Raw genomic sequence first — 55,284 nt, 5'->3', positions numbered from 1 at the left:
GAACATCTCACTTTGTTTGCATCGAAGCACTTTAGTCCTGAAGCAAACCCCTAAAGACCGGATTCGCTCCATCTGATTAAAAAAAAATCACGTTGCGAAAAATATAGGCATTAAATGGTCGTTCAGCAAGAAAAACCATTCCGGAAGCGCCGGTTTTTGGGGCAAATGCCGATCCGTCGTTCGCAATCGAAAACATTGCACCGCAACAGGGCATTTCAAGTGATGCCACCCGCTATCTGTTAGGAATCACTGACGAAACATTAGGGTTCGCTTTATCTGTTGCAGCGCAACATGAGCTGATGACAGGGATATTGGCCCCGCTGGCCCGATACTCACCTGAAAGATTTTTCGAAGAATTCGTCAAACATCGCCAATCTGGCACGCGGCATGCATCTAAGGGGTCAGCCCTTGAACGCGAATGCGCTTCCGGCGGCGAAAGCCACGGAGGCCTCAAGGCTTCGCATTGTTACCTATGAGAGGTTCGTAATGACTAAGTTCAAACTCGAGTACATCTGGCTGGACGGATACAAGCCGGTCCCTAACCTGCGCGGCAAGACACAGGTCAAGGAATTCGACGAATTCCCGACGCTCGAGCAGCTGCCGCTTTGGGGTTTTGATGGCTCGTCCACCCAGCAGGCCGAAGGCCACTCGTCGGATTGCGTGCTGAAGCCCGTTGCGATCTATCCCGATCCGGCCCGCACCAACGGCGTACTCGTCATGTGCGAAGTCATGATGCCTGACGGCGTCACCCCGCATGCATCGAACAGCCGCGCGACCATCCTCGACGACGAGGACGCATGGTTCGGTTTCGAGCAGGAATATTTCTTCTACCAGGACGGCCGTCCGCTCGGCTTCCCCGAGCAGGGCTACCCGGCTCCACAGGGTCCGTATTACACCGGCGTCGGCTTCAAGAACGTTGGCTCGGTTGCCCGCGAAATCGTTGAAGAGCACCTCGACCTCTGCCTCGAAGCAGGCATCAACCACGAAGGCATCAACGCCGAAGTGGCCAAGGGCCAGTGGGAGTTCCAGGTATTCGGCAAGGGCTCCAAGCGCGCCGCCGACCAGATCTGGATCGCCCGTTACCTGCTGGTACGCCTTTGCGAACAGTACGGCATCGACGTCGAGTTCCATTGCAAGCCGCTCGGCGATACCGACTGGAACGGCTCCGGCATGCATTGCAACTTCTCCACCAAGTTCCTGCGTGAAGTTGGCGGCAAGGAATATTTCGAAGCCCTCATGGCCGCTTTCGCCAAGAACTGGCAGGAGCACATCGACGTTTACGGTCCGGACAACCATCTGCGCCTGACCGGCAAGCACGAAACCGCTCCGTGGAACAAGTTCTCCTACGGTGTTGCCGACCGTGGCGCCTCGATCCGCGTTCCGCATTCCTTCGTCAACAACGGTTACCGTGGTTACCTCGAAGACCGTCGTCCGAACTCGCAGGGCTGCCCCTACCAGATCGCTTCCGTCGTTCTGAAGACGATCGCAGAAGTGCCGCTCGCAAAGTCGGCTGCTGCCTGATAAACCAAGACATGGCGTCGCCCCGAGCCGGGCGACGCCATTTTTATGTCCACCGAACGGCCGGACCGGACAGGCGACCTTTCGCCATCGCCGTGCGCGACATAGACTTTCTTATGCGCAAATTCAGAAATGTTGCGTGGCTTCGAGCAACTGCATCGGATTTTCCGAAAACCGCGACACAGCTTTCGGTCCGATGCTCTAAAGCAAGAAAGTGAGCGATGGGCATTCTCCGCAAATTCTCTCTCGAAAACCGTATCGCCGTCATTACCGGCAGTGGCCGCGGCCTTGGTTTCGAAATCGCCAAGGCCTTTGCCGAGGCTGGCGCCCATGTGTGGCTGACCGGCCGCAATGCCGAGACGCTGGAAGAGGCGGCAGACACCCTTCGTGACGCCGGCGGAAAAGCCGATTACGCGGCCTTCGACATCGCCGATACGGCCGCCGGAAGCGCCCTTGTTCGCCGCATCATGGACGAATTCGGCCATCTCGATATTCTCGTCAACAATGTCGGCGCGCGTGACCGCCGCCCGCTTGCCGAATTCAGCGACGACGATGTGCTGGAACTGATCCGCACCGACCTCACCTCCTCCGTCTCGCTGTCGCGCGATGCCGCGCAAGCCATGAATGCCAATGGTTACGGCCGCATCATCACCATCACCTCCATTCTCGGCCACATCGTCCGGCCGGGTGATGCGATCTACCCCGTCGCCAAACAGGGCCTGACCGGGCTGATGCGCGCCATCGCCGTGGAATATGGCGCGCGCGGCATCACCAGCAACGCCATTGCGCCGGGCATGTTCGCCACGGAAACCAATGCTGCTCTTGCCGAAAACCCTGAGATGGCCGCCTTCGCCAAGATGCGCGTGCCGCTGGAGCGCTGGGGCCGGCCGGATGAAATAGCCGGTGCGGCGCTGTTTCTGGCGAGCGACGCGGCCTCCTTCGTCAACGGCCATGTGCTGACGGTGGATGGCGGCATGTCGGTGCGGCTGTGAGAGACCTCACCCACCCGCGGCCACATTGTTTCGGCAAAACCGGGCCTCTGGCGGCGGGAGGCATGACGGAACACCCGTTGCGGAAAGGGGCTGGATCGTAAGCATGGCCGCACGGCAACGCATCATCCCCGTCAGGCGCGAATATAACCGCTGGGTCGCCAACCAGACGCTGGAAGATTATGCGCTGCGCTTCACCGCCAAAAGCGCCCGGCAGTTTTCGTCCAACCGCATTTCCCACACCGCCATCGGCGCGATTTCGTTTCTGGCGCTGGAAGCCATCGGCGGCGCCATCACGCTGTCCTACGGCACCACCAACGCCTTTTACGCCATCATCGTCGCCGCCATCGCCATGCTCGCCGTCGGCCTGCCGATCAGCCGTTACGCCATCCGCCACGGCGTCGATATCGATCTTCTGACGCGCGGCGCAAGCTTCGGTTACATCGGCTCCACCATCACCTCGCTGATCTATGCCGCCTTCACCTTCATGCTCTTCGCCATCGAGGCGTCGATCATGTCCGGCGCGCTGGAACTGGCGCTCGGCATTCCCCTGTGGATCGGCTACATCATCTCCGCCGTCATGGTCATTCCGCTCGTCACCCATGGCGTGCGCCTCATCAGCCGGTTCCAGATCATCACCCAGCCTTTCTGGATCGTGCTGAACGTCCTACCCTTCATCTTCATCGCCCTGATGGACTGGGAAAAATACGATCTCTGGCGGGCCTTTTCCGGCATTCGTCATGCCTCCGGCCCGCCGGGCACACTTGCGCCCTTCAATCTGGTGGAATTCGGCGCGGCGTCCGCCGTCATTCTCGCGCTGATGTCGCAGATCGGCGAACAGGTGGATTTTCTGCGCTTCCTGCCCGCCGAAGGCCAGAGCCGCCTTCGCCACCGCATCGCGGTGTTTCTGGCCGGGGCCGGCTGGGTTGTCGTCGGCGTGCCGAAGCTGCTGGCCGGTTCCTTCCTCGTGGTCTTGACCTTCAGCTCCGGCGTCTCGGTGGACCGCGCCGCCGATCCGGCCCAGATGTATCTGACCGCTTTCGGTTACATGATCCCCAACGAGACGGCGGCCATGCTACTGATGGTCGCCTTTGTGGTAGTCTCGCAGCTGAAGATCAACGTCATGAACGCCTATGCGGGCTCGCTCGCCTGGTCCAACTTCTTCTCCCGCCTCACCCACAGCCATCCTGGCCGTGTCGTCTGGCTGGTCTTCAATGTGGCGATCGCGCTGCTATTGATGGAACTCGGCATCTACCGCCTGCTGGAAGAAACGCTCGGCATCTTCTCCATCGTCGCCATGGCCTGGCTTTGCACCATCTCCGCCGATCTTTTCATCAACAAGCCGCTCGGCCTTGCCCCGCCCGGCATCGAGTTCAAGCGCGCCCATCTCTACGATATCAATCCGGTCGGCGTCGGCTCCATGGCGCTTTCGGCCACCATCGCGCTGATGGCGCATTTCGGCACCTTCGGCGCGCTCGCCGCCTCGCTTGCGCCCTATCTGACCCTGATCGTCGCCTTCATCGCCTCGCCGCTGATCGCCTGGGGCACGAAGGGCCGGTTCTATCTGGCCCGCAAACCGCGTCAGAAATGGCGCGAACTGAGCGCCATCACCTGCTCGATCTGCGAACACCCGTTTGAACCGGAAGACATGGCATGGTGTCCGGCCTATGCGGCGCCGATCTGTTCGCTCTGCTGCTCGCTGGACAGCCGCTGCCATGACATGTGCAAGCCGAAGGCCAAGCTCAATTATCAGGTCGCAACCGTCGCAAAGACCTTCCTGCCCCGGCAACTGGTGGCAAAGCTCGCCACCCGGCTCGGGCGTTACGGCATGGCGGCGGCCATTGCCGTCACCGCCATCGGCGGCATATTGGCGCTGATCGCCCATCAGGTCGGCACCGCCTCGCCGACAACGGCTGACGTAGTCAACCGCACCATCCTCATCGTGTTTTTCGTCTTCGCCGTCATTGCCGGCATCGTCTGCTGGTTCCTCGTTCTTGCCCATGACAGTCGGGTGGTGGCGGAAGAGGAATCCTCGCGCCAGAACACGTTGCTGCTGAAAGAAATCGCCGCCCACAAGAAGACCGACGCCGCCCTTCAGGACGCCAAGGAAACGGCTGAAGCCGCCAACCGCGCCAAGAGCCGTTACGTCGTCGGCCTCAGCCACGAACTCCGTACGCCGCTCAATGCCGTTTTAGGCTATGCCCAGATCCTCGAGCGTGACGAGACCATTCCCGCGCCGCGGCAATCGGCCATCAAGGTCATCCGCCGTTCCGCCGACCACCTTTCCGGCCTGATCGACGGGCTTCTCGATATTTCCAAAATCGAGGCGGGCCGGCTTCAGGTCTACTCCAACGAGATCAACATTCAGGATTTCCTCGACCAGATCGTCGACATGTTCCGTCCGCAGGCGCAGGCGAAGGGGCTGGAATTCCGGCACGAACGCGCCCATTCGCTGCCTCAATATGTGCGCACGGATGAAAAGCGGCTGCGCCAGATTCTCGTCAACCTGCTCTCCAACGCCATCAAGTTCACCGATGAAGGCAGCGTCACCTTCGATGTCGCCTATCGCAGCCAGGTGGCAAGCTTCACGGTGTCCGATACCGGGCGCGGCATCGCCGAGAAGGACCTCGCCCGCATCTACGAACCCTTCCAGCGTGGCGAAGCCGAAAGCGTGCGTCCCATGCCGGGCCTCGGCCTCGGGCTCACCATTACCCGGCTTTTGACCAACACGCTCGGCGGCGAGATTTCCGTATCCAGCGAAAAGGACAACGGCTCCACCTTCCGCGTCCGTCTCATGCTATCCGCCGTGCATCGGCCAAGCACGGCGCCTGCGCCGGAAAAGACCATCCGCTCCTATTCCGGCCCACGCCGCACCATCGTGGTGGTGGATGACAATGAGGATCACCGCGAGCTGATGCGGCAGGTGCTCTCGCCGCTGGATTTCGTCGTGCTGACCGCCCAGAGCGGACCGGATTGCCTGACGCTGATCGAAGGCGTGAAGCCCGATCTCTTCCTCATCGATATTTCCATGCCCGGCATGACCGGCTGGCAGCTCGTGACGAAATTGCGCGAAGCCGGCCAGACGGCCCCGCTCATCATGCTCTCGGCCAATATCGGTGACGGCACCGTTGCGGGTGCGGGCGAGGACAACCACAACGACGCCATCGCCAAGCCGGTCGATATCCGCCACCTGTGCGACCGGCTTGCCGTGCATCTCGGTCTGAAATGGATTTACGATACGGACCTGCCTCCGGCACCCGTACCTCCGCCGCCGGCGCAGATCGTCCATCCAGGCACGATCCATATCAAGGATTTGCAGCGGCTCGGCGAAATAGGTTACATACGCGGCATAGAAGCTAAACTCGCCGACCTTGCCCGCAACACGGACAACCTGCCCTTCACGCAAGAGCTCGGCACCTATGTGCAGGCCTTCGATCTGGCCGGTTATGCCGATTTTCTCAAGCGATTTTCCGACAATAACAACAGGGGAGACGGCAAGGCATGAGCGGTCACGCAGCGGCTCCGAGAGACATCGTCTTGCTGGTGGATGACAGCCCGGAGGCGCTGGGGTTCCTCACCGATGCGCTGGAACAGTCAGGCTTTTCGGCGCTGATCGCCACCTCCGGTCAGGCCGCACTCAACATTGCCGAGCGTATCACCCCCGATATCATCCTGCTCGACGCCGTCATGCCTGTTATGGACGGTTTCGAAACCTGCCGCCGCCTGAAGGCCAATGCCGCCGTGGCGCAGGTGCCTGTCATCTTCATGACCGGGCTGACGGAGACCGAACATGTGGTGCGGGCGCTGGAATCTGGTGGTGTCGATTATCTGACCAAGCCGATCAATATCGATGAGCTGCGCGCCCGTATCCGCGTGCACCTTACCAATGCCCGCTCGGCGCAGAGCGCCCGCGTGGCGCTCGATGCCGCCGGCCGCCACCTGCTTGCCGTGCGCGCCAATGGCGCCATCCACTGGTCGACACCGCAGGCAACCCGGCTGGTCAATGCCGCCACCGGCCGCGATGACGGGCTGGAGATCGTCGTCAGCCACATCGGCCGCTGGCTCCAGGAACGGGCGACAGTGGACGCGGGGCGCGACACACCGCTGACAATCACGCAGGTCGGGCGCCCTGCCCTGCAACTCTCATTTCTCGGTGCGATGGGTCCGGACGAACATCTCTTCCGCCTGACCGCCGCCAACGAGAAATCGGACGACCATCTGCTGAAAGAACATTTCGCCCTGACGACGCGGGAATCGGAAGTGCTGCTGTGGATCGCCAAAGGTAAATCCAACCGCGATATCGGCGACATTCTCGGCCTTTCCGCCAGAACCGTGAACAAACATCTGGAACAGATCTACGTCAAACTCGGCGTCGAAAACCGCGCTTCCGCGGCCGTCAAGGCCGCGCATATTCTGCATCAGGGCTGACGGCTGCATTTAGTGTGGTAAGGTTCGGCAAACATATATTTTCCGCCTAAGCGCAGAACACCAATTTATTGAGCGAGCGGCTGCCACTTGTTTCTTCTCCCCACCGGGGAGAAAGTGGCCGGAAGGGTCGGATGAGGGGGAAACCTCCTCAGTATTTCACAGGCCTAGCTCCCCTCATCCCGCTGCCGCGACTTTCTCCCCGCGGGGAGAAGAAACAGGCGGCAATGCCGTAACTCCCAACATCACATTCCCACCCCAAGCCCAGTACAGGAGGCTCCCATGGACCGTTTCATCATTTTTTCCGGCTGCTCCGGCGGCGGCAAGTCCACCCTGCTTGCCGAGCTTGCCCGGCGCGGTTTTGCAACCGTCGAGGAACCGGGCCGCCGTATCGTCATCGAGGAGGTCAGCAATGATGGCGCCGCCCTGCCCTGGATCGACATCGAAGCCTTTGCCCGCCGGGCGATCGCCATCGCGCTCGAAGACCGGCAAAAAGCGCCGGCGGAAGGCCTCGTCTTTTTCGACCGTGGTCTGATCGACGCCGCCTCAGCCCTGCACCATGTCAGCGGTGACGGCTTCATCGATACACTACGTCAAACGCACCGCTATAACCGGCTGGTTTTCCTCACCCCACCGTGGCCGGAGATTTACCGGGGCGACAGCGAGCGCAAGCACGGTTTGGATGCGGCGGTTGAGGAATATGAACGCCTGCTGCGTGATTATGCGCGGTTGAACTATGAGACGATTGTGCTGCCGAAAGCCCCGGTTTCGGAGCGCGCCGATATGGTATTGGAGAGGGTGGCGGCGAAAGTGGGCTGAAGGCGTATCTCGAGTGACTTTTGCTTGCCAACACAACCCACACTCGACGTCATCCTCGGGATCGACCCGAGGATCCATTCCTCGCGCGGCGGTGGATCCTCGGGTCAAGCCCGAGGATGACAAAACCATAAAGGTGTCAGCAGGTCACTTGACCCTAAAAAACAAAAAAAGCCCGGCATCGCTGCCGGGCTTCGATAGGCAATTATCCAGTAAGACTCACGTCCCCTGCTGGAAGTAGCTGTACTTGCCGTCCGGGCCCTTCTTCCACTCGTACATGACGTAACCGGGAAGCTTCGGATCGCCCTTCTCGTCGAAGGAGATGTCGCCGAGCGCTGTCGGGAACGTGCCCTTCTTCAGAGCTTCGGCAACCTTTTCCGGCTCCAGGGAAGCGGCGGCCTTTGCGGCACCGGCGATCGCCTGCAGCGCAGCATAGGAGTAGAGCGTGTAAGCTTCCGGGTTGAAGCCCGCAGCCTTGAACTTCTCTACCAGTTCCTTGTTTTCCGGGCGGAGCGTCGGATCAGGGCCGAAGGTGTTCAGCGTGCCTTCGACGGCGTCGCCGGCGATGGAAGCGAGTTCGTTCGAAACGATGCCGTCACCGGAGATGAGCTTTGCCTTCAGGCCCTGATCGGCCGCCTGGCGGATGATCAGACCGGCTTCGGTGTGCAGGCCACCCCAGTAGATAACGGAAACGCCGGCTTCCTTCATCTTGGAGATCAGCGCGGAGAAGTCCTTGTCGCCGACATTGACGCCTTCATACATGGCTTCCGTCAGGCCGGCTGCATTGGCTGCCTTCTTGGTTTCATCGGCAAGGCCCTGACCATAGGGGGTCTTGTCGTGAATGACGGCGATCTTGGCGTCCTTGTAGTGGTCAGCCAGATACTTGCCGGCAATGCCGCCCTGCTGGTCGTCACGACCGCAGGTGCGGAAAGTGTTCCACAGGCCACGCTCGGTGAAAACCGGGTTGGTTGCGGCAGGTGTGATTTCGAGAATGCCGTTTTCGGCATAAACTTCGGAGGCCGGAATGGAAACGCCGGAGTTGAAGTGGCCGATGACGAATTTGACGCCATCCGCAACGAACTTGTTGGCAACCGAGATACCCTGCTTGGGGTCGGATACGTCATCGCCCAGCACGATCTTGATCTGCTCGCCGTTGATGCCGCCGGCAGCATTGATATCCTTCGCAGCCTGTTCAGCACCCTTCTGAAGCTGAGCGCCAAATGCGGCGTTCGGGCCGGTCAGCGGGCCGCCGACAGCGATCACGATATCGGCCCAGGCCGAACCGCTGAAGGCGACCATGGCGGTCAGCGCAACGGCGGAAAGAAGAGACTTCTTCATTATTATACTCCCAGTTCCTTTGGATGGGTTGATTACGAGGACCTGTTCGGTACCCACCTTAACCGAACAGGAAACGTTCCACTCACACGAGTATCGTGCAGCCGAAGAAATCCGGCTGTCAATCTTTCTTTTTATAGGAGAATGCCGACGTACGATCGTAAAGCCAATAGTAGTTATTGACCATCTGGCTTGTCCGGCGCATGCGGAAACCGATGCTGGAAAAAGCCAGAAGAAGAACGACGTCAAACACGTAGTAGAAGCCGTTGATGAACGGCCCGTTGAAAAGCGCGAAATGCAGAAACCGCATCACGAGCCCCAAAGCCAGCGTGTAAATCACCACACGTGGAAAATCGCCCCAGCCATCGGCCACGGATTTACCCGTGCGCCACGCCGTCCAGAAACCAAGAAGAACAACCAGTGCGCGCAGAACATAACGCACGCCGCTATCGGTCTCGAATAAAAGGCCCTGCATCTCTTTCCCCATCAGCGCCGGGATGCAAATGTCCGGCCCTGCCTTGTTTGTCGTCCCGCCGTTTTTCCGGCAGGCATTTTATTGTTTGCGACCGGCAGTTTCCCCTTCGAAAATTGCCGGCCCCGGTTCGTTATCTTGCGCCGCAAAATTTCCGGCGCAAGTAAAATCTTTCAGTGACGGCCGCCTTCGAGATAGGCAGCGCGCACCTGCGGGTCGGCAAGCAATTCCCTGCCCGAACCGCTCATCGTCACCTTGCCGTTGACCATCACATAGGCGCGGTCGGAAAGCTTCAGCGCGGCAAAGGCGTTCTGCTCCACGAGGAAGACGGTCAGTCCCTCTTCCTGGTTGAGCTTCTTGATCGCCTCGAAGATGCCCTTGACGATCAGCGGGGCAAGGCCCAGCGACGGTTCGTCGAGAAGCAGCAGCTTCGGCCGTGCCATCAGCGCGCGGCCGATAGAGAGCATCTGCTGCTCGCCGCCGGAAAGCGTGCCGCCACGCTGGCTCTGGCGTTCCTTGAGCCGCGGGAACATGGTGAAGATCTTCTCGACGTCCTCTTTGAAATATTTGAGGTTGTCGAGATTGGCGCCCATCTGCAGGTTTTCCAGCACCGTCATGCGCGGGAAAATCCGGCGGCCTTCGGGCGACTGGGCAATGCGCTTGCGGGCAATGAGGTGCGTCGGCAGGCGGGTAATGTCCTCGCCGTCGAAAGTCACCTGGCCCACCCGCGCCTGCGGGCTGCCGCAGATGGTCATCATCAGCGTCGACTTGCCGGCGCCATTGGCGCCGATCAGGCTGACGATCTCGCCTTTGTTGACCTCGACATCGACACCGGCCAATGCCCGGATGTTACCGTAATAGGTTTCGACGCCCTGTACTTTGAGAAGCGGTTCACCGGACATCAGGCCGCTCCTCCGTCGAGTTCTTCCGCAATCACGTCTTCCACTTCATCATCCTCGACACCCAGATAGGCGGCGATGACCTTCGGGTCGTTCTTCACATGGTCCGGCGAACCGTCGGAAATCTTCTGACCGTATTCGAGAACCACGACGTGATCGGAGATCTGCATCACCACCGACATGTCGTGCTCGATCAGGAGCAGCGACGTGCCTTCGTCGCGGATACCGCGCAGCAGCGCATTGAGCGCCAGCGATTCCTTCGGATTGAGACCGGCCGCCGGTTCGTCGAGGCACAGGAGTTCCGGCCCCGTGCACATGGCGCGGGCGATTTCCAGACGGCGCTGGGCGCCATAGGGCAGATCGCCGGCCGGGTCATCGGCGCGGTCGGTGAGGTCAGCCTTGTCCAGCCAGTATTTGGCTTTCTCGATCGAACTGCCGACCGCCTTTTTGTAGGCGGGCAGGCCGAGAAGGCCGAGAATGGTGTAGCCCGATGCCTTCATCAGCGCATTGTGCTGCGCCACCAGCAGGTTTTCCAGAACCGTCAGGCCCGAAAACAGGCGGATGTTCTGGAAGGTACGCGCCACCTTGGCCTTCTTGGTGATTTCGAAATCCGGCAGGCGCTCCAGAAGATGCGCCTCGCCATTCTGCCGACGCATGGTGATCATGCCCATCGTCGGCTTGTAGAAGCCGGTGATGCAGTTGAAAACCGTGGTCTTTCCGGCACCGTTCGGGCCGATCAGTGCGGTGATCTCGCCACGCTTCGCCTCGAAGGAGAAGTCGTTGATGGCCATCAGACCGCCGAACCGCATCGAGAGATGTTCGACCTTGAGGATCGTATCGCCAGTTACATTGGGTGTCATGTTCGTCATTCCGGAAGCCATCAACCGTGACCTTCCTTGGTAAAGCTGCCCGAGACGGCCTTGCGTTCTTTAAGGAAGGCCGTGGGTTCACGTGAGCCGACAAAGCCGCGCGGCTTGAACAGCATGACGATGACCATGGCGAGACCGAACAGCAGCATGCGGTAGAGTTCCGGCGTGAAGTCTGGCCCGAAGACATGCTTCAGGAATTCCATCTCGCGCAGAAGCTCCGTACCGCCGACCATGACGAGGGCGGCGATGGCGATGCCGGTCAGCGAACCCATGCCGCCGAGAACGACGATGGCGAGGATGACGGCTGATTCCAGGAAGACGAAGCTTTCCGGCGAGACGAAACCCTGGCGGGCGGCGAAGAACGAACCGGCGAAACCGCCGAACATCGCACCCGTCGCAAAGGCGGTGAGCTTGGTGATGACGGTATCGATGCCGAGCGAACGGCAGGCGATCTCATCCTCACGCAGCGCTTCCCACGCCCGGCCGATCGGCATGCGGCGCAGCTTGATCGTGACGTAAGCCGTGAGCATGCACAGGAACAGGATCACGTAGAACAGGAAGATCTTGTAGTAGGCGGACGACATCGTCAGGCCGAAGGCCTTGGCGAAATTGTTCGACGCGCCGACATCGAAGGACCAGATGCCGAAGACCGAAGCCTTGGCGATGCCCGAAATACCGAAGGTGCCCTTGGTCACATCAGTCCAGTTCAAGAGCACGAGACGGATGATTTCACCGAAGGCAAGCGTGACGATCGCCAGATAGTCGCCGCGAAGTCTGAGCACCGGGAAGCCGAGGATGATGCCCCAGAAGCCCGCAAGGATGCCGGCAACCGGCAGAAGCACCCAGAAGGACAGGCCGAAATGGCTGGATAACAGCGCGTAGGAATAGGCGCCGACCGCGTAGAAGGCCACGTAACCGAGATCGAGCAGACCAGCGAGACCGACGACGATGTTGAGGCCCCAGGCCAGCATCACGTAGATCAGGATCTGGATGCCGAAATTGTCGACGAACTTCAGGGAGCCCTGAAAGCCGAACAGCTGAACGGCAATGACTGGATAGAGCAGCAGCAGAAGCAGCGCCAGCTTCAGGAAGTGCTTGTGGAAAAAGCCCTTTTCCTCGGAAATTTCCAGAATGCCGGTTTTTGCCTTGGCAAGCCGGCGGCGGTCCAGAGACGGCCTGATGAAACCGACCACGAGGAAGCGGCCAATGGCGGCGATGCCGACGAAGATCGACAGAAGCCCCCAGCGGGTGCCCCAGATGAGCTGGTTGTTGATATCCTGATAGGTGACGATGCCGACGTAAAGAATGAACATGCCGAGCGAGACCAGGCCCGCAATGATGCCTTCCTTCACGGCCGTCGCCATCAGGTTCGGGCTGGAAGCGCCGTTTTCGGAAGCGATATGGCTCATGGGATCACACCTTCTCGACTTCCGGACGACCGAGAATACCGGTCGGCTTGAAGATCAGCACGAAAGCCAGGATGCCAAATGCCGCGACGTCCTTGTAGGCGATGGAGAAATAGGCAGACCACAGCGACTCGATGAGGCCGATCAGGAGGCCGCCGAGAACGGCGCCCGGAAGCGAACCGATACCGCCCAGAACGGCTGCGGTGAAGGCCTTGACGCCCGGAACGAAGCCATCATTGAAAGACGCCACGCCGTAATACATCAGATACATCGTACCGGCCACGGCAGCGAGTGCGGCACCCATGATGAAGGTGATCGAGATCGTCTTGTCGACATCAACACCCAGAAGCGCCGCCATCTTGCGGTCCTGTTCGGTGGCGCGCTGCGCCCGGCCGAGCGGGGTCTTGTTGACGATGTACCAGAAAGCGAAAAGCAGCACCGACGTCACCGCCATGATGATGAACTGCTTGAGCGAGACGGTGATGGAGCCGAAATGGTAGCTTTCCGTCACCATGGACGGGATCGGCTTGTTGCGCGGACCCTGCGTCACCTGAATGAAGTTGGACAGCGCGATCGACATGCCGATGGCGGTGATCAGCGGCGCAAGGCGGAACGAGCCTCTGAGCGGGCGGTAGGCCACGCGCTCGATCACCCAGTTCCACAGGCCGGTCATCAGCATGGCGACGACCATCATCAAAAGCAGAAGAAGCGCCACCGGAATGCCGGCAAAAAACGATGTTGCGATCAGAAAAACGATCAGCGCGGCAAAACCGCCAAGCATGAAAATATCGCCGTGGGCGAAGTTGATCATGCCGATGATGCCGTAGACCATCGTATAGCCAATTGCGATGAGGCCGTAGATCGATCCAAGAGTCAGCCCGTTGATGAGCTGCTGGATAAAATACTCCATGTCTTTCCCCTGGGCATGACCTCTAATGAGCCACGCCTCGTTTATGTTAATTATAGGGGGAACCTTTTCGGTAGCTCCCCACCTGCAAAATCCATATCGTGTTCGTTAAAAATGTGAAGTCAAAAACGGGCGATCCTGCACAAAATATGGAATTTCCACACTCACTGCCCTTTTCCCGGTCAGAATAGCCATGATTTTGGCAGGAAGTGCTGAAAAAATGGCGTCCGAATACTTATTTTAGCATTGTCTGACGCATTGTTTGACGGGCGACGGGCAAAAGAGTAGCGAAATTCAGGATCGAAGGATCCACGGCACGAAATGGCAACGGCAAAGAGATGATCGACATATTGACGAAAGCGGCGCTGGACGCCGGGCAGGTGATCATGGCGGTCCATCGCGCCGGGCCGCACGTATCCTACAAGGATGACTGCTCGCCGGTGACCGAGGCCGACCAGCGGGCAGAGACGATCATTCTGCAGGCGCTGGCTGCCCATTTTCCCGAAATTCCGGTCATTGCCGAAGAAGCTGTCTCGAACGGCATCCTGCCGGAGACGGGCAAGGAATTTTTCTGGTCGATCCGCTTGATGGAACCAAGGAATTCATTTCCGGCAAGGACGACTTCACCGTCAACATCGCCCTGATCAGGAACGGCGTTCCGGTTGCAGGCGTGGTTTACGCCCCCTGCCGCGGGCAGGCCTGGACCGGCAAGGACAACAGCGCCGAAAAGCTCGCCATATCAGGCGAAGGCGCGATCCTTGCACGCCACCCCATCCGCGCACGCCAGCGCGGCGCCTCCCCCGTGGCGCTGATCAGCCGCTCGCACTGCACCGCGAAAACCGAAGCCTTCGTGGCCGAACACGGGTTGAAAGACTGTATTTCCGTCGGTTCCTCGCTGAAATTCTGCCTGCTGGCGGAAGGCGCAGCCGATATCTACCCCCGCTTCAGCCGCACCATGATGTGGGATACGGCAGCCGGCGACGCCGTGCTGCGCGCCGCCGGCGGCAGAACGCTGGATTGCGAGGGTCGGCTGCTTGCCTATGAGGTGAGAGGCGACGGTGAAGATGCCCTCGCCAACCCGGATTTCATCGCCGAGGGTGCGATGGCCGCGACGGTGGAAATCGCGACATAAGCCTGCGAGGAGACCGCTAGACCTCCTTCGGTGATCAGGCGTTTTTAGGCGTTCGCTTCGGTGTCTGCGGCTTACCCCCTCTGCCCTGCCGGGCATCTCCCCCACAGGTGGGGAGATCGACTCGTGGCAAGGTCTCGCAGATCTCGATGTTTGAGAATGAAGCGACGGTAAAGCCGCTTGCCGATCTCCACCCTTGTGGGGGAGATGCCCGGCAGGGCAGAGGGGGTGAAGCCGCATACGCCGAGCCCCAAAATCAGTTCCTCCATATCGATCATACCGGCGTTGAACCGGTATCTCGGAAAATAATCTCTTCCCCGCGCATCCCCGTCCTGTCCCGCCGCATCACAATCGACGGCAACGACACACCGAGCGCGGAAGAGACATCATGACGGAACAGACGGCGAGACTTCGGCTTCCCTATATCCTGCCCTCGCAGGCGCAGAAACACGTCACCCACAATGAGGCGCTGCAACGGCTGGATGCGATCGTCCAGCTGGTCATCAAGGACGTGGTCGCCGCACCGCCCGACAATGCGCCGGAGGGAGACTGCTTCCTGTTGTCCGTGGATGCCGCTGGTGACTGGGCCGGCAAGGGCGGAAAGCTCGCTTTCCGCCAGGATGGCGCTTGGCTCTCGATAGTGCCGCAACCCGGCTGGACGGCATGGTTTGCCGCGGAGGGAAAACATCGTGTCCTGCGCGATGGCGCATGGCGGGACATGCAGTTGCCTGCCACAGGCACGCTTGAAAGGCTCGGCATCGGTACGGAGGCTGACGCCACCAACCGCCTGGCGCTTGCCGCCCCCGCCAGCCTCTTTACTCACACAGAGGAGGACGGCAGCCACCGCATGACGGTCAACAAGGCGGCGAAGGCCGACACCGCCTCGCTGCTGTTCCAGTCCGGCTGGAGTGGCCGGGCGGAAATGGGCCTTGCCGGCAATGACGGCTTTTCCATCAAGACCAGCGCTGACGGCACCTCCTGGCACACGGCGCTTTTGTGCAGCGGCGACGGCAGGGTTACGATGCCGAACCGGCCCGTGGTTCTCGCAGGCCTGCCGGCGGGCACGACAAGGCCAGCTAGTGGTTCAGCGGCGGGTTTCTCCCTGCTCTTCATCGATGAGGGCGGCTTTGTTCTCGGCGACGCGGTTGGCACCGGCGGCGGAAGGGAACTCGTCGTTCCCGTGAAAGGCCTCTATCTGGCCATCCTGTCGCTGGCCGTGGTGTCCTCCTCCGGCCACCGGGTATCGCTGTCAGTCAACGGTGCGGTGGGCGGCCAGAGCGTGGCCGGCAACGCCTCCAATGCCGGTACCTCGCAGTCGGCTACCTTTATCCTCCTCCTCGATACCGGCGACCGCCTGCGGCTGCAGCATGAAGGAACGGCGGAATTCACCCAGGGCAGCGGGAAAACGTGCCTTTCGCTTGCGGCGCTGTGAGGAAAACAACCGATGGACGATAAAAAATGCGATTTTTGGAAAAATTTTTTCCCGGCAAAATAAGGCGACTCGAACAAATCGGGCGAAACCGTTCAAATTCTTAATAAATTGTCACGAGCTGCTTAGTCAATTTTTAAAGGTACCGGGCTAGAATTCCCGTCATATGGTCTTGAGTTTGTATAGAGTGTCCAATGACCGAAATGATACGCCCACGAGTTAAATATGTCATCGGCCCCGATGGCAGCCCACTGACGATTGCGGATCTTCCGCCTTCAAATACCCGTCGCTGGGTTATTCGCCGAAAGGCAGAGGTCGTCGCCGCTGTGCGCGGTGGACTGCTGAGCCTTGAGGAAGCCTGCGAGCGTTATACGCTCACCGTCGAAGAATTCCTGTCCTGGCAGTCTTCGATCACCGATCATGGCCTTGCCGGCCTGCGCACCACGCGCATTCAGCAATATCGCCACTGATATTGCGCTCGCGCGGTAACGCGCCACAGCCGAATTCTTAAAACGCCCCGCCGGAACATCGACGGGGCTTTTGGATTGATTTCGGATTTCTCCCCGCAGAAAATATCCATCCTTCGGCAAACCATTGTCGCCGGTTTGTGTCCACTGCGTTCGCTCTCCCGCTGTTTCAATTCGGGCGCGAGCCGTTACAGTGGAGACAACGAACGCAACATGGAGGCAAAAACGATGGACATCCTCAGCAGCGAAACCGGATCGCACGGCGAATATTCGGCAACCGTCGACGGCCATAAGGCGGAGATGACCTATTCCCGCACCTCCCCGTCCCTGATCATCATCGACCATACCGGCGTGCCCGATGCCCTGCGCGGCAAGGGTGTGGGCCAAGCGCTTGCGGCCCATGCGATCGACGAGGCCCGCAAGGGTGGCTGGAAAATCATCCCGCTCTGCCCGTTCTTCAAGGCCCAGACGCTGCGCCACCCCGAATGGGCGGATGTCATTCAGTAAGCGGGCGTAACATCCGCAGCCCGTCACCCCGGACTTAATCCGGGGTCCAGCGCGATCAAGTCTTTGATCGCAAAAGAGTCTCTCCACGGCGCAGACGCGCCATGGCTGGATGCCGGATCAAGTCCGGCATGACGGCGGAAAGTTTTTCGGACTTTACCGGCAGTTACGCCGCCTTCAACGGCGGTGTTCCCGCATGCATGCTCCTGCGGACCTCCTCGCGGAATTCGCGTGTGTCCTTGGCGCCGTGCACGGCCACGGCATGTTGCACGGCCGCTTCCAGAAGCTCCTCCTGCGAATCCGCGGAGATGGCGATCGTGCATTTGCTGTCGCTCGGGAATTCGCGGCAATCGATATATTGGCGGGCCATTTGTTTTCCTCCCCGCTTTTGGCCACCCGCGTCCGCGCGGGACGCGCGTGGGACAAGCCTCCGGCTCATGGTCGGAACCCCGGTAAATTACGCCTTTCCCCGACCTCCGACAATTAAAAAGGCCACGGATAACTGAAAACCCGGATGCCCCCGGCCCTTGTCGCCCCGCAGGAAATCCTCCCCGGAAAGGGTTCGCGGCCTGCCAAAGCAAAAAGGCCGCCACAAGGGCGGCCTTTCAAAAAAATGCATAGCGTCCCGTCATTGAAAGACGCCTCCTGATCCACCGGCAGCCGTCAATGAGGACGATCATTCGTCTGATCTTGCGCCTTGTTCAGGCGCGGGCGCGGATCGCTCCGTCGCGGTTTTCCAGTGCCGCCGCCTTTTCATATTCGGCCTGCACCTCTTCCAGAGAAGCTTCAGCAGCCTCCTGTTGGGTCTTCAGCTCCCTTATCGAAACCTGAAGATTGTCCGCCCGCTGACGTGCGGCCTTGGCGAAGGTCGGATAAGCAAAATGCGTCGGATCGGTGATCCCCGACTTGCTTTCCTCCAGCGATATCTGATGCACCAGTTCCTTAGCCATCCGTTCAAACTCGGACATCATCTGCTGCAACTGCTGCAATTGCCGGCGTTTTTCGTTGACCTGAAACTCTTTCAGGCGAACCAGGCTGTCACGCGACTTCATACGCAATACTCCATGGATAGCGAGACCCGGATCAAAAAGGCACTATGCCCCCTTAATCGGCCCGTTTAACCCGCCCGTTCAACCGGCCGGGTTAACCCGTTGTGCCGGAATGATTCCCAAAAGTTACCTGACGTTAATAAAAAAACGCCGTCGTTAACCTTTCGTTTACGGGCATCGTTAATGATAAACACGATCATTTAAGGGTCGGTAAATGCCAGGTCCAAAAAAACGGACCCGACGATGTAAGAGTCGATTGAATCACTTAGCGGGATTTCCTCACGCTGAGCTTCAATTTTGGCGATGGTGGATTCACGTGCAAAAACAGCGAAATGCCTACTTTGCTTAATAAATTCGATACACCTTGCCAAAGGCAATTAGAATTTGTTAACCATTTGGTGGCAGCCTGCAAATCAGGCAACGTCTGGATCCGCATCGCGCGAGGCAATGATTTACCAATCTGCGGGCGGCAAAGGGGATAATTATGCGGGTTCTACTTATTGAAGACGACAGCGCGACAGCGCAGAGCATCGAACTGATGCTCAAGTCGGAAAGTTTTAACGTCTACACGACCGACCTCGGCGAGGAAGGCGTGGACCTCGGTAAGCTCTACGATTACGACATTATTCTTCTCGACCTCAACCTGCCCGACATGTCGGGTTACGAGGTCTTGAGAACCTTGCGCCTTTCCAAGGTCAAGACACCGATCCTCATCCTCTCCGGCATGGCCGGCATCGAGGACAAGGTTCGCGGCCTGGGCTTCGGCGCAGACGACTACATGACGAAGCCGTTCCACAAGGACGAGCTTGTTGCCCGCATTCACGCAATTGTCCGCCGTTCCAAGGGCCATGCGCAATCGGTCATCTCCACCGGCGAGTTGATCGTCAATCTCGATGCCAAGACGGTTGAAGTGGGTGGCCAGCGCGTTCACCTGACCGGCAAGGAATATCAGATGCTTGAGCTGCTTTCGCTGCGCAAGGGCACGACGCTGACCAAGGAAATGTTTCTGAACCACCTCTACGGCGGCATGGACGAACCGGAACTGAAGATCATCGACGTTTTCATCTGCAAGCTGCGCAAGAAGCTCGCAAATGCCGCCGGCGGTGCAAACTACATCGAAACCGTCTGGGGCCGCGGCTATGTTCTGCGCGAGCCTGACGGAGCCACGGAATTTCTCGAAACCGCCTGATCCCTTTCAGGGTATGGCAGTTTTTAAAAGACCCGCTGGTGACAGCGGGTTTTTTGTTGCGATTTCATGATTGGATAGCGCCATGGACCATTCTATCCCCACCCTCAGGACCGAACGCCTGATTCTGCGCCCGCAGACCATGGCGGATTTCCCCGCTTATCGGGATTTCATGGTGTCATCCCGCTCCATCGGCGTCGGCGGACCTTACGACCTGCCCTCAACCTGGGGCGTTTTTTGTCACGATCTGGCCAACTGGCACTTTTTCGGCCACGGCGCGCTAATGATCGAACGTGGTGAAACCGGGCAATGCATCGGCCAGGTCGGCATCAATCACGGACCGCTGTTTCCCGAAAAAGAACTGGGCTGGCTGCTTTACGACGGCCATGAAGGACGCGGATATGCTGCGGAAGCCGCCGCTGCACTGCGCGACTGGGCGTTTGAGACCCTGAAATTGCAAACGCTGGTCAGCTATGTCTCACCGCGCAACAGTAAATCCGCAGCGGTTGCGCAGCGCCTCGGCGGCATTCTCGACCCGTCGGCGCCACGCTCCGACCCCGAAGACCTTGCCTATCGGTATTTTCAGCGCAAAGCGGCTTGAAAAATCAGGACGTCGCGCAACGGTTCAGCGAGACGTCCTGAACATCCGTCTTAATGCATTTCCACTTTCAGAAAGCCGATAATCGCCTCTGCGATTTGCCGGTGGATAGCGGCGCGGTCCCTGCCGCCGCCGTCTCGGCAGACAAAACCTTCGCCCGGCGAAAGCTCCTCGACGATTTTTTCGCCGTTCGGCTTGCATATCTGCATGAAGCTGAAGTGGCTGGCATCCGGTATTTCCCGATAAACCGTCGTCGCCTTTGGCAGATGCCGGGCAATATACTCCGAATCAGCCTTGATGGCGGCAATCTCGGTCGTTTCCACACCGGCGGCCAGAACCAGAACCGGTACATCGATACGTTGCAGCGTTTCCGGCAGAAAACCGGCAGCCGGCCCAGCGTCGAGCGCGATTACCGCACGGATGCGAGCGTCCCGCAAATCCATCGAAAGGCGCGGATCGGCCTTGCCGTCGTTAACTATCCCGACCTTGGCCAGCAACCGTGGCGCCTTGCATTGCGGCGGAGCTTTCTCCGCATTGCAGTCCTTTAGAGCGAGATCGGCGCTATAGCGGGCACCAGTCAGCTCCATCGCGGTCCAGCCTCCCAGAGAATGGCCGATGACCGCAATACGCGCCCTGTCGATCTTGCCGGCGAGCTGGTCATTGTCGAGCAGCGCCGTCAGTGTCCTGCTGATGTCGCGCGGACGTTCCCACAATGGCACGATCTCCGTCGCATTCTCTTCGGTGAAAGATCTCGCCCGCATGATCCGGCGCGGCCACGACATAACCCTGCTGAACAAGCTCACCGGCAATCCAGTTCAGATTACGCCAGCTACCGCCAAATCCGTGCGACAGCAGCACCAGAGGGCGGGAGCCGGCGAGAAAAGACGCTGCGGGTTGAACCTCGAGACCATAAAAGGCCGCGTTTTCACCCACCATCTCGCTTTTTCCAGACGCTGCGGACGGATACCACAATGATACGTTCAGCGGCCGCGCACCCGCATCATCGGGCAATTCAAGCTGCTTGAAACCGATGGCATTTTCCGCCATCGCGGACGCCGCGGTAGAGAGAATGATGATTGCCGCCAGAAGAAAATAGCGCATGTGAAGCTCCAGGGTTGGATATGGGACCAACTCTGGGTTCAAACAGCCACCGCCAGAGACCTCAAACAGGTTTCAGGTCGTCCTGAAACGCGATCAAGACGGCACGGCGGGGATGCGCGGCGCTAGGCCCCCGCCATCCGCTCAAAAAGCCGGATGGGACTGTCCCGAAATGTCGCCTCGCGAAACGGGCGAAAGCCGAAACGGGCTGCGATGGCAAGCGAGGGGATATTGAGCGGATCGATCATGCAGACGGTCCGCTGCGAAATCCCGGTGCCATCGAACCACTTTTTTGCCGCCTCCACCGCCTCGGTCGCGACGCCCTTGCCGTTCAGATCCGCATCGATTTTCCACATCGCCTCGGGTACGCCATCGAAGTCGGCCCCGTTTCCACGGCGCATATGGGCGAACCCCACCTCGCCCACGATACGTCCGGAGCTTGTCTCCTCCACGACGAAGGGACCGAAACCGAAGACAGACCAATGGCCGATAAAGCGCAAAAGGCGGGCGAAAGCGAGTTCCGGGTCCAGCGGCGTAATCGATGTGACCCCTTCGATGGGCCGGACACCCGCGCTCCAGAACGCGCAATAAAGCGCTTCATCCGCGATGGTGTGCGGCCGCAAGACGAGGCGCGCGGTTTTCAGACGTATCATGAACCTCTTCCTCAAAGCAAAAAAGGCCGGCGCGTCGGTAGACGCGGACCCAGCCCTTTCACAAAATCATCTTTGCAATTTAACGATCACTCGGCGACCGTTTTTGCGGTAAACACGATGCGATCGTCATGCACCTTGTATTCCACCGCCATATTGGCCTCCTCTGCCAGGAGCAGCGTGTAATAGGGCTGCACGGAATGGGCGTCGACCGCCTCTTCCAGCCTGCCTTCGTAAATCTCGGCGAATTTGGCCGGAATACGCATCATCTTCCCTTTAACGGTGATTTCGAACCTCGCATCACCCTCCGGGTCTTCCAGCACCACATCCACATTACCGCCGCGCGGGATCGCGCTGTAGGAAACGAGAAAGAGGTTGAGCAAAAGTTTGACACGATTTTTCGCGACGATGGCGCGTGGGCCGTTCCAGCTCACTTCGGCCTTCTTTTCGGCGGCGGCGAAATCCTTGGCGGCTTTTTCAGCCTCGCCGGTATCGATGGAAGCGCCGGCGGAGCCGGAGGCGCCGAAAGCAAGCCGGGCGAACTTCAGCCGCACGGATGCGTTAAGAGCGGACGTGCGGATGAGATCCAGCGCATCGTCATCGGTGCCGCCCTCGTCCAGCAATTCGAGGCCGTTATTGATGGCGCCGACAGGAGAGATCACGTCATGGCACACACGACTGCACAGAAGAGCTGCCAGATCGGGACCGGACAGCGTGATATTGAGTTTGCTCGTCATAAAATTCTCTCCTGCGCAAGGGAGGCGCGGACGGTGTGGAAATTGTTAAGCCATAATGACACCATATTTGGTAAACCGATTGTTAATAGGATGGTTTCAAAATGCCAAATGCCTTAACAGGCCACCCTGGAGCGCCCTGCGTCCGTTCGGACGGATAAAGGATGCTCTGGAACTTTGAATCTGCGCATCGGTCCTGCCGAAAATCGATTCGGATTTTCGGGCTGATGCACCAACGAACAGACGGACGGACATGACGATGCGCCTTACGAAAACCCGCACCATTGCACGCCTCGGACTGGGAAAGATTTTTGCGCTCCTTGCCAGCCTCTTGATGTGGGCCGCACCGGCCTCGGCCCAGAACAGCGATCAATATTCTTTCCAGGAAGTCGTGGATGCAGGCCACGGATTCTTCGGTGAAACCACCGGCGGCCTCGCCAAGGTGGTGGAGCGCGCCTTCCAGCAATACGGTCTTCCGAACGGTTATATTCTGGGGCAGGAAGGCTCCGGCGCTTTCGTTGCGGGCCTCACCTATGGCGAAGGCACGCTTTACACCAAGAATGCCGGCCAGCATCCGGTCTTCTGGCAGGGCCCGTCGCTCGGCCTCGATTATGGCGGCCAGGGCACCCGCGCCATGATGCTGGTCTACAACCTGCCGTCGGTCGATGCGCTTTATCGCCGTTACGGCGGCGTCAGCGGTTCCGCCTTCATCGTCGCCGGCGTCGGCATGACCTATCTCAAGAGCAGCGATGTCACGCTGGCACCCATCCGCACCGGCATCGGCGCGCGCCTCGGCATCAATGTCGGTTATCTGAAGCTCACCCAGCAGCCGACCTGGAACCCCTTCTGATTCGCGAATACGGGGAGGCACCCTTTAGCGCCCTCCCCCGCAATTGCCTTGGTGACACCCCTCCCAACGGTTGCAATAATAGCGTAACGTGCTTTCGCGCCCCTCTTTCCGAATGCGCGCGTATCTGAGTTTCGGAGACTGTCTCGCGTGATTGAATATGCCATTCTTTTCGGATTGGGTTTTCTCACCGCAACCCTGCTGGCCCTGCTGATCGCGCCCGCGATCCATCGCCGCATCGTTGCCTATACGGAAAACCGTCTGCGCGCGACAATGCCCATCAGCCCGCAGGAAGTCCGCGCCCAGAAGGACATGGCGCGCGCCCTTTATGCCGCCGAAAACGCCAAGGTCCGCCAGGAACTGGATACCGAACGGGAAAAAAACACCTCGCTTCGCCTCGCCAACGAGGCCACTTCCAGCGATGCCTATCGCCTCGGCGAACAGAACCGCAGCCTTTTGCTGAAAATCGAGGAGCTGACGCTGGAGATCGGCGAATTGCGCGCCGCGCTCGATACCAGCCAGGAACGTGGCAGCACGATACAGGCAAATCTTCTGGAGCAGGAGAAAGCCGCAAACGAGCGCGCCGCCCAGATGTCGGAAATCACCGCCCGCCTCACCAATCTGACGCGCGAACTGGATGATCTCGAAAATCCTCGCCGCCACCCGCGATCTGGAGGCCGAGCAGGCAAAACAGACTGCCTCGCGTTTCCGCAAGGAGGGCGAGACCGTAACCCGCGAATTGCAGGATGTGGCGGCCCGCAACAAGGAAGCCATGACGGCGGTTGCCCGCGAAAGCCGCAAGGTCACCCGGCTGGAAGAACAGCTCGGCAATGCCATGGCGAAAAATGCCGATCTCGACACCATGCTGACGCTGCGCAATCAGGAGGTCGCCCGCCTGAAAGAACAGCTTGCCGCAACCGGCGGCCGTGCCAACGACATGATCATCCGCCTGCCGAACCCCGCCGTGCCGGTGGAGAAAACCGCAAGCCAGCCGCAACAGGCCGTATCCGTGCCTGAAATCGCACCCGTCGTTGCGGCAGACACTCCACAGGTGGAAACTGCCGAGGCAGCCCCGGCCTCCCCGGTTGCGGAGCAACCGACGGCCCTGCCGCCGGAGGGTCTGGAGCAGGAAATCGAAGATATCCGCAATCAGGGAACGGCACTCACCGAACGCCTGCTGAATGTGCGCGGCACCGGCAACGACGAACCGATCCGCCGCGAAATCGCCCGCATCGCCGCCCAGATGATTGCGCTCACGGCTGTGCAGGAAGGCGACAAATCGCCTATCCCGGGGTTGCTTGCTAAGGCCGCGGCTGCATCCGGTCGGGAAAGCCTGGCGGCGCAGGCGAGTGCGCTGGTGGAGAAGCGGAAGGGTTGATACCTCTACGCCTTTGCGTATGCGGCTTCACCCCCTCTGCCCTGCCGGGCATCTCCCCCACAAGGAGGGAGATTAGCAAGAAGCGCTACCGCCACTTTATTCTCAAATGTCGAGATGGCCGAGACCTCGCCTCAGGTCGATCTCCCTCCTTGTGGGGAGATGCCCGGCAGGGCAGAGGGGGGGGTAAGCGGCATTCGCTAAGGGTAAGCCTCATCCGCAGATCTGTAAGACCTAAACCCGCCCGATCGCCCCCGCCATCTGATAAAGCGCCAACCCGGAAGCCGTCCCCGCATTCAAACTGTCCAGCTGCGGCGATTGCGCGATCCGCGCCGTATGAAAACGCGACAGCACCGATTGCGGCAGCCCCTCGCCTTCCGTGCCGATGACCAGCGCCATGCGTTCGGAACGGGGAATGTCGCGATCTCGGTCTTTCCATTGGGCGAAAGGCTCCAGATGGCAAAACCGGCGGCAGCGAGCCGCTCCAGCATTTCCACCGCACTACCACCGCGATGATAGGGCACCGACAGGACCGAACCGACGGAAACGCGCAACGCCTTGCGATAGAGCGGATCGCAGCAGGTCTCGTCCAGAAACACCGCATCGGCATAAAAGGCCGCGGCGTTGCGGAACATGGCGCCCAGATTATCGTGGTTGGAAATGCCGCAACCCACCAGCACCAGCGACGAGGCCGGAAGCGTGTCCGTCAGCCCGTCCAGCCTATTATCGTGAACCCGGCGGCCGAGCGCCAGAATGCCGCGATGCAGATGAAAACCGACGATACCGTCCAGCACCGGCGCTTCCGCCACATAGACCGGCACATCCGGCGGGAAATCCGCAAGGATATCCGCAACGCCGGAAAGCCGGTTCTTGAGGATGAGAATGCTTTCAGCCGCAAAGGCGCCGCCCGCTTTGTGGGCGGCGGCCAGCATGCGCAGCACGACAGTACCTTCCGCAATGAAGCGGCCCTGCCGGCCGGTGAGGTCACGCTCACGGATGTCGCGAAAGGCGGCGATGCGCGGATCGGCCGGGTCTTCGACCGGGATTAGTCCCCGGCCGTCAAGGAGCGCAGGTGCGCCCGCCGGATCGATACCCTCACTGGGCATCGACCGTCACATCGGCCAGAAACCGGCCGGCCGCGACGTTGAAGACCAGCGCCTTGCGGGTGCCGTTGGCAAGCTTGCCGTAAAACAGCATGTCGCCGGCGGAGTAGCTGACATTTTCGATCACGAAGCCCTGCGGCAGGCTGGCGGTGACGGCCAGCGGTCCATTGCCGGTGGGAACGGCCAGATTTGCCGGTGCGCTCTGCGTCACAACGGTTTTCGATGGCCCTACCGCCTTGTAGACAACCGCGCCGAAGACAGCCATAAGGCTGATGAACATCACGGATCCCGATACGATCTGCAAACGGATCATCTTGCGGCGAACTTTATCCATGGCCGGATCAAGCGGCTTGTCTTCCTGTTCGTCTTGCTCGATCTGCGTCATCGGGTTCCCTGAAATGCTGATTGATCGGAAAAATAAGAATGAACGACCCCTTTAAACAAGGCGGAGACGCAAGGAAAGTCCTGATTGCCGGCGAAGACGCCGAAGGCCGCCTCGATTCCTGGCTGGCGGGCGAAGTTGGCGGCGATCTGTCCCGCAGCCGCCTGAAGGCCCTGATCGAGCAGGGCGCGGTTTTCGTCAACGGCACACCGGTAACCGAACCGAAAAAGAAGGTGCACCCGCAGGACCGCATCGAGATCGTGATGCCGGAGCCGGAAGACCCCGAACCCAAGGGCGAGGATATTCCGCTCGACGTGGAATATGAGGACGAGGACCTGATCGTGCTCATCAAGCCCGCCGGTCTCGTCGTGCATCCGGGTGCCGGCAACTGGACGGGAACGCTGGTCAACGCCCTCATCTATCATTGCGGCGACAGCCTTTCCGGCATTGGCGGCGTGAAACGCCCCGGCATCGTGCACCGGCTGGACAAGGAAACCTCCGGTGTCATGGTCGTGGCGAAAAACGACAATGCCCACCGCCATCTCGCCGCGCAATTTGCCGACCACGGCCGCACCGGCCCGCTGGAACGCGCCTACAAGGCTCTCGTCTGGGGCCGCCCGCGTACGCTGCGCGGCACCATCGACGCCGCACTTGGCCGTGGTGCCGATCGCACCAAACGCGCCGTCAAGCATGAGGACAGGGACGACGCCCGCGAGGCGATCACCCATTACGAGGTGATGGAGCGCTTCCATGAAAGGCCTGACGCATCCTGCCTCGCCTCGATGGTGGAGTGCCGTCTGGAAACCGGCCGCACCCACCAGATCCGCGTGCACATGGCCCATATCGGCCACCCGTTGATCGGCGATCCCGAATATGGCGCGGCGTTCCGCACCAAGGCGAACCTGCTGGAAGAGCCGGCGAGATCCACCGTCAACCGCTTTCCGCGGCAGGCGCTGCATGCCTATCTTCTGGCCTTCGAACACCCCCGCACCGGCGAAGTGATGGAGTTCGAAACCGACATGCCTGAAGACATGGAAGAGCTGATCACCGCCCTGCGTACCTGAAAACGCTGCACGACGCGGCCAAAAAAACCGCGCCGTCTATCTCGCCGGAAGCCCCGGATAATAAAAAAAGATTAGCGGATAGCGATATTCCGCAGATGGTCCTTTTTGTAGACCGCCCCAATTCCGCTTCAATCATCGCACCTCCTCGACGCCCGGAAAGCTTGAAATCGTCACCGCGAATGCCGTGGTCGTACATCGGGCTTGCCGAATGACAGACGCTGCAAGGAACGCCGTTCGACCCGCATACCCCGAACGGAACCGGCATGATGACGGGATCTATCGCGCATGAACACCGATGAACGCCGGTTTATATTTCAGGATTTACGCAGCGTCGAAGGTTACATCGACCCACCCGACGCGCTCGTCTTCAAGGCGCTACTGCAGGCGCAGACAAAAGACGGCCTGGAAGGCGGCATGGCGGAGATCGGTGTCTATTATGGCCGCTCCTATTTTCTGCTGCGCAAATTCGCGCAGCCGCAGGAGAAGGTGCTGGGCGTCGACCTGTTCGAACTCGACCCGCCCTTGGATGGAAGCCTCGACCAATATGACCGCCTGATGGAAAACGGCAGGCGGCTGGGTTTCGAGATGGACAGGGACCTGATCATCAAGGGCGACAGCACCCGGCTCGCTGCTGCCGATATCACCTGCCGGACCGGCCCCGTGCGGTTCTTCAGCATCGATGGCGGCCACCACCTGCATCATGTTCTGGCCGATGCGAAACTGGCGCTGGAGGTGATCGCCCCGCACGGCGTCATCGTCTTCGACGACACTTTCAACCCCGCATGGCCGGAAGTAACGGTGGGTGTCGCCGATTTCCTGCGCACGCATGGCCACAGCCTCGTCTGCTTCGCCATGACCAAATACAAGACCTATGTCTGCCGCCGCGAATTTCACGCCCTCTATGCGGGCGCGATCGCCGCCGGGGACGAGTTGCAGGCACTCGATCATGTCGAAACGCAGTTTCTCGGCTCCAGCGTTGTCCGCCTGCACAACCCCACCCGCAGGCGGGTCATGTATGAGCTGATGGTGCGCTCGGGCCTTGGCGGTTTTTCGGAACGAATCTACCGTTCGAAAGTTAAACAGGTCAAAGAAAGTGTCGCCGGGACATAACGCATGTGTGAACACTGCGTTCGCTTGAAACGCGGCGGGTGCATACATATTTGTTACATGGGTTCGTGCGGGGTCGGTAACGACCCGCCACTAGCGGTGTGCCTTGGGCGAGTAATCGCCAATCCAAAAAGGGTGCCGTTCCAGACCATAGATAAGGGGGTGCTTTATGGCCCGCAATAGTTTGCCTACGATTACCGCCGGCGAAGCCGGTCTCAATAGATATCTCGACGAAATCCGCAAATTCCCGATGCTGGAGCCGCAGGAAGAGTACATGCTTGGCAAGCGTTACGCCGAGCATGGCGACCGCGACGCCGCCCATAAGCTCGTCACCAGCCATCTGCGTCTCGTTGCCAAGATCGCCATGGGTTACCGCGGTTACGGCCTGCCGATCGGCGAAGTCGTTTCCGAAGGCAATGTCGGTCTGATGCAGGCGGTCAAGAAGTTCGATCCCGAACGCGGTTTCCGTCTTGCCACCTACGCCATGTGGTGGATCAAGGCCTCGATCCAGGAATATATCCTGCGCTCGTGGTCACTGGTGAAGATGGGCACGACGGCCAACCAGAAACGCCTGTTCTTCAACCTGCGCCGGCTGAAAGGCCGTATCCAGGCGATTGATGACGGCGATCTGAAGCCGGAACACGTCAAGGAAATCGCCACCAAGCTGCAGGTTTCCGAGGAAGAAGTGATCTCGATGAACCGCCGCCTGCATGGCGACGCATCGCTGAATGCGCCGATCAAGGCATCCGAAGGCGAATCCGGCCAATGGCAGGACTGGCTGGTGGATGACCATGAAAGCCAGGAAGCCGTGCTGATCGAGCAGGACGAGCTGGAAACCCGCCGCCGCATGCTGGCCAAGGCCATGGGCGTGCTGAACGACCGCGAACGCCGCATCTTCGAGGCCCGTCGCCTTGCCGAAGATCCGGTAACGCTGGAAGAACTCTCCTCGGAGTTCGACATCAGCCGCGAACGCGTGCGCCAGATCGAGGTTCGCGCCTTCGAGAAGGTTCAGGAAGCGGTGCAGAAGGAAGCGCTTGAAGCCGCGCGCGCTCTGCGTGTGGTGGATGCGTAAAGGAAAGCCCTCGAGGCAGCCGGGCATCCACAGGACGTGAACGGTATGATCCTCGGGTCAAGCCCGAGGATGACGTCGAGTGAAGAATGACAAGTATATTTAAGCCCGCAGATCGCGAGATCTGCGGGCTTTTCATTTGCAAGACATAAGGAAGAATGAGGGGACCAGCCTTACGCCGATCCCCAAAATCATCACTGACCGGTTGCAGGCTTTGCAGCCGCCCATTCGCGCAGCGCCGTGTCGAAGGCGGCGATGCCGTCATTGCCCTTTTGCAGGGTCAGAAGGGCCCGGCGGCCGTTGCGGTAGGAGACCGGAATATCGATCCAGTTGCGGCTCTTCAGCAGCTCCAGATTGGTCTTCATCGCATCCGGGAAGTCGTTGAGCGCGATCATGTGGAAATCGTCGGTAATCTTGGCCGGAACCGCGATCAGGGCGTTACCGCGATCCTGCTCCGTGCTCTTCATCGCAATGCGCTGGACGCTGTCGATCGCGCCGCCTTCGAAGCCGGGCGAAACCGAGAAGACGATCTCGATCAGATGGCTTGCCGGAAGCGAAGGATCGGTGTTGCGCTTGAAGGTGATGAGCGCGCTGAGGCCACGGCCGGGAACCGTGATCTGGCCCTGCACCGTCGCGGAGGGGCGGCCCTCATTGTCGTTTTCCTGCTGCAACGACCAGGAAACGCTGCCCTGAATGGCGGTCGGAACCGTCTGGCCCAGCACTTCCTCGTAAAGGAACATGCGGTCACCCGTGGCGGCAGCGGCCGTGGCAGGCGGTTGTGCCGGCGGCGTACCAGCGGCGGGAGTACCCGCAGCAGTATTGGCCGGAGCCTCGCCCGCAGGCGGCGGCGCGACATTCTGTTCGTAGACCGACTGGCCTTCCGCGGTGACGGGCTGGCCGTTGGCGCCAGCGGCAGGTCCTTCGTCGCGCTCGGTCCCGTCGGCCAGAAGCCGCTGGGTGAACTTCGTGCCGGTGACGGAACCGTCATCGCCATGCGGCTGCGCCTGATGGTCGGTCGGGCTTGTCGTCGGCTGCTGTCCGGAGGCAGGCGGCTGCTGGGCAGCCGGCGGTGTCGATGTCTGCGCCGTATTGGCTGGAGGCGTCTGGGTGCCGCCATCCTTCTGTGCCGATTGCACCAGGCCGCCGACCATGTCGTTCAGCGCATCGCGGTTCTGCCAGAGCGCATAACCGCCACCGGCAAGAAGCCCGGCGCCGACAAGGGCAAGCACCAGCGAGGCATAATTCCGGCGCGGCTTCTTCTTGACCATATAAGCGGGCGTTGCGGCCCCCGCACCGAGGGCGGGCGTTTCACCCGTCGTTGCCCGGCTGGACGACGACGCGCCGTCATAACCGATCAGCTCGTCCAGATCGTCCCAGGGCGAGCGTTCCTTATTGTCCTTGGCGGCAGCAGTCCGGTCATCGAAGGGATCGTTATCGGCGCGCGGAAGCGCAGGGGCATCCTTCGCGGGAATGGCGAGATCGGTGTCTTCGAAATAGGACGAGAAATCCTCGACGACGGCAGCTTTTTTCGGGGCCGTGTCTTCCGTCTGACGCGGTTCGGAAAAATCGCCGTGCCCGCCAAAAATCGGATCGTGATCGGCAGCAGCGCGATGGCCGGCATGGTTGTCCTCTTCGCGCCGCTCAGGCTCGAAGTTGACATCCGGGGCCTGATAGTGCTGCGCGGAATAACCGGCGACGACGGGGTGGTCATCCCTCTCGTAGCGCACTTCGGCCTCGGCAGCCGGACGAACATCCTCGTCCTGCGCTTCGTCGAGCTTGCGCCAGTCATCCTCGTCAACCGGCTGCGCCCAATGGGACGGCACGGAATCATCGGCATGGGTGAGCGGGGTTTCCGGCTCCACGTCGCCTGCATGCTCATCTTCCGGCTGATGAGCCGGCTCTTCATGCGCGCGGGTGAAATAGGTGCCGGCTTCCTCGTGGGGTTCGGCCGCATGAACCGGCGCGATACGAGCCGGTTCCGGTGCGTCGTAAAGCTCTTCCGGTTCGCGTTCCCCGTAATGCTGTTCCTCGTGCGGAGTTACAGCGGCAACGGGTGCCTCGGGGAGAAGCTCTTCTTCGCGAGCGGGTTCTTCATAAACCGGCTCCGGCTGTGCGGGCGCGACCGGAGCAGGCTCTTCTTCAACCGGTTCATACCGCTCGGCGGCATGGACGGCAGGCTCTTCGGCGATATCCGGCTGATGGTGGGACGCTACCGCCTCTTCCGCCGCCGGGGAGAAAGCATCGTCCTCCTCCAGCGCCGGCAGAGCCTCGGCATATTCGCTGTCCACCTCGGTTATGGCGGCGTCGAGCTTGGCGATCTGCCGACGCAACAGTTCTTCCGGCGGACGTGGCTTCATATTCTCGAGTTGGCGCACAACCGCACTGCGCGCCTTGTCGTAAACCTTCGCCCGGTTTTCGGGAGTATTGTTCGCCAAGCCATCCACGGCCTTGCGAATGACTGCTACAAAATCCGCCATAAGCACTTTCTCGTCGTGACCGGCGACGTACCGGCCCGATATGGTTTATGAATCTAGATCGTTGAGGACATTAGTCCTCAAACGGATCAGTCACAAGTATGGTGTCGTCACGCTCCGGACTTGTCGACAGAAGCGCAACGGGCGCTCCAATCAGTTCCTCGACCTGACGGACATATTTGATTGCCTGAGCAGGCAAATCCGCCCATTTTCGGGCACCGACGGTAGATTCTTTCCAGCCTTCCAGCGTGACGTAAATCGGCTCGACGCGCGCCTGCGCGCCCTGGCTTGCCGGAAGATGATCGATTTCCTGCCCGTCGAGCTTGTAGCCGACGCAGATTTTCAGCTCGTCCAGACCGTCGAGAACGTCAAGCTTGGTAAGCGCGATACCGGTAATGCCGTTGGTGGCAACCGACTGGCGCACCAGTGCGGCATCGAACCAGCCGCAGCGGCGCTTGCGACCGGTGACGGTGCCGAATTCATGGCCCTTTTCGCCGAGGAACTGGCCGATTTCGTCATGCAGCTCGGTCGGGAACGGGCCTTCGCCCACACGGGTTGTATAGGCCTTGGTGATGCCGAGAATGTAGCCCAGCGAACCCGGACCCATGCCCGAACCGGCGGCGGCCTGACCGGCAACGGTGTTGGACGAGGTCACGTAAGGATAGGTGCCGTGGTCGATATCGAGCAGCGACCCCTGAGCGCCTTCAAACAGGATGCGCGCACCGGCGCGGCGCTTCTTGTCGAGCAGCAGCCATACGGTTTCGCTGAACGGCAGGATGCGATCCGCAATCGAGCTCAACTCTTCCATGATGGTTTCATGCGACACTTCAGCGGCGCCGAAGCCACGACGAAGCGCATTGTGATGCGTCAGGATGCGGTCAACCTTGGCGGAGAGCGCTTCCATGTCGGCCAGATCCATGACGCGGATGGCGCGGCGGCCGACCTTGTCTTCGTAAGCCGGGCCGATGCCGCGGCGCGTGGTGCCGATCTTGGTGCCGCTGTTGGAGGCGGCGTCTTCGCGCATACCGTCTAGTTCGCGGTGCAGCGAAAGAATGAGCGTGGCATTGTCGGCGATACGCAGGTTTTCCGGCGTTACCTTGACGCCCTGCACTTCCAGACGGCCGATTTCAGCAATCAGCGCATGCGGATCGACCACGACGCCGTTGCCGATGACGGCGAGCTTGCCGGGACGCACGACGCCGGACGGCAGAAGCGAAAGCTTGTAGCTGATGCCATCGATGACAAGCGTATGGCCGGCATTATGGCCGCCCTGATACCGCACGACGACATCTGCCCGCTCGGACAGCCAGTCGACAATCTTGCCTTTGCCTTCGTCGCCCCATTGCGAGCCGACCACCACAACATTCGTCATTTCTTGCTTTCCTGCTCATGGCGCTTGCGCGCCCGATAACCCGATGGGAAACCCAAACCCGCGAATGTATACTGCGTTGTTTTACGGAAAGCGACCCTGTTTCTTATGGTGAATTTTGCTTTTTCCGTGACAAATCGCCGAATTCCGCATTATCTCGCCCGGCAAGGGAGAAAGCGCCGGTGGAAGGCCGCTGTTCACCCCGCATCGTTTTCCCGCCCCCTTGAAGAAGCGAAACATCAGCGTGCCTTCGAAAGCCTATATCGCCCTCGTCATCGCCACGCTCTGCTGGGGCGGCAACACCGTTGCCGGAAAGCTGGCCGTCGGCCACATCAGCCCCATGGCTTTCACCTTTCTCCGGTGGGTTCTCGCCGTCGCCATCATCTTCGCCATTTCCGTGCCGCAGCTCATCAAGGACTGGCCGGTGGTGAAAAAGCGCCTGCCCTATTTCTTCGTGCTCGGCAGCGTCGGTTACACCGCCTTCAACGTCTTTCTCTATACGTCGCTCAAATACACCTCGGCAATCAATGTCGCCGTCATTCAGGCAGGCATTCCCATGGTCATATTCGTGCTGAACTTCATCCTGTTCCGCACCCGGGTGCTGTTCGGCCAGATTGCCGGTTTCTGTCTCACCATCGCCGGCGTGGCGCTTCTCGCCTCGCATGGCGATCCGGTCTCGCTGCTGTCGCTGGAAATGAACACGGGTGACGCCATCATGCTGCTGGCGGTGCTGGTCTATGCCATCTACACCGTCATCCTGCGCTGGAAACCAGTTGTTGACTGGCGCACGCTGATGGCGATCCCCGCCTTTTTCGCGCTCATCAGTTCGGTGCCGCTGATTTTCTGGGAGGTCGCACAGGACACGGCCGTCTGGCCCGATCAAACGGGCTGGGTGCTGGTGTTTTATGCCGGCATCTTCGCCTCGCTGGTGGCGCAGATCTTCTTCATCAAGGGTGTGGAACAGATCGGCGCCAACCGCGCCGGCCTCTTCATCAATCTCGTGCCCGTCTTCGGCACGCTGCTTTCGGTCGTGGTGCTCAGCGAAACCCTGCATACCTACCAGATCGTGGCGCTGGTGATGGCGCTGGCGGGCATAGCGGTGGCGGAACGCAAAAAATCGCCGGCTACCTGATCCCGTAAGGGTCAGGAAAACCGGCGCAGTCTGGCAGGCATGAAAGAGTTTGGATCAGAGCGCGGTTTCGCGCTTTGTCGGAGAGAATGCGGCGTTGCCGAGCACGATATCGCCCTTGTCGGTGGTGACGATGAGCACTTTTTGCAGCGATCCGTCATCATCAAGCGCAAAGGCGAGACGCAGGGCTGCGGAAGACCAGCCGGCACCGGCAAGTGCCGTGCGCTTGATCGCGGCGCAATCGCCGCAATCCCTGGCGCTCATCGAAGGCGTTGCCGGAACATCGGTTGCAAAACCGGAGAAATAATCATCAAGCGCGCCCATGGTGGCGTTCACATCGCGGTTGACGCGCAGCAGCTCATCGCGGCGCTCGCCGGTCAGCGGCGCGGCAATCGTCGAGACACATTGGCCGGCAGAGAGAACGCAGCCATCAAAACCACCCGGTGCGGAAATGGCGATCTGCGCGACTGCCGTTTTTTCGACTGCGGCAAAGCTGCGGGCAAAACCGGCGGCACCAGCCGCATCGGCATGAGTGGACATGGAAGCAATGGCAATTCCGCAGATGGCGGCAGCAATGATCTTCTTCAGCATTTTCATACCCCGTTTGGCGATCCGCCGGCTTTTGCCGGTCTCGATTTCTGTTTTCCGGAGCGCCCTGTCTTCGCAGGATGTCCGCTCCTTGTCTGTGATCCCACAATGGCACATCACTGTTTTCGGCCGCTTTAAGCCGATTGCTACAATTTTATCGGTTTTCATTTTTGTACAGCGGGCGCGTTTTTAAACATGCGCCGATATCGCCGCCCCGAATTCCGGAGCAACGTCAGGGAGCGATAAAGGGGCCGCATCGCTGCGGGGGGTATCAAATGGTGTGGTAGGGTTTTGCAGACGATGCGGCCCCGGCTTCAACACATGGCCCGCCCACCAAACCGGTTCCTGTTTGGAGGATGGGCATATGCCGGCTGCGTCAACCGTGACATCGGGAAATTCCCCGGTTTCGGCCGCCTGCCCCACCCATCTTGCGCCGCGCGCACGCTCAATGACCGGGATGGAACAAGCATAAGCGGCTTTGCAAGACCGGGGACGTGCGGGGATGTAGCAAATGCCATTCGGAAAAAAACGCCGCTTGCCCCACGGTTTCGCCTCATCCCGGACACAGGAATTTTCAGCGGGTTAACAGGCGCCTGCTCGGCGGCATTTGAATTAACCTTGTCTTAAAACCCGACGTTAATGGTTAGCAATTTAAGAATAGCGGAACGAAAGGGTTCCGTTATGCGTGGCGTATTTGCCGTTGTTTTTCTGCTGATTGTTCTGGCCGGCTGCGCGACTGCACCGTCGCAGGTCACCAATGCCTGTGCGATTTTCGAGCAGCGGAACGGCCTCTTCAACAATTGGCGGCGCGACGCCAAGGCGGCCGAACGGGAGTTCGGCGTGCCCGTGCCTGTCATGATGGCGACGATCTACACCGAATCCGCCTTCCGCCCCTATGCCCGTCCGCCGCGCACCAAACTTTTCGGCTTCATTCCCTGGACGCGCCAGTCGACTGCCTACGGTTATGCCCAGGCGCTGGACGGCACCTGGGAGGTCTACAAGCGCGAAACCGGTCGCTGGTCGGCAAGCCGCACCGATTTCACCGACGCGATCCACTTCGTCGGCTGGTACCACGCCAAGAGCCGCCGCGAGAACGGCATTGCGCTGAACGACCCCTATAACCTCTACCTCGCTTATTATTCCGGCCATGGCGGTTACGCCAAGGGCAGCTGGCGCAACAATTCCGCCGTCCAGAAAGCCGCCCGCCGCTCCGCCAACATGGCGCTGCGCTACGAAGCCCAGTTGCAGCAATGCGGATATCGCTGAGGCGGGGTTGGAGTAGGTCCGGTCTGAGGCTGCTTTAGAAAAATACCCAAACCTCTCCTCCGTCATCCTCGGGCTTGACCCGAGGATCCATCGTTCAACGGGTTGTGGATCCTCGGGTCAAGCCCGAGGATGACGTCGAGTTTGTACAGCTCTTTGTCGTCACTCCGAGGCGGGGTCGCAAAGGCCGACCTGACGTAGAACGCCGACAATCGCGGCGCGTCTTATTGCCCGTAAGGCGTCAGAAACGCCCGAACCGCCTCGATCTCGTTCGAGCGGATTTCGTGCCCGCCCGGATGCCACACCGTTTCCACCGTGCCACCCTGCGCTTCAAGGCTCTTTTCCAGCGCCTTTGTCAGCGGCACCGGGTAGATGGGATCGCGCTCTCCGGCCGTGATCAGCACGCGGCGCGAGGATTTGGCCGCAGCCGCCTGCGGCTCGAACGGGATCAGCGGATGCATCAGCACCGCGGCATCGAACAGATCGGGATATTCGATCAGCACATTGGCGAGAATATTTGCGCCGTTGGAAAAACCGAGGCCGATGACGGGGCCGGCCTGATAATGCTCCCGGTTGGCTTTCACGAAATCCGCCAGCTTGACCGTTGCGCGCTGAAGATCGGCCATATCGTAGACGCCCTCGCCCGTGCGCCGGAAAAACCGTGCAGCACCATGTTCGGAGACATCGCCTACCGGCGAAATAATGGTTGCCTTTGGCAGCAAGCCCGAGCCGAAATCGAAGAACTGGTTTTCGTCACCGCCGGTGCCATGCAGCACGACGAAGATCGGTGCGCCCGCATTGCCGGGGCGGGATTTGTGGAAATATGCGTCCTTGTTCATGAATTGCTTCCTTCTATTCCCCGTCATGGTCGGGCTAGACCCGACCATCCACGCCGATAGCGCATGGACCCTCGGGTCAAGCCCGAGGGTGACGGCCGCCGAATTTCACCTAAAATCGATCGCAGCCGTTCAAGCCGTCTTCTCGTCACCCAGCGGCTCCAGCTGCTTTTCCAGCTGGGCGCGCAGATGTGCGTGCTGGCTCGGCAGTTTCAGCGCCTCGCCGAGATGGGCCGTATCCTCGTCGCGGTCGAAACCGGGCTCGTTGGTGGCCACTTCGAACAGCACGCCACCGGGGGTGCGGAAATAAATCGCCCAGAAATAATCACGGTCGATAACAGGGGTTACCTGATAGCCGGTATCCATCAGCGCCTTGCGGACTTCGAGCTGCTTTTCGCGGTTTTCGACCGCAAAGGCGATGTGGTGCACCGAACCTGCGCCGAGGCGCGCGCCGGAGATGTTCGGCATGGTCTCGATATCGATGACATCGGCACCGTTGCCGCCGGAAATGCCGAGGCGCAACACGCCATCCTGGCGGTCCACTTCCTCATAACCCATGAACTTCAAAAGTTCGGCGGTTGCCCCTTCGTCACGAAGACGCAGCGAAGCGCCCTGAAAACCGTGTATAGCCTGATCCGCGCCGACACCATTGCCGGTCCACTGCGCACGGGCGTCGTCCTTGACCTCGACCAGCGCGAAACCATCGCCGTCAGGTCCGGCGAAATGCAGGCGCCTGTTGCCGAAAGCCTCATCGGCCTTCAGGCCATCCACACCCGCCTTGGAAAGACGGTCCTGCCAATAGGCAAGCGAGCCTTCCGGAACGGAAAACAGCGTCGTGCCCACCTCGCCGGTGCCGGGACGGCCAAGGGCGATATGCGGGAACGGGAAATAGGTCATGACGGAGCCGGGCGTGCCGGCCTCATCGCCATAATAAAGATGGTAGACATCCGGCGCGTCGAAATTGACGGTTTTCTTTACCCGGCGCAGGCCGAGCGTATCGGTGAAAAAGCCGTTATTCTGGCGCGCACTGGCAGCCATGGACGTGACGTGATGCAGGCCCTTGATCTGGTTCAACATGATAAACCCCTTTTCGCCTTGGCGGCCCGTCGATTGGGCCAGCCGTGTTCATGGCGTGAAGATGGGGTAAGAGGCCGAAAAGGCATAGACCAGACAAGCGGAACGGATTGTTCCCGAATGGTGAACAATCAAATCGACTGTTCAACCAACACAGAAACAAGCCCCGTGACGGGTCTCAATGGTCGTCGGCGACACCCATGGTCCAGTAACCGACGGCGCGCAGCGACGCCTTCGGGAAAGCGATCTCGTCGGTCAGAAAAGATTTCGCCGCCCTCGCCTCGGACTTTTCACAGGCAACAAAGACATGCAGGCCTTCATGGTCGCCGCTCCAGGCATGGCCGCGCAGCGCCTGTTCGATAAGACCAGCGGTGCCGGCGGGCTTGCCGCGACGATACAGCCATGTCCATTCGACATTGGCGGCGCAGACGATCTCCTGCCGCTCCGCCTCGTTGTCGATCTCGGCATAGACGCTGAGCTTCTTGCCGGCAGGCATTTCGGCTGCCATGCGCAGCATCACCGGCAGCGCCGTTTCGTCGCCAGCAAAGACATATCGCTCCGCTTCCGGGCAAACACCGCTCGGGCCGATGATGCCGAGAACATCGCCCGGTTTTGCCGTGGCGCCGAAATTGGCACCCGGCATGTCATCGCCCTCATGCATGACGAAATCGATGTCCACTTCGCCACGGCCGACATCGCCGGAACGGATGGTATAAACGCGCCGCGTCAGAAGATCGTCACCCGCCGGCCAGACGATCGCACCGGTCGGGGCAAGATACGGCCAGACCGGCGCACGGGCCTGATCCGGCACCAGCAGCAGGCGGACGTGCATACCGCCGGTGACGAGCCTTTCGATGCCGCTTTCGACGGAAACCACCAGACGGCGCATATGCGTCGTCAGATTATAGGCGCGGGCAACCTTGCCAACGAAGAGATTGGGCAGCTCTCGCTGATAGGCACCATGGCCGTTCCAGCGAAAATCCAGCCCCGTCTCGCCGGAAAACTCGACGATATGTTCGGCCACCATAGCCTTCACCGACATCAATATATGTTCGGAAACGCAGCTTACCCGGGCGGCGAAACGACCGCCTTCGGCGCTGAAGCTGCCATGGCCGTATTCCGCCTTGAACCGCACCGTCGGCCCCTCGCGCTCCATCTCCATATGCTCGGAAAAATGATCTTCGAAAGCATCGACAATCGACAGAGGATCGGGCAGCGAGACAGAGGTTTCTGCGGACAGGAGAGACACGGGCATAAATCCTTCACTTTATAGTCCGGTTATCTTTAATCCCGGCGACCACAAAGCGTAAAGATATTTATGAGTATTCAGAGAAGGTTTTTATCGCCGTCCGCCATTTCCGGCAATTGCCAGTCGATCGGCTGCCGGCCGTGCGAGGCGAGAAAGGCGTTTGCCTTGGAAAAATGGCCATTGCCGAAAAAGCCGTTATGGGCCGAAAGTGGCGAAGGGTGCGGCGAGCGCAGCACCAGATGTTTATTCTGGTCCACAAAGGCTGCCTTCTTCTGGGCGTAGGACCCCCAGAGCAGGAACACCACATGCTCGCCTTCGTCATTGACGGCGCGGATGACCGCATCCGTGAATTTTTCCCAGCCCTGCCCCTGATGCGAGGCAGCGCGCGATTCTTCCACCGTCAGCACGCTGTTGAGCAAAAGCACGCCCTGTTTCGCCCAGCTTTCCAGAAAACCGTGCTTGACGGGGCGGATGCCGAGATCGCTCTGCAATTCCTTGTAGATATTCACGAGCGAGGGCGGAATGCGCACGCCGGGCTGGACCGAAAAGCACAGCCCGTGCGCCTGACCGGGGCCGTGATAGGGGTCCTGCCCCAGAATGACGACCTTGACCTTGTCGAGCGGGGTGAGATCCAGCGCCCGGAAATATTCGGCCCCCTTGGGGAAGATGTGCTTGCCGGCGGTTTTTTCGGCAAGCAGGAAGTCTTTCAGCTTGAGCATGTAGGGGCTGGCGAATTCACCGGAAAGAACGCGTTTCCAGCTGTCTTCAAGTTTCACGCCTGCCTCTGCCATGATGTGCCTCTTCTTACTTGAACCGGTTGCCGCGCTGCAGCACTTCGATCTTGTAACCATCGGGATCGCAGATAAAGAAATATTTCGCGAAAGGCTGGCCCTTGTATTCGGCTTCGATGATCTTGCCCGGAGACATGCCAAGGTCGATCAGGCGCTGATGTTCGCCATCCACATCGGCAACGCTGACCGCGAGATGACCGTAACCGTCACCCAGCGCATAGGGCACTTCACGACCGCGGTTGACGGTCAGTTCCAGCTCGAAATCGCCTTCGGCATTGCTGAGATAGATCAGTGTGAAATTTTCGAACTCGGCGCGCTCGGCAATCTCAAGCCCGAAAACCTGCGTGTAAAATTCAACCGAACGCTTTTCTTCCAGCACCCGGACCATCGAGTGGATCAGCTTGGCCATGGTGTTTCCTTCTTCTTCTTAATCTTGTGGTCGCCCGGTTATGTTCCGGACATCGCGGCCCAAGGGGATAAAGACAGAGGGCCGCGCTTTCAACCCTAAAGACGCTTTGCGACGCAGCCCAACGGCCCGATCACGGCAAATGTGATGGCACAAAGGCCTGCGGATTGCCTGCACATGCGGGATTTCCACTGAAAATGGCTGAGAGTTTTCGCCTCGTCGCTCTATCATGAGTAGAGAACTCATGATACCGGCTTACGCCATGCGCCTTGTTTACCTCTGTCTTGGCTGGCTTATGGTCGCGACCGGCATCGTCGGCGCGTTTCTTCCCGTTTTGCCCACAACACCCTTTCTGCTTCTGGCGCTCTGGTGCTTTTCCCGCTCTTCGCCAAAGCTCGAGGCATGGCTTCTGACCCACCCCAGATCTGGCCCTTCGCTTCGTCGGTGGCGTGAACGCGGCGCAATTGCCCGCAAAGCGAAAATCGCAGCCGTGTCGGCCATGTGTGTGAGTTACGCCGCCTTCTGGTTCTTCAGCGACCCGCCGGCTTTGCGCGCAGCAATCGTTGCCGTCGTCATGCTCGGCTCTGCACTCTTCATCGTCACCCGGCCGGAAAGCTGAAACGAAATCCCTTCAGCGGTGCCTCGACTGCGGCAGCACATAAGGAATATGCCGCGCCGGCAGCCGGCCGACGACGCCGCCAATGCCATAGACCCTTGCGATCGTCTCGTCGCTGATCGTCTCCAGCGAAGGACCGCTCGCCGTCACCCGGCCGCCATGCATGACGATAAGCTGATCGGCAAATTCCGCCGCAAGGTTGAGATCGTGCAGGATGGCAAGCACCAGACCACCGCCTGCCGCAAAATCGCGCGCCGTTTCCAGGACCGCGATCTGGTGGCCGATATCGAGACTGGCCGTCGGCTCGTCGAGAAACAGCGCCCGCACCTCGCCGTTTTCCACGGGATGCGGCACCTGCGCCAGAGCACGGGCAAACTGCACCCGCTGCTGCTCGCCGCCCGACAGCATGTTGTAGGAACGCTGCTCGAACCCGCGCAGCCCGGCTCTCGCAAGCGCCCGGCGAGCCTGATCTTCCGGTGTGCGCGACCCCTGCGCCACCGCCCCCATGCGCACGATTTCAAGCGCGGTGAAGGGAAAGGCAAGCTGGGTATTCTGCGGCAGCACGGCCCTGATGCGCGCAAGCTGGACCGGCGTGAACAGCGGCAGGGCGATATCATTATAGGTCACCGAGCCGCCCTCGGGGCGCATTTCCCCCGACAGGACCTTCATCAGTGTGGATTTGCCGGCACCGTTCGGGCCGATGATGACATTGACCTTGCCGGGTTGCAGATCGACGCTGACCGCATCGAGCAGGCGGCGGCCGGAGCGGATGAGGGTGAGGTTTTCGGCCCGGATCATGACATGTTCCGCATGGAAAATCCGCTGCGGCCAAGCAGCAGGAACAGGAAGACCGGTGCGCCGATCAGCGCGGTGACCACGCCGATGGGCAATTCCGCCGGTGCCGCCACCGTGCGGGCGAAACTGTCGGCAAACAACAGCAACGCCGCACCGCCAAGTGCCGAGGCCGGCAGCAGGAACCGGTGCGACGGGCCGATGGCAAGCCGCAACAGATGCGGCACGACGATGCCGACAAAACCGATCGAACCGGCAGCCGCCACGCTTGCCCCGCAGGCAGCGGCGACGGCCAGAATGACGATCCGCTTTAACCGCTGCACCGGAATGCCCATGTGGAAGGCAGCAGCGTCGCCAAGGATCAACGCATCCAGCCCCCTTGCGACAAAGGGAATGATGGCGAGCACAACGATAATGAAGGGCAAGGTGGCAAGCACCTTGGCGGGGGTCGCTCCACCGAGCGAACCGAGCGACCAGAAAGTGATATCGCGAAGCGCCCGGTCGTCGGCAACGAAGATCATCAGCCCGGTCAGCGCGCCGCTGATTGCCGCAACCGCAATGCCGGCCAGAATGAGGGTGGTGGTGGAGGTTGCGCCATCCCGCGTGGCGATGGCGTAAAGTACCCAGGTGTTCAAAAGCCCGCCGAAAAACGCCATCAGCGGCAGGAAATGCGGGCCGAAAAACAGGGCGAATGTGGCAAGCGCGCCCTCCCCGAGAGAGATGGCAGCAACCGCAAAAAGTGCCGCACCCGAGGTAACGCCGACAATGCCGGGATCTGCCAGCGGATTGCGGAAAAGTCCCTGCATCATCGCGCCCGAGACACCAAGCCCCGCGCCGATCAAGATGCCGAGCGCCGTGCGTGGCAAGCGCACCGCTTCAAGAATGACCTTGTCGCGCGTTGCAAGCTGGTCGGCGCCACCGGTGAGATAGGCCCAGAGTTCGGAGATGCCGACGCCCGTAGGTCCACTGACAAGCGACACGGCGCAGGCAAACAGCAGGATACCGACGAGCACGGCAAGCGTTATTACCCCCTGCCGGGATCTGTCGCCGGGGGCGGTGCCCTCAGTGGAACTCAAGGCGGCAAGGCTCACGGCTTCACCACCTCAGGGTAAAGCTTGGCCGCCAGTTCGCGGCCAGCAGCGGGCGTGCGCGGACCGAAGCCGATGAGATAAAGCCCGTCCATGCTGACGAGCGCCTTTTTGGCTGCGGCCGGTGTGGACTGGAAGGCGGGAAGCGCGAAAATCTCGTCCGCCTTGCCAGCATGGTCGCCGCGCGCCATGGTCAGCACCACATCGGGTGCCGCCGCGATGACAGCCTCATCCGTCAACGGTTTGTAACCGCTGATCTCCTGCGCGGCATTGATGCCGCCGGCCATTTCGATGATCGCCGCCGCTTCGGTATCCTTGCCTGCCGCCATGATACGGCCACCGGCGCTGGAGAGCACGAAGAGCACACGCTTCCTCTCCTTTTCCGGGACAGTGGAGACATCCTTGGCGAGCGCATCGAGCCCGGCTTTGGTTTCCGCAGCCAGCGCCTTTGCCTTGTCGGAAAGACCGACCGCCGCGCCGATATCCTCGATCTTCTTCGGGATAGCGTCGCCACTCGGCGGCGTGTCGACCGTGACGAAGGGCACAGCACTGGCTTTCAGAATGGCGATGACATCCGCCGGGCCTGATCCATCCTCGGACAGAATGAGATCCGGCTGCTGCGACAGGATGCCTTCCGACGAGAGCGCCCGCATATAGCCGATATCGGGTTTGGAAAGCGCATCGGCCGGATAGGTGCTGGTGCTGTCACGCGCAACAATGCGACCCTCGGCACCCAGCGCATAGAGGATTTCCGTTACCGTTCCGCCCACCGCGACGATGCGTTTCGCTTCCGGATTGCCCTTGTCCGAGGCGCTCGCACCGGGCGCGGCAAGGGCGATTGCGGCGGGCACGAGGACGGTAAAAACGAACGGGCGAAGGCGAAAATTCAACATGGCGCTATCCTGAAATACAAGCTGGCACGGGCGGATACGGGGTTATCCACCTTATTTAACTTGAGTTATTTGCACATGTTTATAGAAGGCGCAATCGATAAGTGGAGTAAAATTGTTCGCTTTGTCGTGAGCCTCTTTCCATCCGTGCTTCGGCTGGATATCCTGACTGTAACTGTAAACTTAAAGGGAGACTTACATGTTTATCGCAATGAACCGTTTTCGCGTCGTACCGGGCTATGAGGAAACCTTCGAGTCCATCTGGCGCGAGCGTAAATCGCACCTCAGCGAATTGCCGGGCTACATCGAATTTCACATGCTGAAAGGCCCGAAGGCGGATGATCACACGCTTTACGCCTCGCATACCGTCTGGGCCACCAAGGAAGATTTCCTGAGCTGGACGAAGTCCGAGCAGTTCCGCGCCGCCCATGCACGCGCAGGTGATAACCGCGGCAAGGTCGAATACCTCTCCGGCCCGCATTTCGAAGGTTTCGACGTCATCATCCATGAAGACAAGAATGGCGAACGCCGTTCGATTGCCGCCTGAGGCCGCCCGATGAGCGTTTTAGCCCGAGAGAACGATGACCGGCAGGCGCGTGCCGCCGCCGCGCTTGCCGAAAAGCCTGACGGTATCGTGGAAGCCATTGCCGCCAAGGCCGAGGTGACACCAGCCGAAATTCTGGCGATCCTGCCCGAAGGCGCCGCCATTTCCGCTCCCGCCGACCGGTTCTCCGATATCTGGAACGAGATACGCGGCTGGGGCGAAATCCTGATGATCGTGCAGACGCAGGATATCGTGCTGGAAGTGCCGGGCCACCTGCCGGAAGGCAGCGAAAGCCATGGCTGGTTCAACGTCCACGGCGACAGCCCCATCGGCGGTCACATCAAGAAGGACAATTGCGCCACGATCACCTTCGTCGATCGCGGCTTTCACGGTCGCCGCTCCTGTTCCGTCTGGTTCATGAATGCCGCCGGCAGCGCCATGTTCAAGATTTTCGTCCGCCGCGATGAAAACAAGGAACTGCGCAGCGAGCAGCTGGCGAAGTTCGAAGCGCTGCGCGACGGTTTGCGCGGCTGAAACAGCGGAACGCCGCCGGGGGAGCGTTTCCTCCGGCAGCCTCTCCATCCTCATTCCTGCTCGTCACAGGAATGAGATTGACGAAACATTCAACGGTTCATCGCCCGTTCAGTGCCAATTTCTATCATCCGTTGAAATTCGATCGACATCAGCACGGAGCAAGCACCATGAACGACCGCCAGCCCCTTCTTTCGCGCCGCAGTTTCGCCGGGCTTGTCGCGCTTGCACCGCTTTTTGCAGCGGGCGGCGCAGCAGCCGCACCGGCAAGCCTGCGCGGCAGCGTTTCCTATCGCGAGCGGATCGCCCTGCCGCCGAGTGCGACAGTGACGGTGCGCCTCATCGACGTCTCGCTGGCGGATGCACCTTCGCAAACGATCGCCGAAACCACCATCCGCCCGCGCGGGCAGGTGCCTGTGCCTTTCGTGCTGCGTTATGACGACCGCGACATCCGTGGTCGCCGCTCCTATGCGCTGAGTGCCGAAATCCGCGATGCTGACCGGCTGCTGTTCACCACCACGCGCCGTTACACCGTTTTGGCCGGCGGGCGTGACGACACCGATCTCGTGCTGGAACGGGTGGGGGCGGCTCCGGGCAGGCCGGAACCGGAAGCCGGTCTCGACGGACGCTGGCTGGTGCAGGAAATCCGCGGCGAACGGGTTCGCGGTCGCCGTCAGGCGACGCTGGAAATTTCCCGCGAGGGTCGCGTTTCCGGCAATGCCGGCTGCAACGGCATCGGCGGCGAGATAAAGATCAGCCGCAACCGCGTCGATTTCGGCCGGATGATTTCCACCCAGATGGCCTGCGCGCCTGATATCATGCGTCAGGAACGGCAATTCATCGAAGCGCTGGAAGGCGCCCGCTCCTTCCGCCTGGAACCGCGCCGCGGCACGTTGGAACTGATCGACGGCCGCGGCCGCCCGGCCATGCGCCTGCGCCGCGCCTGAGGCCGGTAACGCCCCTGCTGCAACGCCCCCTCCGCCGTGCTGGCCGTGGAACATTCCATGTCGCTTCCGGCACGGCGTAGGGCCTTTTCCCACCTTAAGACTTTGGCTGCGGTCGTCTTGGCGCTTTGCTCCGCCACAGAGCTGCGCTATGGAACGCGCCAACTGCGCCGGTTCACCCGGCTGCAACGTCTTTGAGGGAAAACGAATGACAACCTATGTTCTGACAGTAGCCTGCAAATCGACCCGCGGCATCGTCGCCGCGATTTCCGGTTATCTGGCGGAAAAAGGCTGCAACATCGTCGACAGTTCGCAGTTCGACGACCTCGAGACCGGCAAGTTCTTCATGCGCGTCTCCTTCATCTCCGAAGAGGGCGTGTCGATGCAGGCCATCACCGAGGGCTTTCAGCCGGTGGCGGAAAAATTCGGCATGGAAGCCCGTATCTATAGCGACGGCCAGCGCATGAAAACACTTCTGATGGTGTCCCGCTTCGGCCATTGCCTCAACGACCTGCTCTACCGCTGGAAGATCGGCGCGCTGCCGATCGATATCGTCGGCGTCGTCTCCAACCATTTCGAATATCAGAAAGTGGTGGTCAACCACGACATCCCCTTCCACCACATCAAGGTGACCAAGGAGAACAAGCCGCAGGCCGAAGCCCAGCTGATGGACCTGATCGAAACAAGCGGCACCGAACTGGTGGTGCTGGCGCGTTACATGCAGGTACTGTCCGATAACATGTGCCGCAAGATGTCTGGCCGGATCATCAATATCCACCACTCCTTCCTGCCGTCCTTCAAGGGCGCCAACCCCTACAAGCAGGCCTATGACCGCGGTGTGAAGCTGATCGGCGCGACGGCCCATTACGTCACCGCCGATCTGGACGAAGGTCCGATCATCGAACAGGACACCGTGCGCGTCACCCACGCCCAGTCGGCCGAAGACTACGTCTCGCTCGGCCGCGATGTGGAAAGCCAGGTGCTCGCCCGCGCCATCCACGCCCACATCCACCACCGCACCTTCATCAACGGCAACCGCACCGTCGTCTTCCCGCCAAGCCCGGGCAGCTATGCTTCCGAGCGGATGGGGTAACGGCAAGCTATCCCGCCTTTTCGGCGACAGCAAAAACCACCCGCGCCTTTAGCCCGCACCCGCCCGCGCCGTCTTCCAGCGTGAGCCGCCCGCCGAACAGCCCTGCAATCTCCTCGACGATGGCAAGGCCAAGCCCGGCGCCGGGGGCGGCGTTGGCTTCGCCGCGGGCGAAGCGCTGGCGCACCATGGCGCGTTTGTCCGTGGGGATACCGGGGCCGTTATCCTCCACTTCCAGCCAGACAATGTCCGCCTGTTTGCCGACGCGCACGGTGACTTCCGCCCCGCGCCCGGCATAATTGACGGCGTTACCGATGAGGTTGCCGATCAGCTCGCCAATCAGAAGCGGTTCGGCAAGGATGGTGGCTTCGCCCTCCCCTTCAAAACCAAGATCGATGCCGGCCTCTGCCGCGCGCGGCACGAAGTCTGCCGTCACGTTCTGCGCCACGCCCAAGAGGTCGATCGCGGAAAAGTCGTGTTTTTCACTCGAACCGGCGGCATCGATATTGGCCATGCGCAGCAGCTGGGCAAGGATATGTTCGGCATGGGCGACCGACGCCCCACCCTTGCGCGCCGCTGCCTGCGCCTCCTCAAGGCTGGCAGCGCGGGCGGAAAGCGCAAGCTGGGTGCTGATGATGGCAAGCGGCGTGCGCAATTGATGGCTGGCATTGCCGGTGAAATGCCGGAGCGCATCGAGCGCCGATTGCAGCCGCACCATGAAGGAATTGACCGTTTCCACCAGGTTTTCCACCTCCACCGGCACGGATTGCCGGATTGGATGCAGGTCGTTGGGGCTGCGCTCGGCAATGGCTTCGCTCAGCCGATAAAGCGGCCGCAGCGAAATCGTCACCGCGATCCAGACGATGATCGCCGCACCCGCAATCATCAGCAACAGCCGCAGCGCCGAGCGCAGGATGATGGCCTGCGCGAGCTGGCTGCGGGCTATCGTCGTCTCAGCCACCGTCACGGAAAAGGGAACGGAATTGATGCCGGTGGACGCAAAACGGCGGATGGCGGCGATGCGGATCGGCTCGTCGCGAAACACCGCATCCATATAGGCCGGCGTCTCGCCTGCCGGGTTCTCCACCATCGGCAGATTCTGATAGCCGGTAAGGAATTGCCCGTTCGGCCCGTCGACACGGTAAAACACCCGGTCCTGCGCGGCCGATGTCAGCATTTCCAGCGCGACATAGGGAATGTCGACCTCCAGCGAGCCGTCTTCGGCCACCACCACCCGCTCGGCGATGGCGAGTGCAGAACCGGAGAGCACCCGGTCGGAGACGACATTGGCGGTATTGACCGCCTCGCGCCAGGTATCGGCAAGCGCGATACAGCCGATGATGGCGGTGGAAATCAGAAGCCAGCCTAAAAGCCGTCGCCGCAGCGAATAGGCGGCCTCTCTCATTCAGCCATCTCCGGCAGCTTTTCCAGATAATAACCGATGCCGCGCGCCGTCTTCACCGTCAGCCCGTGGGGGGCAAGCCGCTTGCGCAACCGGCTGACATATTGCTCGATGGCATTGCCGGAAATCTCCTCGTCGAAACCCGTCAGCGATTGCACGATCGCCTCCTTGGCGACAACCTTGCCTGCCCGCATGAACAGCACTTCGAGCAGCGCCACCTCGCGGGCCGGAATATCGAGCGGACGCCCATCGGCCGAAAATGTGCGCGATGTCAGATCGAACAGGACCTTGCCAAAACTGAGGGCAGACGAGCGCAGGCCGGCATTGCGGCGCAGCAGCACTCGCACCCGCGCCTCGAATTCGGTGATATCGAAGGGCTTGATCATGTAGTCGTCGGCGCCGAGGTCCAGCCCCTTGACCTTTTCCTCCGGCGTGCCGCGCGCCGTCAGGATCAGCACCGCCGCCTTGTCCTGGCGCGACCGCATGGAACGCAGCACCTCGATGCCATCCATTTCCGGCAGGTTGAGATCGAGAATGACGAGATCGAAATTTTCCGCCGCAATCGCCGCATCGGCGGAAGCGCCGTCTGAAACGACATCCACCGCATAACCACTGCCGCGCAGAAGTGCGGATAGCCCTTCCGACAGCACCTGATTGTCCTCGACCAGCAAAATACGCAATTCTTCCTCCCGCAGCATTCACCAGTTTAGCCAAGCCCTTACCGCTTGTGAATGGCAAGCGCCTGCGGCATGATCTTTTCCATGCGTATCTGCCTTCTCCTCTGTCTCAGTCTTTGCATGGCCTCGCCGGCGCTTGCACAGGTCGCCGTTTTTCCTGCACCATCAGGCAAGGCGGGTGCCGAAACGCTGGTGGTCTATTCCTCGCTGGATGAACCGCTGGCAACGCCGATGATCGAGGGTTTCCAGAAGGCCAACCCCGATATCACCGTGCATTACGAGGATATGCTGACTGGCGAAATCTACGACCGCATCGTCAAAGAAACCGACGCGGGCAAAAAGACCGCCGATTTCGCCTTTTCATCCGCTATGGATTTGCAGGTGAAGCTCAGCAATGACGGCTACGCCCAGCGCTCCGACCTTGCCATGAGCGCGCGCTGGCCCGCCTGGGCGAACTGGCGCAACACCGCCTATGCGCTGACTTTCGAGCCTGCGGTTTTCGTCTATCACAAACCGAGCTTCACCACCGAAAAGCCACCCGCCACCCGCGCCGAATTCGTCGATTATCTGGAACGCCACGCCAAGGAGGTGCATGGCCGCATCGCCACCTATGACATCGAACGCTCCGGTGTCGGTTTCCTGTTCATGTCGCGTGATCAGGAGCAGTTCGGCGACATATGGAGCGTCATCAAGGCCATGGGGGCGGCGGGCGTGAAGGTCTATTCCACCTCTTCGGCCATTCTGGAGCGCGTTTCCGACGGACGTTTCGTGCTGGGTTACAATATTCTCGGCTCCTATGCGGCGGACTGGGCCTCACGCCATCCAGATGTCGGCATCGTTCTGCCCAAGGACTATACCGTGGTCATGTCACGCATCGGGCTGGTGCCGGAAGCCGCCGCCAACCCGGCGCTCGGCCGCCGTTATCTCGAATTCTTCATGTCCAAGGAGGGCCAGACAATCATGGCCCGGCAATTGCAGATCCCCGCCGTCAGCCCGGAAGTGGCGGGCGAAAACACCGCCAACACCATGCAGGCCATCCACGGCGCGCAATTACGCCCCGTCCCCGTCAGCCCCGGCCTGATGGTCTATCTGGATCAGGTCAAGCGCAGCCGCCTGATCGAACGCTGGAACGAGGCGTTGCGCTCGCAATAGGTTGAGCGCCTCCCTCATTCCTGTGCCTGTCACAGGAATCCAGCCAGCCCAAGTCTTTGGGCTGAAAGGACTCTTCTCGCCGCGCAGACGCGCGTCGGCTGGATCCCTGTGACAAGCACAGGGATGAGGGAGCGGCAAGCTTTGAAAGCGCGGTCACACACGTCACAGTAGACGCCCGACGGAAATTAATAGAAAGTAAATGCGCAAGGACTTGCGTAGCGTCAGTTAGATGACAGCTTTTTGTGATGCTCTGCAATCCTTCTTCTTTCCGTGGAGGCGGAAGAAGATGTGGGAGGAAATCTTGAGGATTGCCATAGCTCCGCGCTGCTCCGGCAGCGAAGGATAAGTGCGCCCTGAAACCCCTTCCGCATAAACGAAAAACGACGCCCGCAAAGGGCATCCTGAGGAGGGTCTAGAGAGTGAAACATTTTCTCATCGGCACATTTCTGGCAGGCGTGATCGCCTTTCCGGCGGTTGCAGCGGACTACACCATCATCGCGCCGGCAAATCCCGGCGGCGGCTGGGACCAGACCGCGCGTTCCCTGCAGGCCGTGCTGCAGGAAGAAGGCATTTCCAAGAGCGTTCAGGTGCAGAACGTACCGGGTGCCGGCGGCACCATCGGTCTTGCACAGTTCGCCAGCCAGCAGAAGGGCAACCCTAACGCCCTCATCGTCGGCGGTTACGTGATGGTCGGCGCCATCCTCACCAACAAGGCGCCCGTCACCCTTAACGAAGTGACGCCGATTGCCCGCCTGACCGGCGAATATGAGGCGATCGTCGTTCCGGCATCCTCGCCGCTGAAAACCATCGGCGACCTCGTCGATCAGCTCAAGAAAGACCCGGGCAGCGTTTCCTGGGGCGGCGGCTCGGCCGGCGGCACCGACCATATCGCCGTTGGCCTGATTGCCAAGGCAGCCGGCGTCGATCCGACCAAGATCAACTACATCGCCTATTCCGGCGGTGGTGAGGCGCTCGCCTCGATCCTCGGTTCGCAGGTCACTGCGGGCATTTCCAGCTACGGCGAATTCGAAAGCCAGGTCAAGGCCGGCACGCTGCGCCTGCTCGCCGTTTCCAGCGAAGAGAAGCTGGAAGGCGTCGACGCACCGACGCTCAAGGAAAGCGGCCTTGATGTCGTGGTCCAGAACTGGCGCATGGTCGCTGCTGCTCCCGGCCTGACGCCGGAGCAGGAAAAGGCCGTCAATGCCGACATCGAGAAGCTGGCGAAATCCGCAAAGTGGCAGGAAACCCTGAAGACCAAGAGCTGGATGGACACCTATCTTGCCGGTGACGAATTCAAGGCTCAGCTTGCCAAGGACACCGCTGCCACCGAAACGATCCTCAAAGACATCGGGCTGGTAAAATGAGCCAGGGTTCCAACCCTTCTGAGCATCAAAAGCGCCGCCCTGACTGGGCGGCGCTAGCGATCGCCGTCGCCCTCGTCCTCGTTGCCTGCGTGATCTTCTGGGACAGCGCCCGTCTCGCCAGCGTCACCGGTTATTCGCCGGTCGGTCCGGCAACGGTGCCCTATGCCATCGCCTTCTGTCTTGTAGGCCTTGCGCTCTGGACCGCCATCGAAGCATGGCGCGGCGATTTCCCCGAACGCGACAAGCAGGAAGTCGCCCCGGTCATATGGGTCGTCGCCGGACTTGCCGCGCAGATGCTGCTGCTGAATGTCGCCGGTTTTTCCATAGCCACCGGCCTGCTTTTTGCGTTTACGGCGCGCGCCTTCGGCAAACGCAAGCTCTGGTATTCGATCCCCGTCGGTATCGTTCTGAGCTTCGCCATCTGGATCATCTTCGCGCGGCTGCTGCAGCTTTCGCTGCCCGCCGGGCCTCTGGAACGGCTGTTCTTCTGACGGCCATTCCGACCTAAATTCGAGATCACAGGAAACCGCCGGCGCGCGATGACGCGAACGCCAGCCGTTCCGCCCGACAGGGGGACATCTGTCCATGAGTACCTTTGAATTCCTGCTGCACGGTCTTGAGGTTGCCGCCCAACCCATGAACCTGCTCTATGCGCTGATCGGCGTCACACTCGGCACCGCCGTCGGCGTTCTGCCCGGCATCGGGCCAGCGCTGACCGTGGCGCTGCTTCTGCCCGTTACCTACAGGCTTGATCCCGCCGGTTCGCTGATCATGTTCGCCGGTATCTATTATGGCGGCATGTATGGCGGATCGACCACCTCGATCCTGCTCAACACGCCGGGCGAAAGCGCATCGATCGTCACCGCGCTCGAAGGCAACAAGATGGCCCGTGCGGGCCGCGGCGGCCCGGCACTTGCCACCGCCGCCATCGGCTCCTTCGTCGCCGGCCTCATCGCCACCATCGCGCTTGCCTTTGTTGCACCCTTTATCGTCAAGCTGGCGCTGGTTTTCGGCCCGCGCGAATATTTCGCGCTGATGGTGCTGGCCTTCGTCACCGTTTCATCCGCCTTCGGGGACTCGGCGCTGCGCGGTCTCACCTCGCTGTTCATCGGCTTTGCGCTCGCCATCGTCGGCATCGACCAGCTGACCGGCCAGACCCGCATGAGCTTCGGCATTCCCGATCTTCTCGACGGCGTGGAAGTGACAACGCTTGCGGTGGCCATGTTCGCCATCGGCGAAACCCTGTTCATTGTCGCGCAGGGCCAGAGTGGCGACGAGAAGGTCGAAGCCGTCAAGGGTTCGGTCTGGATGAGTGCGCAGGACTGGGCGCGTTCGTGGAAACCCTGGCTGCGCGGCACCCTTATCGGCTTCCCCATCGGCGCCATGCCTGCCGGTGGTGCTGAAATCGGCACCTTCCTTTCCTATGCCACCGAAAAGCGGCTGAGCAAGCATCCGGAAGAATTCGGCCACGGTGCTATCGAAGGCGTCGCCGGTCCGGAAGCCGCCAACAATGCGTCCGCCGCCGGTACGCTGGTGCCACTTTTGACGCTCGGCCTGCCGACGACGGCAACGGCCGCCATCATGCTTGCCGGTTTCCAGCAGTTCGGCCTTCAGCCCGGCCCGCTTCTGTTTGCCACCAATCCGCAGCTCGTCTGGGGCCTGATCGCCAGCCTGTTCATCGCCAATCTGATGCTGCTGGTGCTCAACCTGCCGCTCGTCGGCCTGTGGGTTAAGCTGCTGACCATTCCGAAGCCCTGGCTTTACGCCGGCATCCTGCTGTTCGCCACGCTCGGCACCATCGGCGCCAACCCGTCTGTGTTCGAACTCGGCATGCTTCTGGCCTTCGGTATCCTCGGCTACATCATGCGCATCTTCGGTTATCCGATTGCGCCCGCCGTCGTCGGCCTGATCCTTGGCCCGCTTGCCGAACAGCAGCTTCGCCGCGCGCTCGCCATCGGCCAGGGCGACCCGACGGTGCTGCTCACCTCGCCGATCGCCGTCGGCCTGTTCCTTGTTGCAGCCGCCGCCTTCATCGTCCCGCTCATCATGCGCATCCGCGGCCGCGGCGAGGTGCTGACGCAGCTTGCCGCCAACGAGGACTGATACCTCTCAAGGCAACTGGCCCCGTATCCTCCCGGATGCGGGGCTTTTTTCATTCAGCCGCAAAGGGCGTTATGGCGCAGGCCCGGCCATGATATAATCCCGGTCCAAACGCAGGAGAAAAACATGCGCAAGATCGCGATCATGATGGTTCTGGCCCTCGCCGGCTGCGCCACCGCGGCACCCGATGTGCAGCCTATTCCCGGCAGCATCACCTATGGCGGCCAGCCCCACACCAAATTGACCAAATCTCCCATCGGCAGCACGCTCAGCAACGAATTCATCATGGATGATGGGCGGCTGGCGCTGGAAACCTATCGCATCCAGCCGGACCGGTCGCTGAAACTGGAAAGACGCGAGATCGTCGGTGACTGGCCGGCGGATTGAAGCGCGGCAATAGCGTTCGTTGCGCATACAGGCCGAGGACGGACTGAAAGGTAGCGCACTGATTGACGTTGACCCCTCCTCCCCCTCGACGTCATCCTCGGGCTTGACCCGAGGATCTATAACCCGTTGAAACCAATGGATCCTCGGGTCAAGCCCGAGGATGACGTCGAGGGAGAGGTGAAGCCCTTACATTTCCCGCTCACCGCAATTCAGAACCGTTCTAAAACATATTTTTGATTTCCGCATACCTTGCCAATAAAGCTGATGGCGAACATCAAGTTAAACCTGCGGGATAGCGTCCGCGGGCTTAAGAACCATATTGCAAGGGACATATCCGTGGCCATCAACTTCACCTTCCCCGTTCGGCTGCTGGCAGCAGCGTTCTTCAGCTTTGGCGCGCTTACCGCAGGTGCGCAGGAAATGACGATCAAGCATGCCCAGGGCGAAACCGTGCTGAAAGCCGCGCCGAAAAAGGTTCTGGTTCTGGATATCCCCTCGCTCGACAATCTCGATGCGCTGGGGGTTGAGCCCGCCGGTGTCGTTGGTTCCAACCTGCCGACCTATCTGCAGAAATATGCCGACGGCAAATATCTGAAGGTCGGCACGCTGTTCGAACCCGACTACGAGGCGATCAATGCCGCGGAAGCCGATCTCGTCATCGTCGGCGGCCGTTCGCGGGCGAAATACCCTGACGTTGCGAAGATCACCCCGGCCATCGACATGTCGATCGATTCCAAGGAATTCATCAACAGCGTCAAGGGCAACATCACCAAGCTCGGCGATATCTTCGGCAAGCAGGAAGAGGCCAAGAAACTCGACGCCGTCATCGATGAAAAGGTTGCGAAGCTGAAGGAGATCGCCCCGAATTCCGGCACGGCGATGATCCTCGTCACCAATGCCGGCAAGGTCGGCGTTTATGGCCCCAGCTCGCGCACCGGCTGGCTGCACACCGAAATCGGCTTCAAGCCGGTTGCCGCCGATATTGACGACCGTTTCGACCGCGGCGACGTCGTGTCCTTTGAATATCTGGCTGAAGTCAATCCCGAATGGCTGTTCGTGATCGACCGCGACGCCGGCGTCGGCCGCGCGACGGACCCCGGC

Annotated in this window: 54 protein-coding genes and 3 pseudogenes (2 of these 57 cut by a window edge); 29 read left to right on the top strand and 28 right to left on the bottom strand. The window is 60.5% G+C overall.

All coding sequences use genetic code 11. The features are described from left to right. Positions 1-6 carry the start of a DUF2735 domain-containing protein gene (locus tag RBH10_RS10685; RefSeq protein ID WP_281037233.1) on the bottom strand. It extends 201 nt beyond the left edge of the window, so 6 of the gene's 207 nt are visible here — the first part of the coding sequence; its start codon is at positions 4-6; its stop codon lies off the left edge, out of view. A gap of 480 nt (positions 7-486) precedes the next feature. Between RBH10_RS10685 and RBH10_RS10680 the strand changes: the two genes are divergently transcribed. From RBH10_RS10680 to RBH10_RS10660, 5 genes are all read left to right on the top strand, one after another. Beyond that, positions 487-1,521 carry a glutamine synthetase beta-grasp domain-containing protein gene (locus RBH10_RS10680; protein WP_045017676.1) on the top strand — a complete coding sequence of 345 codons (1,035 nt, stop codon included), beginning with the start codon at positions 487-489 and terminating at the stop codon, positions 1,519-1,521. A gap of 218 nt (positions 1,522-1,739) precedes the next feature. Next, a complete protein-coding gene (locus RBH10_RS10675; RefSeq protein ID WP_281037234.1) occupies positions 1,740-2,510 on the top strand; it encodes an SDR family oxidoreductase in 771 nt (256 codons plus the stop codon). 103 nt (positions 2,511-2,613) lie between these two features. Beyond that, on the top strand, positions 2,614-6,012 hold the full coding sequence (locus tag RBH10_RS10670; protein WP_281037235.1) for an ATP-binding protein: 3,399 nt from the start codon (positions 2,614-2,616) through the stop codon (positions 6,010-6,012). After that, positions 6,009-6,935, top strand: coding sequence for a response regulator (locus RBH10_RS10665; protein ID WP_281037236.1), 927 nt, complete (start codon positions 6,009-6,011; stop codon positions 6,933-6,935). Before RBH10_RS10670 ends, RBH10_RS10665 begins: the two co-directional genes overlap by 4 nt. Positions 6,936-7,214: 279 nt before the next feature. Beyond that, positions 7,215-7,751, top strand: coding sequence for an AAA family ATPase (locus RBH10_RS10660; RefSeq protein WP_281037237.1), 537 nt, complete (start codon positions 7,215-7,217; stop codon positions 7,749-7,751). Positions 7,752-7,967: 216 nt separating this feature from the next. Here RBH10_RS10660 and RBH10_RS10655 read toward each other — a convergent pair whose 3' ends face one another. The 6 genes from RBH10_RS10655 to RBH10_RS10630 form a co-directional block, all read right to left on the bottom strand. Then, positions 7,968-9,086 (bottom strand): branched-chain amino acid ABC transporter substrate-binding protein, encoded by a 1,119-nt coding sequence (locus tag RBH10_RS10655; RefSeq protein ID WP_045017684.1) that lies wholly within the window; start codon positions 9,084-9,086, stop codon positions 7,968-7,970. Positions 9,087-9,204: 118 nt separating this feature from the next. Next, a complete protein-coding gene (locus RBH10_RS10650; protein WP_045017686.1) occupies positions 9,205-9,558 on the bottom strand; it encodes a DUF6867 family protein in 354 nt (117 codons plus the stop codon). Between the two features lie 170 nt (positions 9,559-9,728). Continuing rightward, positions 9,729-10,457 (bottom strand): ABC transporter ATP-binding protein, encoded by a 729-nt coding sequence (locus RBH10_RS10645; protein ID WP_045017688.1) that lies wholly within the window; start codon positions 10,455-10,457, stop codon positions 9,729-9,731. Next, positions 10,457-11,335, bottom strand: a complete 879-nt coding sequence (locus RBH10_RS10640) for an ABC transporter ATP-binding protein (protein ID WP_281037238.1) — start codon at positions 11,333-11,335, stop codon at positions 10,457-10,459. The genes RBH10_RS10645 and RBH10_RS10640 overlap by 1 nt, the downstream gene beginning before the upstream one ends. Continuing rightward, the gene (gene livM, locus RBH10_RS10635; RefSeq protein ID WP_370953815.1) at positions 11,335-12,687 is read right to left on the bottom strand and encodes a high-affinity branched-chain amino acid ABC transporter permease LivM; all 1,353 of its coding nucleotides are present in this window, start codon (positions 12,685-12,687) and stop codon (positions 11,335-11,337) included. Before livM ends, RBH10_RS10640 begins: the two co-directional genes overlap by 1 nt. Positions 12,688-12,736: 49 nt before the next feature. Beyond that, positions 12,737-13,639 (bottom strand): branched-chain amino acid ABC transporter permease, encoded by a 903-nt coding sequence (locus RBH10_RS10630; RefSeq protein ID WP_045017694.1) that lies wholly within the window; start codon positions 13,637-13,639, stop codon positions 12,737-12,739. Between the two features lie 335 nt (positions 13,640-13,974). Here RBH10_RS10630 and cysQ point away from each other — a divergent pair. The 4 genes and pseudogenes from cysQ (at position 13,975) to RBH10_RS10610 (ending at position 17,168) form a co-directional block, all read left to right on the top strand. Then, positions 13,975-14,768 (top strand): annotated as a pseudogene (gene cysQ / locus RBH10_RS10625) (3'(2'),5'-bisphosphate nucleotidase CysQ). Positions 14,769-15,153: 385 nt separating this feature from the next. Beyond that, entirely contained in the window at positions 15,154-16,197 is a 1,044-nt protein-coding gene (locus RBH10_RS10620) for a DUF2793 domain-containing protein (protein WP_281037240.1), read from the top strand. 191 nt (positions 16,198-16,388) lie between these two features. After that, entirely contained in the window at positions 16,389-16,664 is a 276-nt protein-coding gene (locus RBH10_RS10615; protein WP_045017700.1) for a DUF1153 domain-containing protein, read from the top strand. A 225-nt stretch (positions 16,665-16,889) separates the two neighbouring features. Further along, a complete protein-coding gene (locus tag RBH10_RS10610) occupies positions 16,890-17,168 on the top strand; it encodes a GNAT family N-acetyltransferase (protein ID WP_045017945.1) in 279 nt (92 codons plus the stop codon). 163 nt (positions 17,169-17,331) lie between these two features. Here RBH10_RS10610 and RBH10_RS10605 read toward each other — a convergent pair whose 3' ends face one another. Together RBH10_RS10605 and RBH10_RS10600 are read right to left on the bottom strand one after the other, a co-directional pair. Further along, a complete protein-coding gene (locus RBH10_RS10605; RefSeq protein ID WP_281037241.1) occupies positions 17,332-17,535 on the bottom strand; it encodes a DUF1059 domain-containing protein in 204 nt (67 codons plus the stop codon). A 331-nt stretch (positions 17,536-17,866) separates the two neighbouring features. Next, on the bottom strand, positions 17,867-18,217 hold the full coding sequence (locus RBH10_RS10600) for a flagellar export protein FliJ (protein ID WP_045017704.1): 351 nt from the start codon (positions 18,215-18,217) through the stop codon (positions 17,867-17,869). A 481-nt stretch (positions 18,218-18,698) separates the two neighbouring features. On the opposite strand from RBH10_RS10600, the gene ctrA reads away from it, so the two are divergent. Both ctrA and RBH10_RS10590 read left to right on the top strand, forming a co-directional pair. Further along, positions 18,699-19,403, top strand: coding sequence for a response regulator transcription factor CtrA (gene ctrA / locus RBH10_RS10595; protein ID WP_003491823.1), 705 nt, complete (start codon positions 18,699-18,701; stop codon positions 19,401-19,403). Between the two features lie 82 nt (positions 19,404-19,485). Continuing rightward, the gene (locus RBH10_RS10590; RefSeq protein WP_281037242.1) at positions 19,486-20,001 is read left to right on the top strand and encodes a GNAT family N-acetyltransferase; all 516 of its coding nucleotides are present in this window, start codon (positions 19,486-19,488) and stop codon (positions 19,999-20,001) included. A gap of 50 nt (positions 20,002-20,051) precedes the next feature. Here the strand turns inward: RBH10_RS10590 and RBH10_RS10585 are convergent. The 3 genes and pseudogenes from RBH10_RS10585 to chpT form a co-directional block, all read right to left on the bottom strand. Then, a pseudogene (locus RBH10_RS10585) lies at positions 20,052-21,099 on the bottom strand (alpha/beta hydrolase family protein). Between the two features lie 122 nt (positions 21,100-21,221). After that, positions 21,222-21,749 (bottom strand): GNAT family N-acetyltransferase, encoded by a 528-nt coding sequence (locus tag RBH10_RS10580; protein ID WP_281037244.1) that lies wholly within the window; start codon positions 21,747-21,749, stop codon positions 21,222-21,224. A gap of 86 nt (positions 21,750-21,835) precedes the next feature. Then, positions 21,836-22,483, bottom strand: a complete 648-nt coding sequence (chpT, locus tag RBH10_RS10575; RefSeq protein WP_045017712.1) for a histidine phosphotransferase ChpT — start codon at positions 22,481-22,483, stop codon at positions 21,836-21,838. Positions 22,484-22,733: 250 nt separating this feature from the next. Here chpT and RBH10_RS10570 point away from each other — a divergent pair, with 250 nt between their 5' ends. After that, positions 22,734-23,330 (top strand): DUF1134 domain-containing protein, encoded by a 597-nt coding sequence (locus tag RBH10_RS10570; RefSeq protein ID WP_045017714.1) that lies wholly within the window; start codon positions 22,734-22,736, stop codon positions 23,328-23,330. A gap of 24 nt (positions 23,331-23,354) precedes the next feature. Here RBH10_RS10570 and RBH10_RS10565 read toward each other — a convergent pair whose 3' ends face one another. Beyond that, the gene (locus RBH10_RS10565) at positions 23,355-23,990 is read right to left on the bottom strand and encodes a hypothetical protein (protein ID WP_306180592.1); all 636 of its coding nucleotides are present in this window, start codon (positions 23,988-23,990) and stop codon (positions 23,355-23,357) included. Here RBH10_RS10565 and RBH10_RS10560 point away from each other — a divergent pair. Continuing rightward, the gene (locus tag RBH10_RS10560) at positions 23,965-24,705 is read left to right on the top strand and encodes a hypothetical protein (RefSeq protein ID WP_306180591.1); all 741 of its coding nucleotides are present in this window, start codon (positions 23,965-23,967) and stop codon (positions 24,703-24,705) included. The two genes, RBH10_RS10565 and RBH10_RS10560, sit on opposite strands and share 26 nt — an antisense overlap. A 231-nt stretch (positions 24,706-24,936) precedes the next feature. Here the strand turns inward: RBH10_RS10560 and RBH10_RS10555 are convergent. Together RBH10_RS10555 and RBH10_RS10550 are read right to left on the bottom strand one after the other, a co-directional pair. After that, positions 24,937-25,808, bottom strand: a pseudogene (locus RBH10_RS10555) (TrmH family RNA methyltransferase). Then, a complete protein-coding gene (locus RBH10_RS10550; RefSeq protein WP_281037247.1) occupies positions 25,798-26,190 on the bottom strand; it encodes a hypothetical protein in 393 nt (130 codons plus the stop codon). The pseudogene RBH10_RS10555 and the gene RBH10_RS10550 overlap by 11 nt, the downstream one beginning before the upstream one ends. A 38-nt stretch (positions 26,191-26,228) precedes the next feature. Between RBH10_RS10550 and RBH10_RS10545 the strand changes: the two genes are divergently transcribed. The 3 genes from RBH10_RS10545 (at position 26,229) to rpoH (ending at position 29,430) form a co-directional block, all read left to right on the top strand. Continuing rightward, entirely contained in the window at positions 26,229-27,251 is a 1,023-nt protein-coding gene (locus tag RBH10_RS10545) for an RluA family pseudouridine synthase (protein ID WP_281037248.1), read from the top strand. Between the two features lie 285 nt (positions 27,252-27,536). Then, positions 27,537-28,361: a class I SAM-dependent methyltransferase gene (locus tag RBH10_RS10540; protein ID WP_281037249.1), complete on the top strand. Its 825-nt coding sequence runs from the start codon at positions 27,537-27,539 to the stop codon at positions 28,359-28,361. A gap of 166 nt (positions 28,362-28,527) precedes the next feature. Then, positions 28,528-29,430 carry an RNA polymerase sigma factor RpoH gene (rpoH, locus tag RBH10_RS10535; RefSeq protein WP_003491840.1) on the top strand — a complete coding sequence of 301 codons (903 nt, stop codon included), beginning with the start codon at positions 28,528-28,530 and terminating at the stop codon, positions 29,428-29,430. Positions 29,431-29,621: 191 nt separating this feature from the next. On the opposite strand, the gene RBH10_RS10530 is transcribed toward rpoH, so the two are convergent. Then, positions 29,622-31,904, bottom strand: a complete 2,283-nt coding sequence (locus RBH10_RS10530; protein ID WP_281037250.1) for a hypothetical protein — start codon at positions 31,902-31,904, stop codon at positions 29,622-29,624. Positions 31,905-31,974: 70 nt separating this feature from the next. Continuing rightward, complete coding sequence (locus tag RBH10_RS10525; protein WP_045017727.1) at positions 31,975-33,273, bottom strand: adenylosuccinate synthase; 1,299 nt, start codon at positions 33,271-33,273, stop codon at positions 31,975-31,977. A 241-nt stretch (positions 33,274-33,514) separates the two neighbouring features. Between RBH10_RS10525 and RBH10_RS10520 the strand changes: the two genes are divergently transcribed. Further along, a complete protein-coding gene (locus tag RBH10_RS10520; protein WP_045017947.1) occupies positions 33,515-34,402 on the top strand; it encodes a DMT family transporter in 888 nt (295 codons plus the stop codon). Between the two features lie 54 nt (positions 34,403-34,456). On the opposite strand, the gene RBH10_RS10515 is transcribed toward RBH10_RS10520, so the two are convergent. After that, positions 34,457-34,990 carry a transglutaminase-like cysteine peptidase gene (locus tag RBH10_RS10515; protein WP_281037251.1) on the bottom strand — a complete coding sequence of 178 codons (534 nt, stop codon included), beginning with the start codon at positions 34,988-34,990 and terminating at the stop codon, positions 34,457-34,459. 678 nt (positions 34,991-35,668) lie between these two features. On the opposite strand from RBH10_RS10515, the gene RBH10_RS10510 reads away from it, so the two are divergent. Continuing rightward, complete coding sequence (locus RBH10_RS10510; RefSeq protein WP_281037252.1) at positions 35,669-36,253, top strand: transglycosylase SLT domain-containing protein; 585 nt, start codon at positions 35,669-35,671, stop codon at positions 36,251-36,253. A 221-nt stretch (positions 36,254-36,474) separates the two neighbouring features. Here RBH10_RS10510 and RBH10_RS10505 read toward each other — a convergent pair whose 3' ends face one another. The 5 genes from RBH10_RS10505 to RBH10_RS10485 form a co-directional block, all read right to left on the bottom strand. Next, a complete protein-coding gene (locus RBH10_RS10505; protein ID WP_281037253.1) occupies positions 36,475-37,089 on the bottom strand; it encodes an alpha/beta hydrolase in 615 nt (204 codons plus the stop codon). A 129-nt stretch (positions 37,090-37,218) separates the two neighbouring features. Next, positions 37,219-38,163 carry a VOC family protein gene (locus tag RBH10_RS10500; protein ID WP_281037254.1) on the bottom strand — a complete coding sequence of 315 codons (945 nt, stop codon included), beginning with the start codon at positions 38,161-38,163 and terminating at the stop codon, positions 37,219-37,221. Positions 38,164-38,338: 175 nt separating this feature from the next. Continuing rightward, complete coding sequence (locus tag RBH10_RS10495; RefSeq protein WP_281037255.1) at positions 38,339-39,415, bottom strand: siderophore-interacting protein; 1,077 nt, start codon at positions 39,413-39,415, stop codon at positions 38,339-38,341. A gap of 71 nt (positions 39,416-39,486) precedes the next feature. Continuing rightward, positions 39,487-40,200, bottom strand: coding sequence for a uracil-DNA glycosylase (gene ung, locus RBH10_RS10490; RefSeq protein WP_281037256.1), 714 nt, complete (start codon positions 40,198-40,200; stop codon positions 39,487-39,489). A 13-nt stretch (positions 40,201-40,213) separates the two neighbouring features. Then, a complete protein-coding gene (locus RBH10_RS10485) occupies positions 40,214-40,609 on the bottom strand; it encodes a VOC family protein (protein ID WP_281037257.1) in 396 nt (131 codons plus the stop codon). A gap of 259 nt (positions 40,610-40,868) precedes the next feature. On the opposite strand from RBH10_RS10485, the gene RBH10_RS10480 reads away from it, so the two are divergent. Beyond that, on the top strand, positions 40,869-41,225 hold the full coding sequence (locus RBH10_RS10480) for a YbaN family protein (RefSeq protein ID WP_306180935.1): 357 nt from the start codon (positions 40,869-40,871) through the stop codon (positions 41,223-41,225). Between the two features lie 12 nt (positions 41,226-41,237). Here the strand turns inward: RBH10_RS10480 and RBH10_RS10475 are convergent, their stop codons facing one another. From RBH10_RS10475 to RBH10_RS10465, 3 genes are read right to left on the bottom strand one after another with little or no spacing between them, the layout of a single operon-like run. Then, complete coding sequence (locus RBH10_RS10475) at positions 41,238-42,020, bottom strand: heme ABC transporter ATP-binding protein (protein WP_281037258.1); 783 nt, start codon at positions 42,018-42,020, stop codon at positions 41,238-41,240. Continuing rightward, positions 42,017-43,105 carry an iron ABC transporter permease gene (locus tag RBH10_RS10470; RefSeq protein WP_281037259.1) on the bottom strand — a complete coding sequence of 363 codons (1,089 nt, stop codon included), beginning with the start codon at positions 43,103-43,105 and terminating at the stop codon, positions 42,017-42,019. The genes RBH10_RS10475 and RBH10_RS10470 overlap by 4 nt, the downstream gene beginning before the upstream one ends. After that, positions 43,102-43,995: a hemin ABC transporter substrate-binding protein gene (locus RBH10_RS10465; RefSeq protein WP_281037260.1), complete on the bottom strand. Its 894-nt coding sequence runs from the start codon at positions 43,993-43,995 to the stop codon at positions 43,102-43,104. Before RBH10_RS10465 ends, RBH10_RS10470 begins: the two co-directional genes overlap by 4 nt. Before the next feature lie 196 nt (positions 43,996-44,191). Here RBH10_RS10465 and RBH10_RS10460 point away from each other — a divergent pair, with 196 nt between their 5' ends. The 4 genes from RBH10_RS10460 (at position 44,192) to purU (ending at position 47,104) form a co-directional block, all read left to right on the top strand. Beyond that, on the top strand, positions 44,192-44,539 hold the full coding sequence (locus RBH10_RS10460; RefSeq protein ID WP_045017746.1) for an antibiotic biosynthesis monooxygenase: 348 nt from the start codon (positions 44,192-44,194) through the stop codon (positions 44,537-44,539). A 9-nt stretch (positions 44,540-44,548) separates the two neighbouring features. Next, positions 44,549-45,070 carry a heme utilization cystosolic carrier protein HutX gene (gene hutX, locus RBH10_RS10455; protein ID WP_281037261.1) on the top strand — a complete coding sequence of 174 codons (522 nt, stop codon included), beginning with the start codon at positions 44,549-44,551 and terminating at the stop codon, positions 45,068-45,070. A gap of 167 nt (positions 45,071-45,237) precedes the next feature. Further along, entirely contained in the window at positions 45,238-46,014 is a 777-nt protein-coding gene (locus tag RBH10_RS10450; RefSeq protein WP_281037262.1) for a YbaY family lipoprotein, read from the top strand. Between the two features lie 205 nt (positions 46,015-46,219). Continuing rightward, a complete protein-coding gene (purU, locus tag RBH10_RS10445) occupies positions 46,220-47,104 on the top strand; it encodes a formyltetrahydrofolate deformylase (RefSeq protein WP_045017750.1) in 885 nt (294 codons plus the stop codon). 7 nt (positions 47,105-47,111) lie between these two features. Here purU and RBH10_RS10440 read toward each other — a convergent pair whose 3' ends face one another. After that, positions 47,112-48,506 carry a sensor histidine kinase gene (locus tag RBH10_RS10440; RefSeq protein WP_281037263.1) on the bottom strand — a complete coding sequence of 465 codons (1,395 nt, stop codon included), beginning with the start codon at positions 48,504-48,506 and terminating at the stop codon, positions 47,112-47,114. Next, positions 48,503-49,183 carry a response regulator transcription factor gene (locus tag RBH10_RS10435; protein WP_281037264.1) on the bottom strand — a complete coding sequence of 227 codons (681 nt, stop codon included), beginning with the start codon at positions 49,181-49,183 and terminating at the stop codon, positions 48,503-48,505. Before RBH10_RS10435 ends, RBH10_RS10440 begins: the two co-directional genes overlap by 4 nt. Positions 49,184-49,234: 51 nt before the next feature. Between RBH10_RS10435 and RBH10_RS10430 the strand changes: the two genes are divergently transcribed. The 6 genes from RBH10_RS10430 to RBH10_RS10405 form a co-directional block, all read left to right on the top strand. Beyond that, complete coding sequence (locus RBH10_RS10430; RefSeq protein ID WP_281037265.1) at positions 49,235-50,332, top strand: ABC transporter substrate-binding protein; 1,098 nt, start codon at positions 49,235-49,237, stop codon at positions 50,330-50,332. Between the two features lie 419 nt (positions 50,333-50,751). After that, positions 50,752-51,696 carry a tripartite tricarboxylate transporter substrate binding protein gene (locus RBH10_RS10425; RefSeq protein ID WP_045017755.1) on the top strand — a complete coding sequence of 315 codons (945 nt, stop codon included), beginning with the start codon at positions 50,752-50,754 and terminating at the stop codon, positions 51,694-51,696. Continuing rightward, complete coding sequence (locus tag RBH10_RS10420) at positions 51,693-52,187, top strand: tripartite tricarboxylate transporter TctB family protein (RefSeq protein WP_281037266.1); 495 nt, start codon at positions 51,693-51,695, stop codon at positions 52,185-52,187. The genes RBH10_RS10425 and RBH10_RS10420 overlap by 4 nt, the downstream gene beginning before the upstream one ends. Before the next feature lie 94 nt (positions 52,188-52,281). Further along, positions 52,282-53,799: a tripartite tricarboxylate transporter permease gene (locus RBH10_RS10415; protein ID WP_281037267.1), complete on the top strand. Its 1,518-nt coding sequence runs from the start codon at positions 52,282-52,284 to the stop codon at positions 53,797-53,799. Between the two features lie 123 nt (positions 53,800-53,922). Next, complete coding sequence (locus tag RBH10_RS10410) at positions 53,923-54,183, top strand: hypothetical protein (RefSeq protein ID WP_045017760.1); 261 nt, start codon at positions 53,923-53,925, stop codon at positions 54,181-54,183. 336 nt (positions 54,184-54,519) lie between these two features. Further along, positions 54,520-55,284 carry the 5' portion of a siderophore ABC transporter substrate-binding protein gene (locus RBH10_RS10405; protein WP_281037268.1) on the top strand. It continues 174 nt past the right edge of the window, so 765 of the gene's 939 nt are visible here — the first part of the coding sequence; its start codon is at positions 54,520-54,522; its stop codon lies beyond the right edge, outside the window.

It is taken from the genome of Rhizobium sp. AN73 (assembly GCF_030757975.1).
Lineage (GTDB): Bacteria > Pseudomonadota > Alphaproteobacteria > Rhizobiales > Rhizobiaceae > Agrobacterium > Agrobacterium arsenijevicii.
Note: the sequence above shows the minus strand (reverse complement) of the source record. Positions and strands in the feature narration are given on the sequence as shown.

Excerpts from the sequence above, each read along its gene's own strand:
- RBH10_RS10640 (WP_281037238.1), bottom strand. The coding sequence starts at position 11,335 with ATGGCTTCCGGAATGACGAACATGACACCCAATGTAACTGGCGATACG.
- RBH10_RS10580 (WP_281037244.1), bottom strand. The coding sequence starts at position 21,749 with ATGATACGTCTGAAAACCGCGCGCCTCGTCTTGCGGCCGCACACCATC.
- RBH10_RS10540 (WP_281037249.1), top strand. The coding sequence starts at position 27,537 with ATGAACACCGATGAACGCCGGTTTATATTTCAGGATTTACGCAGCGTC.
- RBH10_RS10665 (WP_281037236.1), top strand. The coding sequence starts at position 6,009 with ATGAGCGGTCACGCAGCGGCTCCGAGAGACATCGTCTTGCTGGTGGAT.
- RBH10_RS10680 (WP_045017676.1), top strand. The coding sequence starts at position 487 with ATGACTAAGTTCAAACTCGAGTACATCTGGCTGGACGGATACAAGCCG.
- chpT (WP_045017712.1), bottom strand. The coding sequence starts at position 22,483 with ATGACGAGCAAACTCAATATCACGCTGTCCGGTCCCGATCTGGCAGCT.
- RBH10_RS10570 (WP_045017714.1), top strand. The coding sequence starts at position 22,734 with ATGACGATGCGCCTTACGAAAACCCGCACCATTGCACGCCTCGGACTG.
- RBH10_RS10670 (WP_281037235.1), top strand. The coding sequence starts at position 2,614 with ATGGCCGCACGGCAACGCATCATCCCCGTCAGGCGCGAATATAACCGC.
- RBH10_RS10460 (WP_045017746.1), top strand. The coding sequence starts at position 44,192 with ATGTTTATCGCAATGAACCGTTTTCGCGTCGTACCGGGCTATGAGGAA.
- RBH10_RS10475 (WP_281037258.1), bottom strand. The coding sequence starts at position 42,020 with ATGATCCGGGCCGAAAACCTCACCCTCATCCGCTCCGGCCGCCGCCTG.
- purU (WP_045017750.1), top strand. The coding sequence starts at position 46,220 with ATGACAACCTATGTTCTGACAGTAGCCTGCAAATCGACCCGCGGCATC.
- RBH10_RS10560 (WP_306180591.1), top strand. The coding sequence starts at position 23,965 with ATGATCTCGAAAATCCTCGCCGCCACCCGCGATCTGGAGGCCGAGCAG.
- rpoH (WP_003491840.1), top strand. The coding sequence starts at position 28,528 with ATGGCCCGCAATAGTTTGCCTACGATTACCGCCGGCGAAGCCGGTCTC.
- RBH10_RS10420 (WP_281037266.1), top strand. The coding sequence starts at position 51,693 with ATGAGCCAGGGTTCCAACCCTTCTGAGCATCAAAAGCGCCGCCCTGAC.
- RBH10_RS10545 (WP_281037248.1), top strand. The coding sequence starts at position 26,229 with ATGAACGACCCCTTTAAACAAGGCGGAGACGCAAGGAAAGTCCTGATT.
- RBH10_RS10510 (WP_281037252.1), top strand. The coding sequence starts at position 35,669 with ATGCGTGGCGTATTTGCCGTTGTTTTTCTGCTGATTGTTCTGGCCGGC.
- RBH10_RS10415 (WP_281037267.1), top strand. The coding sequence starts at position 52,282 with ATGAGTACCTTTGAATTCCTGCTGCACGGTCTTGAGGTTGCCGCCCAA.
- RBH10_RS10495 (WP_281037255.1), bottom strand. The coding sequence starts at position 39,415 with ATGCCCGTGTCTCTCCTGTCCGCAGAAACCTCTGTCTCGCTGCCCGAT.
- RBH10_RS10655 (WP_045017684.1), bottom strand. The coding sequence starts at position 9,086 with ATGAAGAAGTCTCTTCTTTCCGCCGTTGCGCTGACCGCCATGGTCGCC.
- RBH10_RS10600 (WP_045017704.1), bottom strand. The coding sequence starts at position 18,217 with ATGAAGTCGCGTGACAGCCTGGTTCGCCTGAAAGAGTTTCAGGTCAAC.
- RBH10_RS10410 (WP_045017760.1), top strand. The coding sequence starts at position 53,923 with ATGCGCAAGATCGCGATCATGATGGTTCTGGCCCTCGCCGGCTGCGCC.
- RBH10_RS10465 (WP_281037260.1), bottom strand. The coding sequence starts at position 43,995 with ATGTTGAATTTTCGCCTTCGCCCGTTCGTTTTTACCGTCCTCGTGCCC.
- RBH10_RS10530 (WP_281037250.1), bottom strand. The coding sequence starts at position 31,904 with ATGGCGGATTTTGTAGCAGTCATTCGCAAGGCCGTGGATGGCTTGGCG.
- ctrA (WP_003491823.1), top strand. The coding sequence starts at position 18,699 with ATGCGGGTTCTACTTATTGAAGACGACAGCGCGACAGCGCAGAGCATC.
- RBH10_RS10500 (WP_281037254.1), bottom strand. The coding sequence starts at position 38,163 with ATGTTGAACCAGATCAAGGGCCTGCATCACGTCACGTCCATGGCTGCC.
- RBH10_RS10645 (WP_045017688.1), bottom strand. The coding sequence starts at position 10,457 with ATGTCCGGTGAACCGCTTCTCAAAGTACAGGGCGTCGAAACCTATTAC.
- RBH10_RS10615 (WP_045017700.1), top strand. The coding sequence starts at position 16,389 with ATGACCGAAATGATACGCCCACGAGTTAAATATGTCATCGGCCCCGAT.
- RBH10_RS10505 (WP_281037253.1), bottom strand. The coding sequence starts at position 37,089 with ATGAACAAGGACGCATATTTCCACAAATCCCGCCCCGGCAATGCGGGC.
- livM (WP_370953815.1), bottom strand. The coding sequence starts at position 12,687 with ATGGCGACGGCCGTGAAGGAAGGCATCATTGCGGGCCTGGTCTCGCTC.
- RBH10_RS10610 (WP_045017945.1), top strand. The coding sequence starts at position 16,890 with ATGGACATCCTCAGCAGCGAAACCGGATCGCACGGCGAATATTCGGCA.
- RBH10_RS10605 (WP_281037241.1), bottom strand. The coding sequence starts at position 17,535 with ATGGCCCGCCAATATATCGATTGCCGCGAATTCCCGAGCGACAGCAAA.
- RBH10_RS10620 (WP_281037240.1), top strand. The coding sequence starts at position 15,154 with ATGACGGAACAGACGGCGAGACTTCGGCTTCCCTATATCCTGCCCTCG.
- RBH10_RS10550 (WP_281037247.1), bottom strand. The coding sequence starts at position 26,190 with ATGACGCAGATCGAGCAAGACGAACAGGAAGACAAGCCGCTTGATCCG.
- RBH10_RS10525 (WP_045017727.1), bottom strand. The coding sequence starts at position 33,273 with ATGACGAATGTTGTGGTGGTCGGCTCGCAATGGGGCGACGAAGGCAAA.
- RBH10_RS10430 (WP_281037265.1), top strand. The coding sequence starts at position 49,235 with ATGGCAAGCGCCTGCGGCATGATCTTTTCCATGCGTATCTGCCTTCTC.
- RBH10_RS10440 (WP_281037263.1), bottom strand. The coding sequence starts at position 48,506 with ATGAGAGAGGCCGCCTATTCGCTGCGGCGACGGCTTTTAGGCTGGCTT.
- RBH10_RS10675 (WP_281037234.1), top strand. The coding sequence starts at position 1,740 with ATGGGCATTCTCCGCAAATTCTCTCTCGAAAACCGTATCGCCGTCATT.
- RBH10_RS10630 (WP_045017694.1), bottom strand. The coding sequence starts at position 13,639 with ATGGAGTATTTTATCCAGCAGCTCATCAACGGGCTGACTCTTGGATCG.
- RBH10_RS10590 (WP_281037242.1), top strand. The coding sequence starts at position 19,486 with ATGGACCATTCTATCCCCACCCTCAGGACCGAACGCCTGATTCTGCGC.
- ung (WP_281037256.1), bottom strand. The coding sequence starts at position 40,200 with ATGGCAGAGGCAGGCGTGAAACTTGAAGACAGCTGGAAACGCGTTCTT.
- RBH10_RS10485 (WP_281037257.1), bottom strand. The coding sequence starts at position 40,609 with ATGGCCAAGCTGATCCACTCGATGGTCCGGGTGCTGGAAGAAAAGCGT.
- RBH10_RS10480 (WP_306180935.1), top strand. The coding sequence starts at position 40,869 with ATGCGCCTTGTTTACCTCTGTCTTGGCTGGCTTATGGTCGCGACCGGC.
- RBH10_RS10515 (WP_281037251.1), bottom strand. The coding sequence starts at position 34,990 with ATGCTGAAGAAGATCATTGCTGCCGCCATCTGCGGAATTGCCATTGCT.
- RBH10_RS10660 (WP_281037237.1), top strand. The coding sequence starts at position 7,215 with ATGGACCGTTTCATCATTTTTTCCGGCTGCTCCGGCGGCGGCAAGTCC.
- RBH10_RS10450 (WP_281037262.1), top strand. The coding sequence starts at position 45,238 with ATGAACGACCGCCAGCCCCTTCTTTCGCGCCGCAGTTTCGCCGGGCTT.
- hutX (WP_281037261.1), top strand. The coding sequence starts at position 44,549 with ATGAGCGTTTTAGCCCGAGAGAACGATGACCGGCAGGCGCGTGCCGCC.
- RBH10_RS10650 (WP_045017686.1), bottom strand. The coding sequence starts at position 9,558 with ATGCAGGGCCTTTTATTCGAGACCGATAGCGGCGTGCGTTATGTTCTG.